We start from the raw sequence: 57,031 nt of genomic DNA, 5'->3' as shown, positions 1-57,031 counted from the left end.
CCGGCACCCGGTACCCCTCGTCGACGAGGGCGAACCCGTAAGCGTCGGGGTCCATATCGACGCCGACGATGTGGATCTCGGGGCCATCCATCGCCCGAAGGCTCCGAACGATGCCCCACGCGCCGGGAGCGCCGGCACCGGTCATCAACACGGTCAGTTCGTCGCCGCCGAACCCGGACTGGACATCACTCATCGGTGCCTCCCTCAGCGGTCCACTTGCCGTCAGGCGACACGGGCCCGCCGTCGGCCTCTATCTCCCGGCCGTTGGTCCAGCGGGGCGGGCCCGCCGGGACCTGCTGTTGCTGTTCCGCCTCGGGCGCCTCGGCCGCAGCCTCGGTCTCGGCGTCGACGTCGACGTCGAGGTGGTCGTTGTCCTCGCGGTCCAGTACGGTGGCGTAGAGGAGGACGAGCAAGCCGAGAACGACCGAAAGGAACCACGATCCGGTGTCGGTCTCGCGGCGGCGCAACGAGCGGACCAGCCCCGCAGTGCCGGCGGCGGCGACGCCGGTTCCGACCCCGTAGAGCGTCGCTATCGGATTGTACTCCTCCAAGACGTACTTCTCGGTCAGCCGCCAGCGGAAGCTCCGGGCCAGCATCAGCGACACCCGAGGAACGTACTCCCGGTAGTCGATGTGGCTCTTCCAGCCCTCGCTGTAGGCGTACTCCGAGGACCGGGGCACGTCGGCGACGGTGACCGACGCGACGTTGAGTCGCACGAGCAGGTCGTTACAGTAGCCGTAGTACTCGTACATCCCCTCGATATCGGTCCGCTCTAGGGCGTCAAGTGAGATGGCCGTGTAGCCGTTCTGGGAGTCCATCGACCCCCAGTAGCCGCTGGCGACCTTCGTCAGATACGAGAGGACGACGTTGCCGAACAGGCGAAACCGGGGCATCGCCGCCCGGTCCTCGGGGCGGGCGAAGCGGTTGCCCTTGGCGTATCCGGCCTCGCCGTCGACGATGGGGTCGATGTACCGGGTGAGCTGTCGGGGGTCCATCTGGTCGTCGCCGCCGAGGACGACGGTCACGTCGATGGCCTCCTCGCGGGCGCGCTGGTAGCCCGTCTTGATTGCGCCGCCGACCCCGCGGTTGTGGTCGTGGCGTATCGGGACGACCAGTTCCTCGAAGGTGCCGTCGTGAGAGTCGTTGCGCTCGGCGGCGTGTCGTGTGATCTCTTCCCACGTGTCGTCCGTGCTGCCGTCGTCGACGACGTACGCCCGGTCGAGGAAGTCGGGCAGGCCTTCGACGACCGATCCGACGAACCCCGACTCGTTGTACGCGGGGACGACGGCCGCGACGGTGTGGTCTCTATACATCGAGGAACTCCCGTGTCGCCTTCTCGCTGGCGTGCTGGCAGGCCCCGGAGACGCTCTCGTCGACGCAGGTCCCGAAGTCGGTGTCGTCCTCGCCCCACAGTCCGGGGTGGGTGAGAATCTGTATCGGGCCGACGTCGGATGGTAGCGACGGCGGTTCCTCGCGCCAGCGCTGGCCGGAATCGGCGACGTACTCGATGTCCGAAAAGTGTGCCGCCCGGTAGGTGCTCTCGAACTCCTCGAACGTGCGGCCGAGGACCCACGACGGCGGGATGTGAAAGGAGACGGTTTCGGGCGGGTCCGGCAGGATAGTCCCGAGGACGTCCCGTTCGGCGGCGACGCGGTCAGCGACCGACGACCGCGCGGCGTTCTCGCTGGCGTCCCAGTACTCGTGGGTGCTGAAGTGCAGTGCGATGTCGTGGCCCATCGACGATATCGCCCGAATCTTGTCGCGGTGGGCCCGCTCTAAGGGGTTGTACAGCGGCGACGTGAGCAGGATGCAGTAGGTCGCCTCGACGCCGCGCTCGGCCTCGATGCGAGCCATCGTCAGCGCCGACGCAAGCGAGAGGTCGACGTCGTGTCTGAGCAGTACCTCCCCGTCGTCGGCGCCGTTCGGAAACGTCTGGAACTCGTAGCCGGCCGCCTCGATGCGGTCGAGCCACGAACGGTACCAGTCGTACGTGAACGCGACGCTTGAGGGGGTCTGGATCGGTCGTTCGTCCATACGGTCGAGACAGCGGCCACGAAACCGTTAGTAATCGTGCGCCTACCCAGGCGGTAGGAGCCGCCTGTCACGCCCGGCGCTTCTGGAGCACCGCGAGTAGTCGTCCGGGCACCGCCACCCCCGGCGCGCCGTCGGCGACCCAGACGGCGACCACGACACCCGGGGCGAGCAGGTAGAGGAGGACGAACGACAACGGATCAGTCGACGGAATCTCGGACAGGAACGCCCGGAGGTACTCGACACCGCGCTCTAGCCCCCGGTCGGACGTGTAGGGGATACGCTCGACGAACGGCCACCCGACGCGCCGGAACCCCAGCTGCCCCCCGGATCGGAGCGGGCTCACGACGTCACCGAGGAGGTGTGACCAGTAGCCGACGACGGCCGCGACACCGAGGCGGGGGGCCCCGCGGCGGCGGGCCACGGTCAGGGCGCCGAGGCCGGCGGGGACGGCGAGTACCAGCGAGTGGCCGACGGTGTAGCCGCCGGTGACCCAGCCCAGCCCCCACGACAGCGGCTTGTCTATCAGGTCGGGCAGGAGGACCGAGCAGGCGAGGACCGTCGCCTCGGCGTCGCTCGGCGGGTCGCGCCCGAGCGCCCGACACCCCAGCGAGTAGAGGAGGTAGCCGACCCCCAGATGCTCCCACGGCCACATCTACGGCACCGCGGCGGTCGGGACTCGCCGCTCGCCCGACCGGGATTTCGAGGTGATCACTGGATCTGTGGGGTGGCCGCTCGGACGGTCGCCGCGATGTGGTCCACCTCCTCGGCGAGCAACCCGGGGTGGACCGGCAGCGAGAGGACAGATTCGGCGGCCGCCTCGGCGACCGGCGCGTGGGCCTCGTACCCCTCGTAGGCTTCGAGGCGGTGGATGGGCGTCGGATAGTACACCGACGACCCGATGCCCGCAGCCTCGAGTTGGTCCCGGAGGGCCGCCCGGTCCTCACACCGGACCGTGAACTGGTGGTAGGCGTGTTCGCGGTCGTCAGGGACGGTGGGCGCTTCGACGCTGGGGACGTCCTCCAGTGCTGAGGACAAAAGCGCCGCGTGGTACTGTCGGTCGTCGACCCACTCCGGAAGCGTCCGCAACTGGACGCGGCCGATGGCGGCCGCGATGCTGGTCATCCGGAAGTTGTGTCCGACCCGTTCGTGGGCGTAGGACCCGCTCTCGGTGCGCCCGTGGTTGACGAAACTCGCCGCCCGGTCGGCGACAGTCTCGTCGTCGGTGACGACCATCCCGCCCTCGCCGGTGGTCATGTTCTTCGTCGGGTAAAACGAGAAGGCCCCGGCGTCGCCGATGGCACCCACGGGCGTACGTCGTAGTGAGCGCCGTGGGCTTGGGCGGCGTCCTCGACGAGTCGGACGCCCTCCTCGTCGGCGACGGCAGCGAGTTCACTCATATCGGCCGGGAGGCCGTAGAGGTGGACCGCGAGTATCGCGTCGGCGTCGTGGTCCCGGACCGCCGCCCGCGCCAAGTCGGGGTCGAGGTTGTACGTCTCGGGGTCGATGTCGGCGAAGACTGGTTCGGCACCGACGAGCCGGATGGCGTTGGCGCTGGCGACGAACGAGAACGGCGTCGTGACCACCGTGTCGCCGTCGCCGATGCCGACGGCGTCGAGGGCGGTGACGAGGGCCGCCGTGCCGTTGGCCGTCGCCACGGCGTGGTCGGCCTCACAGTAGTCGGCGAACTCGGACTCGAACTGCCGGACGACCGGGCCGTCGGCGACCATCCCGCTCTCCAGTACGTCGGCCACTGCCGCCTGTTCGGCCTCGCCAAAGCGCGGGTCAGCGATGTCGATCATGCGAGGACGTTCCCCTCCCGGAGGTGGTCCGGCAGCGGTCTGGTCTCGGCCGGGACGCCGACGGCGAGATGCTTCGGCGGGACGTCCTCGGTGACGACGGCCCCGGCGGCGACGAACGACCCCTCGCCGACGGCGACGCCGGGCAGGACGGTCGCGTTCGCGCCGATAGAGACGTCGTCGGCCAGTTTCGCCCCCTCCAGTCCGTTGTCGATCCGGAGCGGATAGGCGTCGTTGGTCAGGACGGCGTTCGGGCCGAGGAAGACGCGGTCGCCCAGGACCGACCCCGGCGGGACGTAGACGCCGGTCTGGATGCTCGCGTCCGAGCCGACCGTCACGTGGCCGTCGAGCACCGTCTTGGTCCCGATGACCGCGTCGTCGCCGACGGTCGTGTGTTCGCGGACGAGCGCGTCGTGTCCGGTCACGGTTCGGGCCCCCAACTCCACGTCGCAGTAGACGGTCGTCCCGCGACGGATGCGCGAGTCGGGACCGACGATTGTCGGGCTCGCGTCGGGGTCGTACTCGTAGCCGACGGTCGCGCCCGGGTCGACGTCGACCGAGTCGGCGAGTGCGGCGCGGGTCATCGGTTTCGGCTCCGCTGGCAGTGGTGTCGTGATCGTGCTGTCATAGTATCGTTCCCGGCGCGTGCTATCGGCCGGTGTCACCCGCCAGTAGTCCGCTCGCGGACATTGTTATGTAGCGCCTTAGACGACGCCGCGGCGAGCGAGCGCCGTGGTGGCCCGCTTGATACGTTCGGTCTCCGTGCGGTGGCGCTCGAAGCGGTCGAGCCGTGCCCTGCTCTGTGCACACCGCTCGGGGTAGTCGCGGTGGCGGCTGGTCTCCTCGTCCGGGAGCGCGTACAGCGCCCGCTCGTCCCCGTGTTCGACGTAGCTGAACCAGCGGTCCCTGATGGCGCGGTTGGTCCCACACTCGCTGGTGGCGACGGCGGCGTCGGTGGTCACCGCCGATGGGTCGAACGTTCCCTCCCGGGCGATAGAGAGCGCCACGTCGGGTATCGAGGCCAGCGAGACCGGATCGGAGACGTCCGCGCTCCGTCGCCCGTCGTCGACGACGTAGGGGACGTGGACGTTCTCGCGGTACAGCTCCCGGTGGTGGTGGCCGTAGTTGCCGTGGTCACCGAAGGACTCGCCGTGATCGGAGTGGACGATGAACGCGGGGTCGTCGCCGGCCAGATCGGACCGCAGACGGTCGAGGAAGGTGTCGACCGACCGGACGCAGTCGCGGTAGCTCCGCTCCATCGACTCACGGGCGCTCTCGGGCATCGTCTCCGCGTTCCCGCGCATCGCCCGCTCGGATCGGATAGTGCTCGTGAGCATCCCGCGCAGGGACTGCTCGGTCCGATGGGCCCGACCCGGCAGGAACGGGTAGTGGGTGTCGAGCAGGAACACCCACAGGAAGTACGGCTCCGATAGCTGTTCGCGGACGGCCCGGATGCGGTCGTAGTACCCCTCCCACGAGGTGAAAAACGACCGGCCGGTGAGCATATCCAGGACCAGTTGGACCGGTTTGCTCGAGTCGTCGATGCCGGGAACGCGGTCGGCGGCGGCGCGTAGCCACCCCGAGTCCGCGCCGCCGTTCAGGTCGAGAAAGTGGTCGAACCCGCGGTCGAACCCCGACGCCGTGGAGGTCCAGGGGTTGGGGCTGAACCCGGCCGTCGCGTAGCCGCGGTCGCCGAGGCGTTCGGGCAGCGACGTGTGTCGGTCCATATGGTCGTCGATGGCCGCGAGGCGTCGCTGCCAGTGGCTCTCCCCGGGGAAGTCGTCGAGGTCACCGGTCGGTCGATGGCGGCCGGTGAAGGCGGCCGGCATCGAGGAGAACGTCTGCGGGCCGGGGGCGACGGCCGACTCGAACCCGACGCGTCGGCCGCGAGCCGGTCCAGCGCCGGAGTGAGTCCGCGGTCGTCGCCGAGGTACCCGCAGTGGTCGGCCCGGAGACTGTCGATAGAGACGAGAACGATGTTTCGCTGGCCGCCGTCGTCCGTACGGCGGGGTGTGGGGGAGTGTCTGCGCATACAGTCGCCAACGCTACGGACTGTCTTTGTTAGAGAGTCCCATCCGACGGGTGAACGGGCCCGGTGACAGGCAACGAGTCGGAGCCCACCGGTGGAGTAGGAGTACCATTACAAACCGCCGCGGCGGCGTCGGTCGGGTCGTCAGTCGATGCAGGTACTCAACCTCGTCACGAACCCGGACGCGCAGTTCTTCCAGCAGCAACTCGCCGCGCTGGGTCGCCGGGGAATCGCCACGGAGACGGTCGCGGTCCCCGCGACCGCACCACGACCGACGACGAGAGCAGTTCCCGGTCGGTACTGGACTACCTCCGATTCTACCCGCGCGTCCTGCGCGCCAGTCTGGGTGACCACGACATCGTCCACGCGAACTACGGGCTGACCGCCCCGGCCGCGCTCGCGCAACCGACCCGCCCGGTCGTCCTCTCGTTGTGGGGGTCAGACCTCTTCGGGCGCTACGGACCGGTGAGTCGCTGGTGTGCCCGCCGGGCCGACGCCGTCGTCGTGATGACCGAGGAGATGGCCGACGCGCTGGGACCGGTCGACGCCCACGTCATCCCCCACGGTATCGACCTCTCGCTGTTTCGCCCGCTCCCGGCGGCCGACTCCAGAGCGCGGGTCGGCTGGGACCACGACGCCCTGCACGTCCTCTTTCCGTACGCGAAACAACGGCCGGTCAAAGACTACCCCCGCGCCGCGGCCGTCGTCGAGGCGGTCCGGTCGCGGCTGGACACGCCGGTCCGCCTCCAGACGCTCTCTGCCGTCCCCCACGAGATGATGCCGGTGTATCTGAACGCCGCCGACTCGCTGCTGATCACGTCGAGCCACGAGGGGTCGCCCAACACCGTCAAGGAGGCGCTGGCCTGCAACCGCCCCGTCGTCAGTACCGACGTGGGCGACGTGGCCGAGCGACTCGACGGCGTCACCCAAACGCGGGTCGGTCGGACCGACGCCGAACTGGTCGAGGGCCTGCTGGCGGTTTTAGGGCGCGGCGAACCTTCCGACGGCCGCGACCACGTCCGGTCGCTCTCGCTTTCCCGGACGAGCGAGCGACTCGCCGGCGTCTACGAGTCCGTCGGGCGGTAGGCCGAACATAACAATCCCTGTTTTGCCCGTATCACCGGTCAGTGTCTCTCACAACGCTCACAGCCGACCGCTATGGCCCGAAATCCTCCCTTACGGCCCGACAGACGACCGAGTGGCGCCACTGGCAACGATGAGCCACAGCGGCCTCTCGCTCGACCGCATCGACGTCTCGCTGGCGACGCTTTTGGTCGTCGGCTCGGTGCTCGCGCTCGGGCTCCGCCTGCTGGCGACGCAGGTGTTTCTGCTCGTCATCCCCCTCGCGGTGGGTGCCGGCGGCGGCCTCTACCTGCTGACACAGCGCGGGCGCGCGCCCGATGCCGACTCCTGGCGCGGGGCGACACCGACCCGGACGCCGCTGTCGCTGCCGGGGATGGTCGCCGGCTTCCTCCCGGCGGTGACGCTCGCGGGACTGGCCGGCCTCGTCCTCGCGACGAACGCCGTCGGCACCCGGACCGGGCCGATATACCTCCTCGTCGGGAGTATCGGCGTCGCCATACTGGCACAGATACTGTTTGTCGACGACCGGCGCATCGCACCCGGTCTCGTCCTCGCGCAGATACTCGTCGCCGCCGTCGTCATCCGCCTGTCGGCGCTGTACGCGACGCCGGGGTTCGTCGGCATCGACATCTGGAGCCACGCGACAGTCTACGTCGACGGCATCGTCGCCTCGGGGTCGTTCGTGCCGCTTGAGGGCGATAAGTACCTGCTCGCGCCGCTGTACCACGTCGTCGGGGCCGTCGGGACGCTCCTCGTCGGCGGCGTCCGCGACGGCATCTACCTGACCATCGGGCTGGTGGTCCCGCTGTCGGTACTGTTCGTCTACGCGACGGGCCGAATCCTACTGCCGGCGCGGTGGGCGCTGCTTGCGAGTGCCTTCGTCGCGTTCTCCGATCAGGTCATCCGCTGGGGGATGCACCTTATCCCGACCAGTCTCGGCCTCGTCTTCTTCCTCGCGGTGCTGTACGCGCTGACGCGGCTGTTCGCCGGCGGGGCCGACCGCTGGGTCGTCGGCCTTCTCGGCGTGGCCAGCCTCGCAGTGGTGTTCACTCACCAAGTGTCGACGGTTATCACGCTCGTCGTCCTCGCCATCGCCGCGGCGGCCGGCGTGGTGACGACCGGGACCCGCTTCGGGACGGGCGTCGGCACGCGGGCGACGCTGTCGGTGACCGGCGTGTTCGTCGTGACCCTCGGGGCGACGCTGCTCTCGTGGTCCCAGACACCGTTCGCCGGCGGGCGATTCCTCTGGAGCGAACTGGCGGTGCTACGGGAAGTCGTCGCCGAGAACGCCGGGTTCCTGAACCTCGCCAGCGAGAGCCCGGAGGCCGCCGAGAGCATCGGCGGCCCCGTCACGGAGGGGTTAGTGCCGGCGGTGTTGCCCTACGTCGAACTGGTCGGGTTCGCGCTACTGCTGGGGGCCGCCGTCGTCGGCGGCATCTATATGCTCCGGAGCGAGGGGGCCTCGGCGCTGTCGACGACGCATCTGGTCGCCGCGGCGGCGCTTTTCGTCCTCGTGTTCGGGCTCTCGCTGTTCGGCGTCCGGGCGCTGTTGCCGGGCCGCTGGATCGCGTTTCTCCACGTCTCGCTGGCGCTGCTCGGGGCCATCGGTCTGTTCCACCTCGCCCGGACGCTCCCGCCGCGGCTGACGCTCGCGGTGTTCGTCCTCGTCGCCGTCGGCTACCCGACGACGATGGTCGTCGCGGAGAAGGCGACGCTCGACGCGCCGGCCTTCGACGACCAGCACAAGCGCTTCTCCTTCACCGAGTCCGAGATAGCCGCCGTCGAAACCGTCAGCGCGACTGCGCCCGCGGACGAACAACTCGGTACCGACCACCCCTACGTGAGCCTGTTCAGGCGGGCCGGCGGATACGGCTACGACGCCTCGATACTCCGTCTGGGGACCGACGGACCCACCGAGACCGACGCCGCCGTCTATCGGCAGTATCAGTCGACCGGCCCGATAAGCTTCCACCGGGCGTCGGAGTCGCCGCTGACCGAACTGACGCCACCGGTTGCCGCGAGCGTCTGTCCGTCCTCGTACAACAGCGTCTACGCCAACGACGACGTGGTGGTCTGTACGCCGCCGGCGGCGGGAGGTGACGCGTGACCGACGCCGAACTGTTCGACCGGGACCTCCTCGCGGTGGCCGCGTTCGCCGTCGTCGGGGCCGCGGTGTTGCTCGTGACCTCGCCGGCGCGGGTCGGGTGGGCACTCGGCGTGCCCTTCGTCCTCGTCGCACCCGGGTACGCCGTCGTCGCGGCGCTGTTCCCCGCGACGCCCGCCGTCGACCCCGACGCGCCCGGGTGGATCGTCCGGGCGGCACTGACGCTGATTGGGAGCGTCCTCGTGGCCGGGGCCGTCGGGACGCCCCTCGCGGCACTCGGTGTGCTCTCGCTCGTCCCGGTCGTCCTCGCCCTCGGCACGGTGACGGTACTCGGTGTCGGCGTCGCGGTCCACCGCCGGCGTCGGCTTCCAGTCGACCGCCGGGCGGACCCGACACGGGCGCTGACGGTACGCGCGCTCCCCGAACGGCTCGGACTCTCTGGCGTCCAGAGCGTCGCGCTCGTCCTCGCCGCCCTCGCGCTGGTCGGAGCGGTGGCCGCCACCGGTCCGACGACGGGCGACCGGGCGTCGTTCTCCGAGGCGACGCTCGTCGACGGGCCCGACGGCGACAAGCGGGTGGACGGGCCAATCGCCCTCGACAACGGGACGGCGAGTACGGTGCATATCCGCCTCACCAACCACGAACGGGCGGAGACGACCTACACGGTACTCGGGCAGATACAGCGCGTCGAGAACGGCACCGTCACCGAGACGCGAACGGTCACCGAGGAGCAGGTGACCGTCGGCGACGGCCGGACGACCGTCCTCGCCACCGACGTCGACCCCGAGATGGACGGGGAACGGCTCCGCCTGCGGTATCTCGTCTACACCGAGCGCCCGCCCGACCGTCCGGGGCCCCACAGCGCCGACCTGACGCTCCGCCAGTGGGTCGGGACGGAGGGCGGAGCATGAACGACATCGACCACGACATCGCCGGGCAGAACGTCCTCGTCACCGGCGGCGCGGGGTTCATCGGGAGCCACATCGCCGATGCGCTGGTCGCGGACAACGACGTCACCGTCCTCGACGACCTCTCGTCGGGCGACCGGGCGAACGTCCCCGAGGGCGCGACGCTGCGAGTCGGCGACGTGACCGACGACGCCGACCGGGCGAGCGCGATGGCAGACGCCGACGTGGTCTTCCACGAGGCGGCCGTCGTCAGCGTCTCCCACTCCGTCGACGCGCCCGTCGAGACCAACCGGACGAACGCCGACGCGACGCTCGCCCTCCTCGAGGACGCGCGCCGCGAGGACGCGCGCGTGGTGATCGCTTCCAGCGCCGCCGTCTACGGCCACCCGGAGTACGTCCCGATACCGGAGGACCACCCGACGGAGCCCACCTCGCCGTACGGGATCAGCAAGCTCACCGCCGACCAGTACGTCCGCCTGTACGCCGAGTTGTACGACCTCCCGACGGTCGCGCTCCGGTATTTCAACGCCTACGGGCCGCGACAGGCCGGCGGCGACTACAGCGCCGTCATCAGCACGTTCGTCGAGCAAGCGCTCGCGGGCGACCCCATCACCGTCAACGGCGACGGGGGCCAGACACGGGATTTCGTCCACGTCGAGGACATCGTGCGGGCGAACCTCCGCGCGGCGACCACCGACGCCGTCGGGGAAGCCTACAACGTCGGTACCGGCGACACCGTCCGCATCGACGAACTGGCCGAGTTAATCCGGACGGCCGCGGACTCGGACTCGCCGATACGCAACGTCGATGGCCGGCCCGGCGACATCCGGCACAGCCGAGCCGACACGACTGCCGCACGCGAGCGTCTCGGCTTCGAGGCGACCGTGGCCCTCGGCGACGGCCTCCCGACGGTCCCGGGGTTGTGAGGGCGGACACACTGCCTCGAAACCGACGAAACCGCCCCATAACAATGCCGCTGTCGCCCCGATAGGGAAACGGGGGCGCGGACGCTGCCCACACCCACCACCGTCCGGTCCCTCTACCTGACCCCACCCCCTTTTTGAGCCATCGTGACCGCTCGACAGCGATCACGTTTGGCAGTGGTAGCCGTTTTTCGGCGTGATACGGGAGAATAAGTGCAGTGCGGTCGGAAAATCCCGCGGCAGAGTTTTTATGTGTGACCCAGTTACTCAAAACAGACAGAGATGTTAAAATAGTGTACATTTACGTAGTAGGCACTGGTTCGTGGTAGCGTATGGTTCCTACTGAGCGTAGGGACCTCGTATCAGACTGGGGAGAGAGAATATGATAAACGGACGCACCAGTGACGCGGGTAGTACTGTAGAGACGGGTTCCACCGGGAGTACGGGGGAATCAGCGACTACCGACGGCAGTAGTGACGGCCATCGGGGAGTCGACGAATCGGCTGTCGGGGCGCACTCGATCAGTATCGACCAGATATTCGAGATTCTGAAGAACCAGCGGCGGCGGTCGGTCCTGCGGTACATGCAGACCGCAGGAGAGGAGGTTCGGTTGGGGGAACTCGCCGAACAGATCGCCGCTTGGGAGTGTGACAAGGAGGTCAGCGAGATCACCTCCAGCGAGCGAAAGCGGGTGTACGTCGGCCTCTACCAGTGTCACCTCCCGAAGATGGACGACGTAGACGCGATAGCGTACAACAAACCCCGCGGCAAGATCGCACCGGGCGACAACAGCGAGACGTTCGAACACTACCTGCCGGACGACGACGCGGAGAGCGAAGCGCGCTGGTCACAGTACCACACGTACATCAGCGTCCTCTCGGTGTTAGCAATCGGGTCGCTCGCACTCCTCGCGGCAGTGGGGTCGACGCCACCGGCCGTCGTCGGGACGGCCGCCGTGCTCGGCGTCCTGTCGGGCTTGCCGCTCCTGCCAGTGGTCGAGTCGGTTCGTTCGTGAACACTCGCGGGGCAAGTTCCGGTATGCCGGTGCTACTAGTCGGTAACACCGGCCATAACAATACATCGTTCAGCGTTCTGTACGGGTATGCAATCGACCGAACGGGCCCGGCTACGGGACGTACCCTTGTGACGATGAGCGCCCCAGATTCGGAAGAGCTGACGCCCGACGACATCTTCGAGATACTCAGCAACCACCGCCGTCGGATGGTGTTGTACTACCTCAGGCGGACCGGTGGCACCGCCGACGTGACGGAGCTCGCCGGGGAGATAGCGTCTATGGAGAACGGCGTGCCCGTCGAGGACCTGACGAGCCAGCAACGCAAGCGGGTGTACGTCTCGCTCTATCAGACACATCTCCCGAAGATGGCACAGATGAACGCCATCGAGTACGACAAAGACGCCGGGACCGTCAGACTCACCGACCGGACGAACAACATCGACCGGTACCTCACCAGCGGCGAGCAGGTCACCTATCCGTGGCGGTTTCACTATCTCGCCCTCACTATCGTCGGTGGGGTGTTGCTCTCGCTCTCGGCGGCCGGAGCGCCGGTGCTCGAGTCGGCGTCGCTGCTGTGGCTCGGCATCGGGACGCTCGCGATGTTCGCCGTCTCGGCCACGGTACAACTCTTCTTGCGCCGACAGGACGATTCGGTCCCCTTCGAACTGAGCCAGTACGACCGATGAGGCTCAGCGCCGGTCGGACAGCGACTGGACGCTGTCGGTGTCCGCGATGATGAACTCCGAGTCGGTCAGGTGGTCTTCCTCCCGCGGGAGGAGGACGTACTTCTCCTCGCCCTCCTGGACGTCGATCAGCGTGAGCGGGACGGACTCGTACCCGAGGTCCGCCTCCGGGTCCGGATCGTTCGGGACGGCCTCCCACGTCTCCCGGAGCGATTGGCTCATCGGTGCCACCCCGGGGAAGGGGCTACACCGGATTGTCCGTCCCGATACGCACGCTGATCCCGTCGTTCGCTCACAGCCCGTCCTGACCACTGGTCCATAGTAGTAGGCTATTGCTACGATTATTAACACTTCTTGCCGGTTCGTGTCCCGTTCTCTACCACGTTGTTACGTGTCATATCATACCGTGTCACGGAGTACCGAAGTAACCCGCTACCGGCAGTATGGTCCGCCTTCCACGCTGTCGTCGGCGACTGTGTCGGGTCGGTGCCACCAGTACCCGGCCGAACGACCCGCCGAGACACCCTTCGAGGGGTAAGTGCCGTATACCTGAGTATCCCGGTTACCAAGCGGTGACAACGACCGGTCCTGTTCCGTCCGTGGACCCGACCGGAGCAGACCCTATGATACACAACAGCATATGCGAAGCGACACGGGGACCGGCGATAGCCCCGGCGCTCGCCCACGCGAGGTCCCGATGAGCTCCGACTGGGGTATCGTCGGCTACGTCGTCAGTTCGAAGTACCGCGTACTGGTGTTACAGCGGCTCGACGAGTCGGCCGCGCCGCCATCGACCATCGCCGGCGACACCGACTGCACCGTCTCACACATCTCCCGGGCGCTACAGGAACTCCGGGAGCGCGGGCTCGTCGACCTGCTCGTCCCGGAGGAGCGCAAGAAAGGGCGCATCTACGGCATCACCGAGGAGGGCCGAACGGTCTGGGAGACCATCGAGTCCGAGAACCTCGTCTGATCGGGGAACGGCGTCGCGTCTGCTGTCGGTGTTCGTCCGGAATCAGTCGTCGGCGTCGGGCAACAGCATCTCCGGGTCACGCTCGTAGGTGGGTGTCGCCGCGAACTCGGCCATGCGTTGCTTCTCACTTTCGGACAGGGTTCCGTCCATACACAGGCAGAAGGCTACCATACGCTAAAGTAATCACACCTTACAGCGGGGCTATCGGTCGCTGACGGCGCCACACGCTACCGGTCACCGCATCGCCCGCGCCGCGCAGTACGAGCCCTCCTGTGCCGAGAGCCACGTCGTCGTCCGGCAGTCAGCGTCGGCGTCGGTGGCGTAGATGGTACACTCGTCGGGGGCGTCCTCGTACTCGACGACCGCAGCGTCGACGTTCCGCAGTCCCTCGTATGCTGGTTCGACGTACATCCGGTACTGCTACCGCTGTGTGTGACATTGTTATAACGCGGCTACGGTGTCCGGCTAGTCGTAGATGGCTATCGCGTCCGGCGTCACGACGACACGGTGGCCCCACAGTTCACAGCGGAGCTGCAGCGACCGGTTCGACCCCCAGTCGAACCCCTCGATCGCGTCGGTCGATATCTGCTCTTGTAGCCGCTGTTCCCGCTCGAACACGTCGATCTGCGCGGCGAGAAACGCGTCGACGATAGCCTCGCTAATCGGCTCGGACCCCTCCACCGAGTATGTCACAAGTAGCGATTCTTCCGCGTGTTCGGACATACGCTCAGAAATGGCTAGACCCTCAAAAGCGCCGTGATTCTATTCAGAACGTGGACAAACGGTACGAACCCGGTAACTACTTGATACATACCGTGCCGTCCCGGACATTCTTCACCGGCGCGATAGAACACTGTGGTACAATGACACACGACACGCCGGAAGCGGACGCGGCGTCCCGACGGTGGTGTGAGAACTGCGGAATCAGCGTCGTCCCCGAGACGGGCGAAGACGGGCCGACGTGTCCGTCCTGTGGCGAGCGGCTCTGAGGTCAGTCGTGGCGGGACGACGGTCACCGTCGTTACTCTAGCTGATGGTAGTCGAGTTCGTAGCCGGCGTCGAGCGCCTGTTGGACCTCGGAGCTCGGGTCGTCGACGGGCCGCGTCGAGAGCGCCATCCCGCCGACGCTGTCCCGCTCGACGACGATGTTCCGCCGCCACGACGGGTCCGTCTCCGTGGCGTCCGTTCTGGCGTGTGCGCCGCGGGACTCGGTCCGTTTTCGGGCGCCGCGGAGTATCGCTTCGGCCACGTCGAGGGCGAACCCGAGGTTCATCGCGAACTCGAAGGACTCGCTAGTGGGGCCACCGACGGCGACGTCGGCCGCCCGGTCCCGTATCGACGCGACCCGTTCCAGACCCGTTTGCAGCGAGGACTCCTCCCGGAGCAGCCCGGCGTGGTCCCACAGCACGGCTCTGAGTTCCGCGAACAACGCGACGGGGTCGTGCGTGCCGTCGCTGTTCGCCACGGCCATCGTGTCAGCGAGGGACTGGCCGGCGAGGCGGTCGACGGTGTCGGCGTCGGCGCCCGGACCGTCCGCGAGGCGGTCCGCGACAGCCGCACCCGTCACCTTACCGAAGGCGACAGTCTCGGCGAGGGAGTTGCCCCCGAGACGGTTCGCGCCGTGGACCCCGGCCATCGTCTCGCCGATGGCGTAGAGGTTCCGCACGTCCGTCTCGCCGTGTTCGTCGACCACGACGCCGCCCATCCCGTAGTGGGCGGTCGGGGCGACTTCGACCGGTTGCTCGGCCATGTCGACGCCCAACTCGTCGAACCGCTCGACCATCCGCGGGAGGCGCTCTTCGAGGAACGACCGGTCCCGATGAGAGATGTCGAGGTAGACGCCGCCGTTCTCGGTCCCGCGGCCCTCCGAAACCTCTCGCGCGATAGCGCGTGCGACCACGTCGCGGGCGTCCAGTTCCATCTGATCGGGCGAGTACCGCTCCATGAACCGCTCGCCGAGTTCGCCGTCCTCGCCGGCGGTGTAGAGCCGGCGCCCTCGCCGCGGACGGCCTCGGTGACGAGGCGACCGTCCCACTCCTCGCCGTAGCGGTCGCCGACCATCCCGGTCGGGTGGAACTGGACGAACTCGACGTCCATCAGCCGTGCGCCGGCCTGATAGGCTAGCCCGGGACCGTCGGCGGTGTTCTCGTCGTCCCGGGAGGAGTGCCGTTCGTAGAGGCTCGTGTAGCCGCCGGCGGCCAACACGACCACGTCGGCGGCGACGCGTACCGGCTCGCCGGTGTCGAGGTCGACGCCGACGGCCCCGTGGACGCGCCCGTCCTCGGTGAGAAGGCGGGTCACGTAGAGGTTCTCGCGGTACGGAATCGACAGCGACTGGGCGCGGTCGACGAGCGTGTCCAAAAGCGACTCGCCCGTGTGGTCGCCCGCGAAGGCGGTCCGACGAAACGACTGGGCGCCGAAGTACCGCTGGTCGATGTCGCCGTCTTCGGTCCGACTGTACGGCATCCCCCACTCGTCGAGTTCCCGGAGTCGGTCGGGCATCTGCTTGGTCACCGTCTCGACGAGGTCGGGGTCGTTGATGTGATGCCCCTCGTTGAGCGTGTCCGCCGCGTGGACCGTCCAGTCGTCCTCCGGGTCGTGGGTGCCCAGTGCGCCGTTGATGCCGCCCCGCGCCCACGTCGTGTGGGCGTCACCGTGTCCGCGTTTGCCGATGACCAACAGCTCCGAGGGGTCGACGCCCTGTTCGGCCAGTTCGATGGCGGCCCGTGCGCCCGCGGCCCCGGCCCCGACGACCAGTACCCGCGGCGAGAGGGTCTCGTAGTCGTCCGGGTCGAGGGGGGACGCGCCACTCTCAGGGGGAAGTGAACTCATACTCAATATTGTGCCCGGAGTGACTTAACCGGGCGTGAGGGCGGTTAAGTAGCTGTAGAAATGGCCCCGAGGGTGCGTGTATCGCCTCATCAATCGTCGGGACGGCGTCCGCCCTCCGGAGTCCACACGACACGCTGCTCACGCTGTGGAACGTTTCGTTCGTTCATCGTGAACGTCCCGACTGAATCGGCGGTGCCGTTCACGAGCGACACGAATTGCTGCGTGAACATCAGCACTTATATTCTCGTCTAGAGTGATGGAACGACAAATGCAGGGGCTCAGCGACACAGATAGGGTGGTCGCCGACGAGCAGGCGTTGTCAACGACGCTCGACGGCGAGTCGGTGGTCCTCCACACCGGGTCGGGGACGTACTTCGGGTTCAACGAGGTTGGGACGGACATCTGGGAGTGCATCCAGTCGCCGTCGTCGGTTAGCACCATCGCCGACCGGATCAGCGACGAGTACGACGTTAGCCGAGCGGAGTGTCGTGGGGACGTCGAGTCGTTGCTCTCGGAGTTGCTCGAGAACGGACTCGCCGAAGTCGTCGACGAACAGGGTGAGTGATGGGGAAGCTCAGTGCCTTCAGGTCGTGTTCGCGTGGCCAGCAGGCCCGCCTCCTCCTCGCCTCGACAGCACTGCTGGTCGCGTGGGTGGGAGTGTTCGCGATATCGTTCGACCGGTCCAGGTCAGTACTCGTTCGCACTGGCACCTCGGCACGTCGGGTGCTCTCGGCCCGGCCCCCGGCGGCACAAATAGCGTGGGCTGTCGATACGGCTGACCGTCACGTTCCGGGCGAGCGCACCTGTCTCGTCCGGTCGCTGGCGGCGGAGACGCTGTTTACGGCCTACGGGTACGACACCGAACATCGTATCGGTGTCCGAAAAGAGCGTGGGGAAGGGGTCCGAGCACATAGCTGGATCGAGGCCGACGGTGACGTCGTCCTCGGCTACCTAGACGACCTCGACCAGTACGAACCCCTGCCGCCGTTAGACACCGTGGCCGACAGATGACGGCGAGTGACGACGTGTCGGAACCGACGCTTCGCGAGAAACTCCACGGGATCCGTCTGGTCGCCGGGTTCAGACCGCTGTTCGCGGCAGGGATCGTCGCGTTGAATCTCCTGACCGCTATCTTCGAGGGTATCGGCCTTGGTCTGCTTGTCCCGATCATCGAGACGGCTCAAGCCGGCGAGAACATCACCGCGCAGGCCTCGGGCGTGACTAGCTACTTTCTGGTCGTGTACTCGCTCGTCGGTGTCCCGTTCACGCTCGAGACGCTCCTTTTGGGTCTGGCCGCCGTTATGGCGGTCCGCTACGCGCTCTCGTTCTGTACCAGTTGGCTGGGAGTGATCCTCCGCACACAGTATCTAGCGCACCTCCGAACGCAGTGTTTCGACCGCTTGCTGTCGGCGGAGGTGTCGTACCTCGACGATCAGGACGGCGACGTGATGACCAACACCATCGTCACCGAGGCGGCACAGGCCTCGGGGCTGATCAGTCGCCTCCTCAACGTGGTACAGACGTGCTTTTTCGCGTTGATCTACGTCACCGTCGCGCTGTTGATCGCACCGTTCGCGACGGCTGTGGCCGTCGGTGTCCTCGGGACCGTCGTGGTGTTCACTCGCTACGTCGTGCGACCGAGTTACGGGATCGGGGATCAGGTCTCGGAAGCCAACGAACGTATTCAGGGCCTCGTCAACGCGGCGATACGAGGGATCCACGACATCAAACTGTTCAACGTCGGCGACAGGCTGAACGGTGAGTACCGGGACGCACACGGGACGCTCGTCGAGACCAGAGTCGCGCTCACCCGGAACCGCGCCGCGCTCAACAACCTCAACCAGTTTCTGAACGTCTTGGCGTTGTTCGTGCTGGTGTACATCGCGGTCGCCTACCTGTCGCTGTCGTTCGCCTCGCTGGGCGTCCTGCTGTTCGCGATGTTCCGGCTGTCGCCACAGATCAGTTCGCTCAACGACAGCCTCTACACGATCGACGGGGCGCTCCCGCACATCGTCCGCACACAATCGCTGTTGGAGCGGTTGGCCGACAACGCCGAAACCGACGGCGGCGACCCGGTCCCGACGCCAGTCACTTCCATCAGCGCCTCCGGAGTCACCTTCCGGTACGACGACGGTGACGGGACCGACATCAGGGACGTCGATATCGAGGCCGAGCGCGGCGAGACGGTCGCACTGGTCGGCCCCTCCGGAGCCGGAAAGTCGACCATCGTCTCGCTGCTGGCACGACTGTACACGCCCGACAGCGGGACGATACGGGCCGACGGGCACGATATAGGGAGGTTCGACGTCGATTCGTGGCAGGAGCGAGTCGCTGTCGTCCCCCAGCACCCCTTCGTGTTCAACGAGACGTTGCGCGACAACGTCGCCGTCGGTTCACCCGACGCGACCGACGAGGAGATAGAACGCGCCTGCCGGATCAGTCAGGTCTCGGCGTTCCTCGATGAACTCCCCGACGGGCTGGACAGTGACCTCGGGGACGATGCGGTGCGGTTGTCGGGCGGACAGCGCCAGCGGGTCGCCATCGCTCGCGCACTCGTGAGCGACGCCGACGTGTTGTTGCTCGACGAGGCGACGAGCGAACTCGACTCGCCGACCGAAGCAGCCATCGTCGACGGTATCGAGTCGATGGACACCGAGTTCGTCACTGTCGTCGTCGGCCACTGGCTGTCGACAGTCCGCGACGCCGACCGCATCTACACCATCGAGGGCGGCGTGGTCGTCGAGTCCGGGACGCACGACGAACTGATCGCCGGCGACGGGGAGTACGCGTCGCTGTATGCCCCACAGATAGAATCTCGACCCCACAACCGATGACGACTCCCATCGACTCGACTGACGGCCGTACCTGCTCACAGACCTACCGAACCTACGGACTGACAGTGCAGTCGGCGTTCGAACTCCCGGAACTTCCGATCGCGGGAGACGCCGGCGAAGCGGACGTCGTCATCGAACGCGGGACAGTCGAACCGGTGCCCGAGTCCGTCGAGAGCCACGGGATCCGTCGTGTACAGGCGACGCCCGGGCACGTTCGGCTCAGTTACGACACCATCGGCTCCTTTCTGGTAACGGGTGGGGATCGTATCGTCTTCGACCCGGTATCGACGGACGTCGTCGGGACGAAGCTGGTCCGGCGACTGTTCGAAAACGAGATGCTGGGGGTCGTGCTCCACCAGCGTGGCCGCCTCGTTTTACACGCCAGCGCCGTCGTGGTCGACGGGGAAGCCGTGGTGTTTCTCGGTCCGCGGGGCGTCGGGAAGTCGACGACAGCGGCCGCCTTCCGTACCCGCGGGTATCCGATCCTCGAGGACGATATCGTCAGCATCCGGTTCGAGGACGAGACGCCCGTGGTCGACCCGGGCGTCCCGGAGATGCGTCTCAGACCCGACGCCGTCGAGGCGCTCGGTATCGAGAGGACCCACCAGTGCGAGGACGACGGCGGCTCCGACAAACGGTATCTCGTGTTCGATGAACAGCCGGATCCTGTTCCAATAGGGGGCTGCTACGTCCTCCGGCAGGGGGAACGTCTCGTTATCGAGGACCTCCCGGAGAAAGAGCGGCTGTTCCAGTTGGTCGATCAAACGTACACGCAGGGAATGCTCTCGGACACCGACGCCTCCGGCGACCACTTCAGACAGTGTGCGGCCGTCGTCGAGCGAACGTCGTTCGGCGTCCTCCAGCGTCCGAGCGACCACGACGTCCTCCCGTCGCTCGTCGCTGCTGTCGTCGACAGCAGCCGCTTCGAGGGGGATCAACGATCATAAACCGTGCCGGCGGCGGTCGGCGACCGAAGCCGACCGCAACCAGCCCTCGTTTCCGTCCCCACCGGTGTATTCCCCACCGCTGTCAGGAATCGGGAACGATCGATCCGTCGAGTGGGGTCCCCTCGGAGTAGACGTCGGTCGCGCTCCCGATCTTGTCCTCGAGAGTGAGCGTCTCGACGGACCCGTACTCGGTTACTTCCGGCGTGTCGTACGTTTTGGATGGCATAGTTGCCACTGAATAGAAGTTGGGCTAGGTACAAAAAAGTAGTCACTCAACCGAATATTCGCGGCAGGAATCCGTCGAAGTGACGGCGGTATCCGGTGATGACGCCCGGTTCGGTCACTTTTGCTCACACTTCGTGCCCCACGGGAACGGTCGATCACGGGCGGTTACGCCCGGTCGTTTCTAGCCAGACGGAGAGCGACAGCGCCCGCCACAGCGCACGGGCGTCCCGGGGGCTCGGTGTCTCCCGAAATCGCTCGTAGGCCGCCCCGACGGCGTCGGCGTCGAGGTATCGACCGACCGACCCTAGGTCGGCGGCCAAGGAATCTAGACAGTCGTCGGACCGGGCCAGCGCGTTCCAGAACGCCTCGCTCTGGAACGTCTTCCACGGCCGCCGCTGTACCTCCTCGGGGAGGAGATCGGACAGCGCCCGGCGACCGATGGACCGAGTCCACCCGTCGCGTAACTGCTGGGTGGGAGGTATCGCCAGCGAGAACTCGATCAGTCGCGTGTCCGCGAACGGGTATCGAGGTGTGACACCAGTCCCGGCGAACGTCAGGTCGAGTGCCTCGAAGTTCACGGCGTTTTTGCCGGTTATTATCGACCGTCGCTGGCGGCGTCGGGACCGTGGCGTGAACGTCGCACCCCGTGCGTCGGGATCCGTATAGCGGTCAGCCAGAGCGATACGGTCGACGAACGACGGCGACAGCGTGGGGTTCGCAGCCATCGGTCCGATCGGATCGCCGTCGAATCGTCGCCGCCACCGCGACAGCCGTGGCGGCACCAGTTCCGAGAGGACATACTGGACGAACAGGTAGTTCGGGGAGGCGTCGAGAACCTCCCCCATCGCCTGCAGTTCGCCGTAGAGGTGTCGCCAACGGCCAGTCCAGAGTAACTCCGGGAGGAGGCCGAGTCCGTACCCGATAGTGCTATCGCCGAGAGCACCGCTCAACACGACGCCGACACCCTCCTCGCGGGCCCGCCGGGCGCGGGCACACTCGGCGAAGTGCATCGTGTTGTGCGGGGGTTGGTCGAACACCGTCCGGAGTCGGTCCTCGTCCCCGAATATCCCGGCGTCCCCGTGATGGAGGTAGTGGGGTTCGATGCCGTCGATATCGGTGACGGCCTCGATGAACTCCCGCTCGTCACTCGACGGCGCATCGTCGAAGAGATGCGAAAACGTGTGCAAGGGCTGGCTGTCCTCGAGGCAGTCACGGGCCATCACCGTGATCGACGAGGAGTCGATGCCGCCACTGAGATCAGCGCCGACGGGCTCGTCGGCCCGGAGCCGGCTGCTCACCGCCCGTTCGAACAGTGCTCGGAACCGGCGTTCGTACGCCGCATCCGAGGCGAGGGAGACGGTCCTGTTCGGGTCGAGGTCCCAGTACCGGCGGCGGTCGACGCTGCCCTCCTCGACAGTCATCGTGTGTGCCGGCGGGAGACGGCGTATCGCCTCGAAGAACGAACGCGAGCGGTTCTCGTAGCTGTCGACCAGAAAGCTCCCGACACGGCGGTCGTCGACGGTCTGCGGGACGGACGGTAGAGCCAGCAGTGCTTTCTTTTCGGACGCGACGGCGACGAGACCCGGCGACTGATAGTAATACAGAGGCCGAACGCCGAGAGGGTCGCGGGCACAGAACAACGTCCTCTCGGTCCGATCCCACACGACGAACGCGTACGCGCCGACGAGATGGTCGACACAGTCAGTCCCCCACTCGCGGTAAGCCGCAGTGACGACTTGACTGTCCGGCGTACGGGCGCTGTCGTTGAGGGCCGGGAGTGCGTCGAACAGTTCCGGCCGGTTGTCGATTCGGACATCACCGGCGACGACTAGTTCGTCCGTCACGCAGGGCTGATCATCGTACGCCGCTTGCGGGGTGATATCAAGATGCTGATGGCCGATAGCGATACGATCGTCGGTCCACTGGTCGCTGCCGTCCGCTCCACGGTGATCCAGACGGTCGTGCATCGCCGCGAAGACGGCGGAGTCCAGCCCCGCTCCCTCGCGGTCGAACAGCGCCACGATCCCACTCATAACTGATCGTCGTCTACGGCAGTGGATCGATCACCCGATATCATAGCGGTTCCGGAGATAGCGGACCGCGTCGGTCAGGCCGACGAGTCCGTCCGACACCCAGAGGGCCAGCGCCACCAGCATACCCGCTCCGAAGAGCGTGCCGTCGTCGACCGGCAAAAGCGGGACTGCCACCGGGAGCGGATAGTCCACCAGCACCGGCCAGAGGAGAAACGCCGTGTCGGCTCCCCAGTATGCACCGAGTACTTCGTCGGCGTAGTCGACGGCGAGGTGCGATCCGTACCCGAGCGCGAACGGGTAGAGAACTGCTGTGCGTCCCCGTGTCCGGCCCACCACCGCGACGAGACCGACAACTGCTCCCATCGCGAGCAGGGAGTGAAACATACTGCGTCCGTACGAGAGAACGCCGAGAGCGACCAGCGGCTTGTCCAGCAGGTCGGGCGCGAGACTCCCGAACAGCACTGCCGCAGTCGCCGTGGCCGTCGGCGGATCCCCGCTGATGCGTCTGAGCACCGAGAAGACGAGGTAGCCGGCAGAGAGGTGTTTGCAGGTGCCCCAGAGGATATGTGCAAGCGAGTGCATCGAGGTGTGCGACTGTTCGGGGACGGACAAATTAAAATACGCGTGCGACGCAGAAATTTCGGGTTCGGTGTGTCGGAACCAGTATTCACCACTCGCCGTTCACGGCGCGTTCGTACGTCGAGAGGGCATCGTGCGCGATGGTGTCCCAGTCGTACTCGCTGGCCCGGGCCGTCGGTTCCGTCGGCGGCCGTTCGCCGTCGAGTGCTCGCTCGAGCGCAGCCGTGACGGCATCGACGGACGGGTCCACGACGAACCCCGCGTCGCCGACGAGTTCCCCGGCGGCAGACTCGGGGTGGTCCGCGGCGATAACTGTACAGTCCGCAGCCATCGCCTCCGCGTAGGCGATACCGAACCCCTCGCGTGTCGACGGTGACGCGAACACCGTCGCCGAGCGCATATGCCCGAGCACTGCCTCGTACTCGTCGAGAAAGCCCAGAAACGAAACTGCGTCTGCGTTGTCGAGTGCTTCGGCCCGGGTCCGCAACGTGTCCGTGCGGGGCCCCTCACCGATTATTCCGAGGGTCACGTCGTACTGACCGGCGACCCTGTCAAAGGCGGCCAGCAGCGTGTTGACGTTCTTCTCGGGGATGTGGCGTCCCGCGAACAGGACATCGTAGGCCGTTTCTCCCCGGTCGACGGGGAGGGGTGCCGACCGAATCGCCCCCATATCGATGCCGTTCGGTACGACATCGACTGTCGATCTGTCCGGGCCGAGTGTCGACAACCGGTCGGCGGTCACCCCGGACACCGCGACCGGATGTTGTGGGACGGCCGCTGTGAGACGCTCGACGAGTTTCCCGCAGGGTGCGAGGGTGTCGAGATAGTCGTCCCAGTGGTCACGCCACACCTCGTGCCACGTCGTGACGAGCGGCGTTCCGGTGCCGACGCGGGCGAGAGCAGCCGAGAGAACCGGAAAGTACGGGAAGACGCTCGCGACGACGACATCGTGGTCACCGTCCCGGAGCTGTCTGGCCAGTGGATACGCCAGCCGAACCCCGAAGTCGATTGCCTCGGATATCGACCGCCGGTCGTCGACGTACAGGTCCGTGCCCGGCGCGACTGCCCGGAGGACCATTCCGTCGTCCTCGATCAGTTCCGGCCCGTCCCAGAAGTGGCGGCCGTAGACCGTCACGTCGTGGCCGTCGGCCGCGAGGCGGGAGCCTATCTCGTGGATCCGCTTTTCGGCACCCCCCGTGACGTACGGATAGACGACGTTCGACACGAACGCGATATCCATCGTGACCGTCTACAGTCACCACTGGGGACTACTTTACGGTCCACCCCTGTCGAGAGCCACAATCCCGGTTCGGTACTCGGTATCGTTCACACGGTGAGTGGTGTCGTTCACACTGTGTGAAAACAGCGTTGCACCTGTTCGAGAGCCGTCGGGAAGTGCGAAGACCCCGGAAAGATGGGTTTTCGGGCCGAAAACCGGTCGCTAGGGGACGATAATCGACGTAGATTCTACCCTTTTGGAAAGAAATATACATCGCTCTACTTACCAGTCTAATTAGTATGGCCGCTGAGGGACAATCACGCTCGGTCCGTCTGCCCGAGCACGTGATAGCACGGGTGGAAGACCGGCTCCCGCGGACGGAATGGGACGAACCGGAGGAGTACATCACCTACGTTATGGAGGAAGTTCTCTATCGAGTGGAACAGGAGACAGACGACGAGGAGTTCGAAGGTGTCGACGAACAAGAGGTCGAGGACCGACTCAAATCGCTGGGCTACCTGAACGAATGAGGATGGGTGTACTGGGGGGTACAGCCACCGACGCTGAGAACGGGGCTGGCATATGCACGTAGTACACCTCTACGACGGTCACGAGAAGGTCCACGCCGGTCGTGGTTCCGTCCCGGGTGTCGTGTGGAACATCGCCCGTGAGACCGTCCGGAAGGGTCACCGGGTGACCGTCGTCGAACGACAGTGGGACGAACTCCCACCGACGGCCGAGCACGAGGGCGTCGAGTTCGTCCGCCTGAATCTGCGGACCGGGGCGGACGAACCCTGGACGCGGGTCCCCTACGAGGTGGCGACCGACCCGCTACAGTTCACGCGACTCGTCGGCGACAGGATCAACTTCGCCCGACGGGCGCTGAGCCTGCTGGAATATATGGACGTCGACGTCCTGCACGTCCACCTCCCGTTCGCGGCGAACGTCGTCGTCTCGGTCGCGCCGGGGTTCCGTGACCGGATGGTGTTCACGGCCCACCTAGGAGAGCTCAGACTCGACATCCTCGAAGGGGACCAACGGGGCGACGGCGGGGAGGGCCCCGACGTGCCGTCGATAGTCAAGGCGTTCTCCCCGGACGTGTATCTGGCCAAGCGGGCGTCGCGGACAACCGTACTCAACTCCGCGATCGCGGACGTCCTCGTCGACCGTGGCGTCCCGGCGGAATCGGTACGGACGGTCCCCAACGGTGTCGACACGGAGCGGTTCGGCGACGTCGACCCGGCGGCGCTCGAACGGGTACGGTCGACGTACGACCTCGGTGAGAAACCGACGCTGCTGTTCGTCGGGACGCTGATGCCACGGAAGGGCGTCACCGAGTTCGTCAGAGCGCTCGACACCGTCGTCAACGACTACGGTCGGGACGTGGAAGTGATCCTGGCCGGCGAACCGGAACTGGACACCGGATACGTCGAGACGGTCGAGTCACTCGTCGAGGAGGCCGCGCTCGGATCGGCGGTGTCGATGCCGGGGTTCGTCCCGGCGGCGGACCTCCCGGCGCTGTACCACGCCGCCGACCTGTTCGTCGTCCCGTCGCTTGAGGAGGGGTTCGGGATGACCGCTATCGAGGCGATGGCCGCCGGGACACCGGTCGTCGGGACCCGCGTCGGCGCACTCCCGGACATCATCGAGAGCGGACGGACAGGGACGCTCGCCGACCCCGGCGACGTCGCCGGACTGGCGGACGCCATCGACGATGCGCTCACTGGCGTCGACAGCCCCGACAGTGCCGTCCGGACGCGAGCGAACGAGTACTCTTGGCCGTCCGTGGCCGAGGAGTTCACGAGTATATACGACGAGGTGGCACCGTGACGGGATCAGCGCAACGAAACGTCGTGCTCGTAACCTACGACAGCCTCAGAGCCGACCACTGTGGGTTTATGGGCTACGACCGGGAGACGACGCCGACGCTCGACGAGATGGCCGATTCGGGGGTCGTCTTCGAGAACGCAGTCGCGTCGGGCGTTCCGACCATCGCGTCTATGACGAGCGTTATGACGGGGCGACACTCCCTCGCCAGCCCGGAGATCGGATTCAACACCGAGCAACGCGAACAGGTGACCACGAACCCGACTATCGCGGAAGTGCTCTCGGACGCCGGCTACGATACGGGTGCGCTCTCGCCGAACCCGCCGGCGTCCAGTTACTTCGGGTTCGACGAGGGCTTCGACTGGTTCGAGGACTACCTCGACGAGGACGACGGACTGATCGAACGGGCCTGGAACCGCGTATTCCGGGACTCTATGGAGGGCGGCGGCGCGTCGACGTACCTCCGTCTCGCGCGGAACGTCCTCACGAAAAACGAGATTCTGCGTCCGTGGGAGGACTTCTACGAGGACATACTCGCCTGGCGGGAACAGGCAGAGGAGCCGTACTTCCTGTGGGTGTTGCTGCTTGAGCCACACCACCCGTGGATGCCGCCGACCGACTACCAGCAGTGGAGCTCTCGGGGGGACAAGTACCGCGCGTTCAGGCAGTACTTCGAGATGTTCAACAACGGGTGGACGCCGGAGTTCGCCCCGGCGGAACGACAGCGGCTGATCGACCTCTACGACGACGCGACCCGGTACGGCGACGAGTTCCTCTCCCGGTTGCGGTCCGACCTCGGCGACGACGACCCGGTGATCGCCGTCCACGCGGACCACGGCGAGGAGTTCGGCAAGCACGGCCGCTTCGGCCACCAGCCGTTCCTCTACGAGGACCTGACGCACGTCCCGCTGGTCCTGTGGAACGCCGGGCGAGACGACCGGGTAGAGCGCCCCGTCGAACTGCGGCAACTCGCCCCGACCCTCGCGTCGTTCGGCGATGCCCGCGATCCGTTCCCGGTACCCGGTCTCCTCGAAGACGGGGATGCCCGGCCGTGGGCCACGTCGAAGGTGTTCGCGGAAGGCGACCGACGGGTCGCCATCCGCACCGCCTCGGCGAAGTACATCGAGGATCCGACGACACAGGAACTGTACGACCTGTCGGTCGGCGGCGACGAGCAGGAGAACCGCTACTGGCGGAACGACGACGCGGCGAGCGCCTTCGCCGACGCCCGTCAGTCCCACGTGGACGCGGAACGCGAGCGGCGTGCCATCGACGCCGCGAGCGACGACGTACTAGAGGGGGGGAGACTGTGAGCGACAGCGACCGACCGAACGTCGTGCTCGTGACGATAGACAGTCTCAGGGCCGACCACTGCGGACACTACGGCTACGAGCAGGCGACGACGCCGACGCTAGACGCGATGGCCGAGGCGGGCGTCGACTACGAGGCGGCGATATCGCCCGGGCCTGCCACGCCGGAGTCGATGCCGGTCGTCTTCACCGGCGAGTGGCCCGTCGACCGCGGCGGCGACGGGACGGAGCTCGAACGGCGTCGCGAGCGCATCAGTGCCCATATGGAAGCCCGGACGACCCTGCCCGAGCGGATGCAGGACCGCGGATACGAGACGGCGGCGTTTACCCCCAACCCGTTCACGTCCCGGCACTTCGGGTTCGACGGTGGGTTCGACCACTTCCAGGACTTCATGGACGAGCAGAACCGCGGACGGCTGTACAAGTCGGTCTTCCAAGGGTTTCTCGAGGAGAGTTCGGTGTCCTCGCTCGCTCGCGTGTTTCTGAACTTCTGGCAGGGCGAGGAGGTGTTCAAGCCGTGGGAGTCCTACTACGACGAGGTGATCGAGTGGACTCGGCAGGCAGAGGAGCCGTACTTCTTGTGGGTGTTCCTGATGGACGCCCACAACCCCTATATGTCGAGTGCGGAGTACCGGACCCAGTCGAAGCTCAGGGAGTTCCGGGCGAACGTCGAGTTCTGGCGACAGAGCCACGAGACGCCGTTCTCGGAGACGATGGAGGAGCGGCTCGTCCGGGCCTACGACGACTCGATCCGGTACTCGGACGCCTTCCTCGGACGGCTTCGGCGAGACTTGTCCGAGGACGACCCCGTCGTGGCAGTGCACGGCGACCACGGCGAGGCCTTCGGCGAGCACGGGACGTACGGTCACGAGCCGTACCTCCACGCCGAGAACGTTCACGTGCCGTTCGTCGTCGAAGGGCTGGAGTCGGACACCATCGCGGAACCGACGTCGTTGCGTGAACTGCCGGGTATTCTGACGGGCATCGCGAACGGGGAAGACGACGCGACGAGTCCGACCGAACCGCCTGTCGCGTACACCCGTGACGGGACCGCGGTCGCGGTCGGCACGCCGTCCGGCCCGGTCCAGTTCACCACCGACGAGGACGGACACTGGACGCCCGTCGGGGAGTCGCCACCGGGCGAGAGCGTGCGAACTGCCGGGCGGTTTCTGACGGACGTCGACGAGCGGTCGGCACTCGCTACGTGTATCGACGGCGTCACGGGGGCCGAGCAGATATGAGCGAGTCGGTAGTCATCGCCCACGGGGGCGACGTGAGTCAACCGAGCGGCGGTACCAACCGGGTGACAGCGTTCGCGGCCGGACTCGCAGGAGACGGCCGGACTGTGGTCCTCGTCGTCCCGACACCGGAGGACGAACTGCCGGACCGTCTAGCCGATGTCGAAGTCTACCCCGTCGACGTGCCCAACACGAGTGTAGCCGACCAGCCAGTGCGGGCGGCAGCGATCACCTGGCGGGCGCGACAGATAGCCGACAGGCTCGACGCGCGACTCCAGTTCGAACACTCGACGCTCGGCGGCATCGGCGAACTGGCCGGCGCGGAGGGATACGTCCTCGATATGCACGACTTGGCGTTCGAATCACCACTGTACGGTGGTCTGCCGTTCGGGAAAGCCGTCCAGCGAGTGATCCGGACCATCGAATCGCGTGCGGTCCAGTCGGCCGACGACGTCGTCGTCGTCTCCGAGAACATGCGCCGTCTCGTCGCCGACGCCTTCGACGTCGCGGCGACGGAGATTACGGTCGTCCCAAACGGTTACTTCAGCGAGAAGGTCGACCCCTACGCCGACGTCGATACCGTTCCCGGCCGCGTCGCGTTTCTCGGGACGCTCCATCCGAAACTGGACGTCGAGGCCATCGTCGGCATCGCCGACCTACCCGAAGTCGAGGAGGTGGTCGTCGTCGGTGACGGCGCGAACAGGGAGCGACTGGCCGAGGTGGCGGCCGACGATCAGACCCTCCGTGTCACCGGACGGCTTCCGGACGAGGAGGCGTTCGAACTGGTCGCGAGCGCGGCAGTCGCTATCAACCCACAGCATCAGTCGGACCTCCAGCGTGCGTCCTCGCCGGTCAAGATCTACTACTACGCCGCGCTGGGTTCGGCGATGGTCCTCTCTACTGGGCCCGCCGTCGCCGAGGAACTCCAGGAGAGCGGCGCGGCGGTCGTCGTCGACGACGACAAATCGTTCCCGAACGCCGTCCAGTGCTTGCTACGGGACGACGACCGACGGGCGTCGATGGCGGCGGCGGCGAGTACCGAGGCCGAACAGCTGTCCTGGGAGAGCCGCGTCGCCGACCTGAGGGCATTGTACTGACCAATGGCTGAGTATCCCATCAACGTATATCTCGACCGAAACGACGCCGTCTGGACCTCCCAGCGGTACTATATGGACCAACTCCGGGATCAGATGGCGTCCGATAGACGGGTCCGTGTCGTCGAAGGCGTCGTCGACGCCGACGTGGTACACCTCAACTTCCTGAATCCGACGGGACGGGTCGTGTGGGGAAAACGGAGTCGAAGACGCCACGTCCGCGATGTCGGTCGCGTGTTCTTGGACTCAGAGACGCCGGTTGTCGTGACAGAACACGGCGTCGAGGAGTTCTCGGACGTGGGGAAGTCGATGTACGTCGACGCACATCCAGCGTTACAGACCGTCGCCGATGCGGCCAAACGGCTGGGCTCTTCAGCGGTCGGACGCCGGGTCGACGCTATCATCGCCATCAGCTCTATTGACAAGCGGTTTCTCGTGAACGCCGGATTCCCCGGCGACACAGTGCACCTGATACCACACGGTGTCCACGAGCGATTCCTATCGAGGGCGACAATGACGGACACCGACTTCGTGTTACACGTGAGCAAGTGTTCGCCGCACAAGAACCCGGCCGCACTACTCGAGACCGCCCGACGGTTGGATACGACCCTCAAAGTCGTCGGCTGGGACTGGCAACAGAAGTACGGTGAGGAGCTCACGGCCATAGACGGTGTCGAGGTACTGGGCTACGTCGATCGGGACCGGTTGCTGACGCTGTACAGGTCTGCGAGCGTGCTGTATCTCCCATCGATCTACGAGCCGTTCGGCCTACCGATTCTGGAGGCGATGGCCAGCGAGACGCCGGTCGTCGCGTCGATCAACTCGGCCGGTCCCGACATCGGAAGTGGCTGTATCGACCTGGTGGACCCCGACGATACCGACGAGCATATCGCAGCGATAGAACGCCTCCTCGATGACGAGCAGTACCGGCGTGAACGGGCCGGGAATGCGAGAGCGCGCGCCGAGTCGTTCACGTGGGACCGGACGGCGGCGTCGACGATAGCGGTGTACGAACAGGTGGTGGCTGGGTGATAGTATGACCGACCCCCTACAGTGGAACCGCGGGCCAGGCGACGGCACCGTTTCGATACGAGTGACGAGCGTCCGAGTACTGGCACTGGCGGTGACAGCGCTCGTCCTGATCGGTGCCCTCGACGCTCTCGAGGGTGTTGGTCTGGCGCCGCCGCTCGTCCGTGAAGTCGTCGGTGTCGTCTTCCTCACGTTCGTCCCCGGGACGCTACTGTTGTTGCAGTTCGGGTACGACGGGTCACTCACCTCGACTGTCTGTTACGCGTTCGGGCTGAGTATCTCCGCCGTGATGGCCGTCGGTGGCGTGGTGAGCGTCCTGTCCCCGCTCGTCGGGTTCGATAGCCCGCTCTCGCTGAACGCGATACTCGTGACGTGGCTGCTCGTGAGTGGGGTGGCTACCTGGACCGCCCGAAAGCAGTCGTTTGCCATCACCGTCGATAGTGGGTGGCTCACGCGGCCGATAGTGCCGTTACTCCTGTTTCTCGTCCCACTCAGCATCCTCGGATCAGTGTTCTATCACACCTCGGGGAACAATATCGTCCTGATCGGCCTCTTGTTGGGGATAGCTGCGATACCGATCCTCGCCGCTGCTCTCGGCAACGAGTCGTGGTACTACCCACTGGCGATCTGGTGTCTGTCACTGGCACTGCTGTACCACGGGCGCGTCCCGGGAGTGTACACGGTCACGCAGCCGCTCCCCGAACTGACCCTCGCACAACTGCGCTGGATCCCCAACGCCGGGTCGTTCGGGTCACTGCTGGCCAACGGCGTGTTGTTCCCGACGTACGCTATCGTCACCGACCTCCCCATCGGTGTCGAGTGGAACCTCGTCAACCCCTTGCTGGTCTCGCTGTTGCCCGTGACGCTCTACGAGGTGTTCCGTCGATTCGTCCGGCCGACCGAGGCGCTGGTCGCCGTCTGTCTGTTCGTCTTTTCCTATCCCTTCTACGTGCTCTATCCCGGTGCCGGCCGTGCCGCGACGCCGGTCGTGTTCATCGCCTTGGTGGGCCTCGCGTACAGCGACAGCGACCTCCCGCCAGTGGCCCGGCGGGCACTGATGCTAGTGTTCGGTGCTGGTATCGTCGTCTCACACTACGGCACCGCCTACGTAGTGCTGTTCTCGCTGTTGGTCGGGTTCGTCTCCTTCGTCGGCCTCTCGGTGCTGGTACGGGCCGACATCCCGTCGATGCTCCCGGACCGGTACAGCGCGGCCCGAAGCGACGGGGGCGAGTCAGCCGGCCTGCTCGCCGGTATCCCTGCAGTCCTCTCGCCCGCCTATCTGGCCTTCTACAGCGTCTTCACGCTCGGTTGGTACATCTACACTGCAAACAGCGAGAAGTTCGTCATCCTGCCGCGCAAGATCATCGCCGCCATCGAGGGCGTACTCTACGTGGAAGCGACGGGAAGTACGGCCACCTCGTACACGCAAAACTACGCCGCGACGACGATTACTGTCGGAAAGTACTTCTACGTCCTTCTCGGGTTGCTGATGACGATTGGAATCGGCGCCGCGGCCCTACGGCTCGTCGTGTTCCACGACGAGTCCGTCGAACTCGGCTATCTCGCCGTCGCCATCGGGTTTTTCAGTATGTTCGTCGGGTCGATACTCCCCTCGGGTAGCGGGTTCGCTGTCGCCCGGGTGATGATGATAATCTTCACGTTCGCCGTCCCGTTCGCCGTCGTCGGCGCGCGGGAACTGGGTGCGATACCGGCGCGTATCGTCGGCCGACTCAGCGGTGACGCGTCCGTGCTCCCGGACCGTAGCGTGAGTCTGACGCTACTCTCGGTCGGTGTCGCACTCTTTCTTTGTTGACGTCGGCGTCGTCTCCGAGACGGTTACCGGCGACGTCGCTCCGAGTAACCGAGTCAGTCAAGAACGGCTGCTGGATAGTGAGGACCCGAACCTCCGACTGCGGGCGGCGGCCTGCACCCAGTGTAACGTCCAGACGCACGCCTGGGTCGCCGGAAACCTCGGCGCGAACGACACTATCTACGGTGACGTCCGTATCGACAACCAACGCGACTACTACCGGGGGACGCTCGCGAGCGAGGGCGCACTCGGACTGCGGTACAAGCCGATCCAGTTGAACCAGACCGACCTGCCGAACGGCACGTATCTGCACAGCCAACAGTACAGCGACGACCTCGACGGGTTCGCCATCGGCTACAAGTTCTTCTTCTTCGAGAAGAATATGAGCGCGTTCACCGACGGGAGTCGCCTCTACTCGAGCGGGTACAGCGCAGTGTACTACGAGAACCGCGAGGACGAGGTGCCGCCGTTCACGGGGAACGAGACGCTCGGTGGCTGACTCCTCAACGGAGTGCAAAGACCGTTCGGCGCACGAGATCGAGGTCGTACCCGGTGCGGTCTTCGACGGTGGCGAGAAGCTCCTGATCCTCCGGGTCGAGACCGAACACGGCGACGACCGGAAGGTAGAGGATACCGACGACGGCGACGGTGAGGAATCCCGGCAGTCCGAGTATCCAGAGCAGTCCGTACGAGGCGCTGGCGACGACGGTCAACGCCGCGACCGGCGAGAGGACACTGCTCGTGAAGGGATGCAGGCCGAACCGCCGGTACAGGATTGCGACGCCGAGGAGGTCACCAACGACGGTGCTGACAGCCATACCGATGGCCGCGCCTTCGATGCCAACGACCGGAATCAACGCGACGTTGAGAGCGACGTTCACTGCTGTTTCACCCAGGGCAATATACGAGACGACCTTGTTGTCGCCGAGTGCGATGAGCGCCTGCGCGTTGAGCCCCATAATGATAGCGAAGAACTTCCCAGCCAGGAGGATCCGCAGCGCCAGGACTCCTGGGATGTAGTCGGTGCCGAAAAACGTCCCGATGATCAGGCGTGGCGAAAAAAAGAGCACGACGAAGATAGGCATAATCAACACGACCATCCACTTCGTCAGAACTTGGTACGTACGGCGCATCTCGACGGTCTTACCCTGTTCGTGGAGTCGAGTGAGCATCGGCGGCAGGAGGAAGCCTGCGGTGCCCAGGATAGCGGTAACTATATTCCCCAACTGGAGTGCGATGTTGTAGATGCCCAGCTCGCTGGACGCGAGGAAATACCCGACCATATAGACGTCGACGTTGCTGTTCAGGAACCCCATACCCTGGACGGCAATCAACGGGAGCGAAAACACGAGAACGGAGCGGTACATCGATTCTGGTGTCACGTCGTACGCTGGGAGTGATCGGCGGGTGAGGTAGATGGCTGCGAGCGCTGCCAGCCCGATTGCAGCTACCTGTCCGCTGACGGCCCCAATAACACCGAACCCGGCAATCAGGAGAGCAACGACCAACAGCAAGCGCATCGCCGGCTGGAACAACTGCGAGACGTACGCCTGCACGCCCGCGTCCAAGTTTCCGCGAGCGATGGCGACGGCCACTTGACCGACCGTGACGAACGGGACCCCGACGGCGGCGATACGGAGTAACGGGACGACTGCCGGCTTGCCGAACAGTTCACGTCCGACGAGGGGTGCGCTCACGAACAGGAGACTGCGACGACCAGTCCAGAAACGGCGGCTATGACCCACCCTGCTCTGATTACGCCAGCCGCTTTTTTCGGGTTGTCCTCATGGTGTGGGAGTTCCCTCGTAACGCCGTCGTCAAGACCGAGTTTCGCGACCAGCGCAGCGACGTTCATCACCGACAGCGCAAGGACGACGCTCCCATACCCCGATTCGGTGAGAAGGCGTGCCAGTGCTATCTGAGTCAGAAAGCCGATGCCAAGCGATAGGACCTTCGCTACTGAGACGAGTGTCCCTCCTGAAAGGACCTCTACTACGGAACTAGTCGACGAATTATTATTTTTATTACTATTCATTATTAATAAATAAATTATTCTTATTATTCTGTATAGCTTTGCGGCCGACATAACACCGATATGAACTTAGATATCGATACGGCCATATTATTTACACCTTGAATTTATGTACATATAATCGCACCAGTTTTAATTTTGGGCTATATATTATTTTCCCTGATACTATAGTACGCAACAGCGATATTATACAAAGAATCAATTATCGGCACAGCTATTCCAACGATGCCATTACGGAACCCTTCATCTTTAATAATACCTGTAAAAAAATCTTGTGCGGTAGCTAAAATCACATAACTTAATCCAATATTTCGACTCTGACCATCACTTTCTGCATATCGCCATCGGCGGCGAGCCAGATCTGGAAGTGAACTATATGAATAGTGATTTAATGACGTTTCTTCAGTGGCCGGTAGCTCAATGATGTCAGCATCGGACTTAGGAACGATGTACTGATGAATCTGATCGGAGATTTCAATTGATTCAGCTCGAAAAAGCATAGGGCACCTATCTGGCCACCAGCGATCCCCGCTTGTAATCCACTTTTGACCGATATACGTCTGGCGTGGAACACGGACCAAATCGACTCCGTCCTGTCCAACCAGTTGCTGGAGTCGTCGGTTGAGACTCGGAGTACTTCGCTCATCAGCATCAATACGTAGAATCCAGTCGTGTGATGCATAGTCTATAGCCTTAGACCGAAGAATATCAAAGGAGTTCGCGTCATCAGGAGTCTCGGCAGTAAATACATTTGCACCGTGCGATTTAGCTTCTTCTATGGTGTTGTCATCCGAATATTCATCTACAACTATGTGCTCATCACACCAATCTACGGAATCTATACATTCACCAATGTTTGATTCCTCGTTCAGCGTAATTGTGATTGAACTCACTGAAGGGGTTGTCATATGGCATCACACGGTTGTAAGACAAAAAGTATTTTTGACTTGTACATATAATTTTGTTAATATTATTATTATATTTTTCTTATATTCAAACCTTATGTCCTTCTAAGTCTTCGCAAACAATGTGTCCGTAGACCGCTTCCTGGAGACGTATCACTTCGCGCTCGTGAGACACGTGACACAACAGCGGTTTTAGTTCTGTAAAGTTTACCTCCGCGCCGGGACATAGTTCAGACTCCTCTGGGTCAGTTTCCAAATCGTACACTTCGAGACCACCGATACTGTGATCCTCGTCTATCTGTACGATATACTTGTGATCAGCCGTACGTCCAGCAAGCCTGTCGGGGTCGAACAACCGCGACAGCGCGATATCTGATTCCGGGATCTCGAACGTGCCGTCGGCAATCGACCGAAGCATCTCCGGAATCTCGGTGAGCGAAACAGGATCGTCGACCGTCACAGAGTGGTCCGGGGTATCGACGACGAGCGGAACGTGTATGTTCTCCTCGAAGAGATGACTCTCGTGCCCGAATTCGCCGTGATCACGCGGTCCGAACGCTTCACCGTGGTCCGAGTGGACGAGTATCGTCGTCTCGTCCGACGTGTCCGCACGGAGTGACGCGAGGAAGTCGTCAGTCTCGCGGATCGTATCCTCGTACCACGCGTCGAGACGGTCAGCGTTCGGACTGACGATAGGAGAGTCCTTCAGCGTCAACCTCGCGTTCTCGAACACCATCGACGGCGTCGACCCGGAACGGTACTGCTTGGACGGGAGATACGGAGTGTGCGGTTCGAGTACGAACAACCAGAGAAAGGTCGGAGAAGGCGCGCTCTCGAACCACGCCATCGCCTCGTCGTAGAACGATTCAACCGGTCGAGCGACCCGTTTCGCCGTGAGAGTCCGATAAATATGGACGAGTTTGTGCAGTGCCGGGTGGTTGGTGAACGCCTCGGCGAGCGAGCCATTCGATTCGGAGAGGAAATCCTCGTACTCGTCGAATCCACGGCTGAACAGCGACGAGCGGTTAGTGTGTGGGTTACTGGTGAACGCCTTGCACGTGTATCCACGACGGGACAGCATCTCTGGAATCGTCTCCGTGCGCATATTCACCTCCTTCTGCCCGGGCATATCATCCCCCTCCAGCGAGTCAGGCTTGGGATGCATCAACTCCCCCGTCCAGATTGCCGGCATACTCTCATACGTCTTGTTTCCCGGAGCGATAGCGTTCGTAAAGGACACGCCGTCTTCTGCCATCGCGTCGAGTGTCGGTGTGAGTTCCTTTCCGCCGGTGTACCCACATTTGTCGGCCCGGAGACTGTCAATAGTGACCAGAACGATGTCCGGTACAGTCATAGATTGGATCCCACGCTGACTACCTCGCTATTTGTACCCGAGCGCTTCGAGTCGGTCGTTCACTTCGTCGTCTGAACGGTCGATAGTCTCGTACTCGGCCGGTTCGATGGTCCCCCAGTCGACGGCTGTGGTCTCGACCCACGGAACACGTCGCATAACGGGGTGCTGGACCCCCTGTCGGTGGTCCCAGAGGAACCGTTCACCGATAGCGTGGCCGTGGTCGGCCGTAATCACGACGTCGTCTGCCTCGATGTTCTCAAGCAGTGCACGGACGTCGTCGAGGACGTACCGCAGGTTGTCGATGTATCCCTCCCGCAGCTCCGCTTTCGACTTTTTACCATCGAAGTACGCGTGATAGAGGTCGGTCCCTTTCGACCAGTCCGCGACTGAGACGTCACCTCTCTCCTCCCCGTGTTCGATGAACGGTTTATGTGGTTGCATATAGTGGACGATCTGCCGGTCGACGGACGCAGAGCGCCCGACATCGATTGCCCTGTCAGTAGTCACGTGAGCCGGAGCGACTGGCGACTCGACATCGTAGTCTAGCGCATTGAGATCGTCAAGGACGGCGAACGGTTCGTCCGCGACGTTCTCGACGAACGGGTTCCCGGAGACGTAGGCCGTCTCCGTGACTCTCTCGTCCGGACCGTTAGTGAAGGTCTCCTCGAGCCACTCCTCGGAGTGCCCCCCCACAGACCATATCTCGTCGACGGCCCCGATGAAATCGTACTCCGACGCGACTTCCTGCATCCAGTCGACCCGACAGGAATCGAGGACGATCAGCAGGTCCCACTCGAACTCCCAGACGCTCTGCGTGTCCGGGTTGGGGAACTTGTGAATGTACTCAGAACCGATCTTCGGTACTGCCCGCCACCCCCACTCGTCCAGTTGTTCCCGCACGTAGGACACACTTCCACTCCCTACCATTATCGGGCCGATTTCTCCCGGGGTTTATTAAGGATGGCTGTCCTGTCGATATTAGCCGTCCGCCTCACCAGCGGATATCGACGAGAGATCTACGAACACCACGAAAACACCACACGATGGGTTGGTCTGGTACTTGACTCTCGGCGGCCCCGTTCATATCGTAGAGAGACGTGCGAGTAGTGAACGAAACCGCGACTCGAATTCACGTGTCTTCACATCTTCGACGAACGGCGCGGTCACAGCCTTCGACCGTTCGGAACGAGCCTGTCGTTCGTCGTCGGGTAACTGGAAGTACTGGACGACCCCGCGGGCTATCGACTCCGTCGTCGGATCGACCACCAGGTCGTCGTCCACGTCGGCGACGAACGGATACGACCCAGTTGCCTCGGTCACCATCGGAACGACCCCGGTGCGCATCGCTTCCAGCACAGTCACGCCGAAGGCGTCGGCGCGGGCAGGGTGGACGTACAGTGACGCCCGGGAGTACTCTTCGGCCAAGTTCTCGACGTACCCGCTGACGGTAACACCGGAGACAGACTCGTACTCCTCGGGATGGTTCCGGCCGACGATGGACAGCGTCGCGTCGGGGACGTACTCACGAACTCCTTCCCAGGCGTCCACGAGCATATCTACGCCCTTGTGATCACGTCCTTCACACACCGTGATGGCGTGGTTCGACTCGAGCGACGGCGTCATCCCGTCGAGTTCAGCGGCGAACGCCGGTTGCACGTACGGGTGGACAACCTCCGTCGGCGTCTCCGGTGCGAACGACCGGACCGTCCGTTCGACGTGTTTCGAGACAGCGAGTACACCGTCGACGTGTTCGCGGACGAACCGACGAATCAGGGCCTGATCGGAGTACCGGTCGGCGCGGCGGACGAGCGACTTCGGGAACTGGTCGCTGGCGAAGTCGTAGCTCTCGAGCCCGAACACCCGGTGTGCAGCGAGCAGAATCACGGTAGAATCGGGATACTGTCGCTTGATCCGCGTCGCGGCGTAGACGGATTCCGCGTTCTCGAAGACGTAGATGTCGTACTCGGGCACGTCGAGTCGCGTCGCCTCGATGGCCGGTTTCAACAGCGTGTGAGTGAGCGGCCCCACTGGAACGTCCGGGAAACAGATCGGATCAGCGTCGATCCGTTCCTGGAAGCCCCGGTGCGCTGGATGTCCGTAGTTGGCATCGGAGTCGTTCGCCGAGTGGCCCACGGCTGGATACACCCAGCCGACATCTGTGTCTGTGTACATACCAACTCGTGTTCCCGGCGACGCCGGATACGTATCTACGATGTAGCAACTACCAAAAGTACCTTTCTTTCAAGTCAGTTGTTTCGCGTATCTGCACCTAATTACGTCCCCACAGCGAATCGACGACCCGTCTCGTGACCGGGAAACAGCGCCGACTCCGTCAGGAGTCTCGATACGGACGACGACCGTTCCGGCAGTCGAAAGCGCTAGTGCGGTGTTCGTTCGGAGTGACGGGGAACACACAAGCACAACAGATTTCACCGCCGCTGCGGGAGTCCAGACAATGAGCGGGCCCCTCTCGGTGTACTTCTTCACCCTCACCGACACGACGGCGTCCGAGCATATGTATATGTCATCGCTCAGGGACGCACTCGTCGAACGGGGAGTGACACCGGTCGACGACTGGCGGGAGGCCGACATCGTCCACCTTTTCGAGGTCAACTTCTACTCGCGGGCGGCACTTTCGGAGTTCGAGTACCCGAAACTCCTCCGGATACTCCGCTCGGACGTGCCGGTCGTCGTCTCGACGGACGACCTGTTCTTTCTCGACAGGCCGGAACTCACCGCCCGGCCGCGGCTGTACCCGGTCAACAACTACACCCAGCGGTGGCTGTTTGACCAGTGTGATCACATCATCGCTATCTCCGGGAGTGTCGCGGACGCGTTGAGAGCGGAGTTCCCTGCCGAGAAGATCAGTGTGATCCACCACGGCGTCGACGACCGGTATCGGGACGATGGTGACGACAGCGGTGAGGAGACCCCGTTTATGCTCCACGTCAGTCTCGCGGCGAAACGAAAGAACCCGGCCGCGATAGCCGAAGTGGCCCAGCGTGTCGACCACCGATTCGTGATCGCCGGGAGTGGCTGGGACGAGCACGTCCCGTCGACGCCGGCCACGGAGAACGTCGAGATAGCGGGCTACGTCCCCGAAGAGGAACTCGTCGACCTCTACAAACGGGCGGCCATTTTTTACTTTCCGACACTGCACGAGGGATTCGGGCTGCCAGTCCTCGAGGCGATGGCCGCAGGCTGTGCCGTCGTCACCTCGGATGTCTACTCCGTCCCGGAAGTTGCGGGAGACGCCGCAGTACGCTGTGATCCCACGGACGTCGACGCACACGTCGAGGCTATCGAACAGTTGTTCGGGAGCGATCGACGAAGAGAGCTGGCAGCGGACGCCAGGGACCGTGCTTCCGAATTCCGGTGGGAACAGTCTGCCGAGGAAACTGAACGGGTCTACAGTCGAGTCACGGGGAGTGACGGGACATAATGAACATCAGACCCACCACCAGTCCCACGACGACGGCGGTTCCTCCTCGAAATAGATCTCGCCGGCGCGCGGCACAAAGACCGGACTGGCGTCGACCGACAGCGAGTGCCTCGACCCGAACGCGTTGATACTGACTCCACTCCCGTCGTGGTGGACCCACGCCCCCTGTGCGTTGAGGTTCGCTCGAGAGTTGTCCGATCCGAGGCCGTCTGGAACAGACGGCGCTGATCTGTCAAAGCCAACAGGATTCGAGGAGTTGCCGACGACTTTCGAGACGACGTTCCGCGGGCTTCCGATTCGCGCGCCGCCCACAGTGGCTGAGATACCGTCGTCACACCAATTTCCAGAGACGAGAATACAGTTCGCGTTGTTCTCCAGAACGATATCGTTATCAGCACCGTTCGTCGATCGGAGGCTGTTGCCGGTCACGGAGACGCGGTGATTCTGTGACCCGCCGAACCGTATCGCCGGTTCCCCATCGTCCTGACCGAAGTTCTTGAAGGTACAGCCAGTGATCGAGGAGGTTGCTCCACCACCGTTCCCGGATCGGTACAGGGCTTCTTTCCCGATTCCAGTGAACCGACAGGCCGAGAATGCACTCCGGGTGAAGCCGTTTATCGCGCGGCCGGAGCTACTGAACCGACACGACGTAAACTCGCCGCGTTCGATGCCGTTGAACACTCGCACGTCGTTGCCGCCGGTCACGAACGCACAGGCGGCAAACTGGATCCGACTGAGCTGTCCCTTCAGATCGTCGCGTCGATGCGCGAGTCGGAATACTGGATACCCACTAGAGAGGTGTCGTCGGAGACGATGGCGAGTCCGTCATCCATTCCCGGGCCATCGACGCCGTTGAATATGGCGTTCGTGATCCGACACCCTTGTGTAAACAGAACGACTGGAGGGTTCGACGAATTGTTGGTGTTGAACGTGACGTTGTGGAACCTGAGCGAGTTCGTGTCCTTCGACCGGGGGTTGTTCTTCAGGAACGCCGCCTGATCGAAGTAACTATCCACGATGTTCGTGTTGAACGAGCCGATATACACGATGCCGTTGCCGCCCGGGCCGGGGTTTTCGATCTTCACGTCGCTCGTGCGGACGCGGTCCTGCGCCCAGTTGTAGATTCCAGCGACGTTCTGCCCGTGGAGGTCGATATAGATGTTCCGGATGTGTGTCGCTTCACCGTCCCCCGGATTGTCCCGGTTGCCGATCTCACCGGTCTCGATGATCCCACGGCCGGCGGGGAGGTTACCGGGACCGAATCTGGTCCCGGACTGTGCGTTCCCCTGTCTGAACGACTGACCGGCGAGCGTCGTGCCCCGGTGTTGATCGAGAACGACGGGGGTGTCGAACGAGAAGTATCCACGGCCGACACAGATTTCGCCGATATGCATATCGCCCTCTGCCTCCCGAATCGAGTCGACCAACGACTGGAGCACGACGCCTGCGTCGGACTCGTCGACCCAGTACTCGTCTGTCACGAACGAGACTGCCCGGTAGTCGTCGTTCCGGTCGATCAGCAGTGCGCCGGTGCGCTGATCGCTGTTGGAGAACATCGCCCCCTCGACTCGGGTCTCGTCCGTCTGGAGCGAACCCACCTCACGATCCGAAAGGACCCACGTATCACCGTTTCCGAGGTACACTGCGCCGGAATCGGTCGCCTCGTACTTCGCCCCCGCCTTGGGATCGTACTGGCCTTTGTTGGCTTCCCGGTCGCGGATTTCGACCTCGCTGTCGATCTGTTCGAAGTTCTCGTTGAGCAGTTGATCCCAGTTCTCCTCGCCAAGTGCCGGAATGTTGTACTTGTGGTTCGGTGTTTCAGTCATACGTATCCGTCCTAACTGTCTCCGGTGCCTCTCAGCCGCCACGCGCGTACCTGAGACGTGGAGACGCCAGTGACGAGCGATGACCAGTCGGCAGTGCCGGTCACAGATCCCACTCGACGACGAGCAAGGGAAACCCCATCTGAGCGAGTGCGTCTGTCCGTGGCGACTGGTCGTGTATCGGTCACTGCTCTGTACCGTATGACTCTCTCGCAGTGTGTAAATGTCTACCGCTGCTCGTGGTTACTCGACACGCACTCGGTAAACTCACTGGAATCGCGAAACACGTTTGATGGTCCGAAACACCGACGATACCGTCTCTACGTGGATGATGATCGGTCAGGAGCGGTGACGTCGATCCACAACCAGACTGTCCGATAGGGGTCGCTTTTCCCCTCGTGATACACAGCGAGTTCGACCCGCTGACGGCCGGGTTCACGCGGTGTGAACGAGAGTGAACGTTCCCAGCGCTGTCCGTCTGGGATATCGACCTCCCGTTCGGTGACGGTCCGGTTGTCGAGACGGAAATCCACCGTGTACGTCACGGGTTCGTGTTCGTGATTGACGATACCGGCCGTAATCGACGCGTTCTCACCGACGGTCAGGTTCGTCGGGTACTCGGACGCGTTGCCCTCCGGGTCGAGGAGATACGCCTCGGTGTGGGGTCGTTCGGCCGGCGGTGGGTCGACAGCGACGTACACCACCCCGGCCAGAGACACGAGGAGGAGCCCGAACAGCGCCGCGGTGGTCACCCGCCTGAACGTCTCCGTATCCACCATTCGATAGTCAAAAGTTTCTACGATAGGTCAAACATCTTCCGGTGGCACGGGAAGTTCGGCCCACGAAACGTCCGATAGGCGGTGTCGTGAACGCAGTCCGACGCGACGTAAATAGGCGACTCGATCAGATAGCCGCAAGCGAACGAACGACAACGATGCTCGCGAACACGACACCGCAGACTGCCGACGAGACGAGAAGCGTCAGTCGGAACGCTCGGTCACTGACGACCTGAGTCTCCGGTGTGACAGTGTCGGCATCGAACAGAAAAAACACACCCAGCGCCACGACGAGAGTAGCGGTGACGAACAGTCCGCCAACGCCGGTGAGGAAAAACGATATAACGCCGTCGGCTACACTGAGCACGGTCACTCCCATCTGTTCGGATATCCCCCGACCGGATACAAATAGATGTCGCCCGAGGCCGTCCGGACACGGCAAGCGGCAGCGTAAACCGGGTTGGACGAACGATTACACACCAAGAAGACTTACTACATAGGCAGTTGAATCCCTTCCAACGACGGGGGGAGACAAGGGTGGGTGCCGAGAGAGAGACGACCAGCAGTACGAGCGAGGACCCTTCAGGTCTCGACGACGGTGGCGCCGTCGACGAGTGTCAACAGTGGGTCCTCCATCGGTGTCGGGGCGATACGAGCGACGTGAACGGAACGGCGGTCCCCCCGACGCCACCGGGCGAGGACTGGGAGCGTGCCATCAACTTCGCCCGACGCCATCGCATCGATATGCTCCTGTTCGCGTCGATAGACCGTGACACGATAGGCCCGGCCTCGGTCCGGGAAGCGGTCGAGCGGATGGAGACGAATACGAAGCGACAGAACCTCCAAATGGCCGCGGCGCTGATCGATATCGTCGACGTACTCCGAGATAACGACATCCCAGTCATCACGTACAAGGGGCCGGTCGTCGCGAGCAGAGCGTACGGGGACATCTCCCTCCGCAGGTTCGTCGACCTCGACGTCCTCGTCGCTCCTGCGGACCGACGACAAGCGATCGAGACGCTGGAAGCGGCGGGCTACGAACGGCGAAAGCGGTACAAACACCTCTCGGAAGTCGTCCTCGAACACCCAGAGACGGGGACGGTAATCGACCTCCACACCGACGCTGTCCCGGACGACATACCGGTCTCGCTGCCGTTCGGGGAGTTGTACGAACGGCGGACGAGAGTCGATATCGGCGGGCAGGCGGTACCAGCACTCTCGCTCGAGGACGCCGTGATGGTGCACGCTGTCCACGGCAGCAAACACTGCTGGTACCGTGGGGAGTGGCTACTCGCGGTGACGGCACTGATTCGGCAGAGTAAGGATTTGGGGGCGCTGTTCGGGCATCTCCGTGCCAACGGATGTGAGCGGATGGCGCTCTGTGCGCTCATCATCACGCATCGGTTGTTCGGAGCGGACTACCCCGAATCGATGTACGACGTAGTGGAGCGCGAATCGAGCGAGTGGGAATCGGCGACGGCGACGGCAGCACAGTTCACGCAGTGGATCACGAGGCCGGAGTGGGTCACTGATGATCGGTCACATCTCGAAGGATTGCGTGCCCAACTGCGGTTGTGCCCGTCGGTGCGGACGAAAGTCCGTTTTTTCCTCGACACAGTCACGAAACCGCAGGAAGCCGACCGTGAGTTCGTCTCGCTACCCGATATCGTCTCACCGCTGTACAGGATAGTCCGACCGGTCAGACTGCTATACCGGTACCGAGAGTCGTTGAACCGGGGATGACCCCGACGGAGACCGGCGTGTCACCGACCCGTAGACGTCTCTTTGGTCGTCGTCGGGTGGAGAGCGTGTACCACAGTAGAAGTACTGGTCGTGACGATAGACTGTACTCGCTTGGCGACTGTGCCAACTGCTAATAAACAGACGTACAGGATACCGAGCAACACGACGGAGAGGACGTTGTAGGCCCGGAGAGTGGCCGAACGGACTCCAGTCATACGCGAATATATGTAACAGTCGTATATGAAATCTACGTTCCGATTATCATATGTGAAAATGAAGTTACGGAACCGGTTGGTGGGACAACGATAAAGTGGGCAACTGGAGAAAACAAGAGTATGAGAAGGCGGGCGTTCGTGAGTGTCCTCGTTTTCGTGTGGGCGCAGTTGCGGTTGCGAAGTGGGGGTAGCGCTCCTAGAGGATACGGAGTGGCCCCGTACGGGACGACACCGTACGGCAGTTGATTGTGCCGGCGATTGGTGGAACCTCACGCTGTATCCGCCGTATTACGATAGTCGCTCCACGGCCACCGCATGCTACTGCAACTATCGACAACCGTCGTTCCGCAGTTTTTATATAAAGCGGGCGGTTTCCCCCGTCCGAATATCAATTTAAATAATTCGGGCCGCGAGGTTTTGACCGTCCACACGAACTCTCCGTTCGGATGAACGCCACAATAGCCACGGACAACTCCAAACCACAGTCGCTAGAGTGGTCCACTGCCGCGCCAGATGGCTCCCCAGTGTGGACAGCGGAGACTGTATGGATTCCGAGAACACAGACTGGAGCGACAAGATGACCGGGAGAAAGCACCGCGGGAGACGGCAAAATCCAGCTACCCGGCGGCGCTTCCTCCAGTCGATCGGTATCACCGCAGTGCTGGGTGCCGCGACAAGCGGTCACGCACAGACAGACGACGGCGGCCCTGTCGTCTACGGCTACGGCGGCGTCCCCGTAGAGTCGAGCGAGACGGTCGACACCAGTTCCGACGACGACCGCTCCACAGAGTATCAGGGGTACGGAGAGTACGGCTACGGCGGCGTCGCCTAGCGGCGATTCGGTCAGACCGCGCGCTTTTCGCTCTCCAGCATACTGAGGAAGAACGAACAGAACACCGTCTGGATCCCTACGACTGTCACCGTCGAGGCGAACAGACTGGCAGTCATCGACGGTACCGGAGCCCAGCCAGTGATCGTCCACGCGACGATGGCGTAACTGAGAACGCCCGCACCGCCCAGAAACGTCAGGATACCCAGCGAGGCACCCTGTTCGAGGGAGAACCGATCACGGACCACACCGGTGACCGGATCCTCCGGTTCGCGGATCGGGTTGGTCGCAGCGGAACTGAACATCGTGAGCGTCCATATCTGGTAGCCGACGATGGTGAACAGGCTCCCTCCGATCATCGTCGGGAGACCGAACGAAACACTGCCCAGTTGCGCCCCGAACAGCGACAGCGCCATCACGACGGCACCGAGTGCGGTGAACACCGCGGCGGGTGCCGAAAACAGGTATCCCGGGGCGTTCATCAGCATAAACTTGACGTGACGCCACCCGTCTTGGAAACTGTCGAGCGTCGCTTCCCCCTCCCGTTCGTAGTAGGTGATCGGCATCTCCTCGATAGTCATATCCTTCGCGGCCGCGTCCATAATCATCTCGCTGGCGAACTCCATCCCGCCGGTCCGGAGTTCCAGTTCCTCCAAGGCATCGCGGTCGATCACCCGGAACCCGCTGTGGGCGTCACTGACACCCGCGTCGTAGAAGGTGTTCAGAAAGCGAGTCAATAGCGGATTCCCCACGTACTGGTGTAACGCAGGCATCGCACCGGACTTGATCTCACCGTTCAACCGGCTTCCCATCGCCATATCGACGTCGTCCCGATTCGCCAACTCGAGTAGTTGTGGGAGTTCCTCGAAGTCGTAGGTGGTGTCGGCGTCGCCGATTGCCACGTACTCCCCTCGCGCGTGGTCGAACGCGTACTTGTAGGCGTTGCCGTAACCGCCCTCGTTCGGTTCAACCACGACAGCCCCGTTCTCACGGGCTATCTCGGGCGTTCTGTCGGTCGAGCTGTCACTCACGATGATTTCAGTGACGACACCCATCTCTGCGATAGCCGTCTTGATCCGGTCGATGCACTCCTCGACACCTGCCTCCTCGTTGAGTGTCGGCATCACGACTGTCAGGCTCGGCTCCTGGTCGCTGTCCTGCTGGACGAGGAGACGGTCAGCGGAGACGTCACCTCGGCCGACCTCCTGCTCCGGCAGATCTATCGTACTCCTGTACTCCCCCGCCACCTCTGGGCTGCTCTCGTTGACGTTTGGATTCGTTACCATATTCTCGTGTCTGTCGCGACCACTCGCCGCTGCGCTGTTGGCTTGGAGCGAATGGTATTCGACTGGCGTAGCGGTCCCTACCCACCAACACCCCATCAGCCTGTGTCTCCGTTTCGGCCACGGAAGCCCGATCTCGTTTTGCAATTTTCCGATTGCCTGTGTTGTATATAATACTTTCCTCGGGCGTGATTAGTGTTCCTTAAAGTTCCTATGTCAGCGAATACTGAACGTCAGGAAACTTGCGCTCATACGGTCGAACGCACGCACGAACGCGGGTGCCGTCAAAAGCCGTTCCTCAGTGTCGTCGTCGGGTTATCAACAGCCTAGAACTCTATATAGTGGCCTAGTGATCAGAGTATGTAAAATAAAAAAGTATTTACATCCGACGTTAACATCTGTGAATGGGTGGGCGGCAGAAATGGACAAGACGGAACGGGCAACTGATAGTAGCAATACCGTACCGGGGAGACAACCACGCGCGATGATTCACAAACGAATACTAGATATTGCGGAGTCACGACCATCGGCATCCGCGGAAGAGATTGCCGGCGAAGTGGGTGCGGTGTCGGGAACGTTCGTCGAACAGGTCTTCGAGGAGTACGGAGACCCCGCGAACGACCCTTCACGCCAGCAACAACCGGCGACCGACGACGCGGACAAGACTGTCCTGAACGACGGGGCGGAGCCGATTGTTCCGGACGGATCGGAGCACTCGACCGAGGGACCGACGATAGAAACGTCGGACCCCCCGGCCGAACAATCGGGCGTCGACGACCCGGAGACTCGCCGGGACCAGCCTCCCAGCGACGGGACTGGGAACGGTGGGTCCGTGGATGTACCCGACGAACAACCGGTGACCGACGCGGAGGAACTCAACGAGCGCCAGCGGGCGACGCTACGGGTGATCCGGCGGGACCCGACAGCGACACAGGCGGAAGTCGCCGACCAGCTAGACGTGACCCGGGCGACGATATCCAAACGGGTGAACGATATCGCGGGCTTCGACTGGGCCGACCGACGGGCGTTCGTCGAACAACTGTTCGACGGTTCGGAGGCGGACGATTCCGAGCAACCGGTCCAGCGGGAGACGCTGGATGAACTGGAGGGGCGACTCTCCGCCATCGAATCGCGGCTCGCCGACGCGAACCGGTCGACCAGTCAACACACGCTGCCGGCCGACCTCGCACACAAAGTCGTCCACGCCTGTATGGAGGCCGAATGCGTCTCCGAAGACGAGGAACTCGAACTACTCGAGCACCTCGTCTGATCGATATCCCGGGAGAGCACGACAGCGGCTGGTGGCCCCCTGTCCCCGTTCGGCGAGAGAGAATGGCGTTCGCTCTTGTCCGAACCCGAATTCTCTTCAAACGAACTCACGATATGTCTTCCATGGGTGGCGACTGCGAAATCTACACGGACAGATTACAGAGACAGTGTGAGGGGGAGTCGTTCGCCGTGGCGGTCGTGACGGCGACGAAACCGGACTTCTACAAGCAAGCGCCGGTCGTCGCGGCCGCGAAAGAACGTGACATCCCGTGCTTCGTGATCCACACGGGCCAACACTACGACGACGTACTGGGCCACGGACTGGCGGAGTACGGCCTCGAAGAACACGTCGTCGCCGACTTGGGTGTCAGGGGCGGCCTCAATCAGAAGACGGCACAGATGCACACGGCCGTCGACGAACTCGCCGGCGTACTCGACAACTACGAGACGACGGTGCTACCGCTCGTACACGGCGACACGCACGCCGCCGGGATATTCCCGCAGGCGTGGATGTTCGCGACCAACCAGATGGTCGCGCACAACGAGGCGGGACTGCGCGGGATGGCACCGCAGTACGGTCGGATCGACGACCCCGAGTCGCTGATCGACGACCAGTGGGACGGGGAGTGGAACGTCGAGCGCTCGGAACCGTTCCCCGAGCAGTACGACACCTTCGTCGGGTCGGCGGCCGCGATATACCAGTTCGCGCCGGTGGAACTGAACAGGGACCACCTCCGCCGCGAGGGGTATCCGGGCTACGTCGACGGGGACGAGCGGATTCCGGTGGTCGGAAACTCCGTCGTCGACGCCATCGAGATGAAGACGGACGCAGATCTCGAGGAGAGTATCTTCGACATCTATCCCGTCCTCGAGGAGCGTGACGGGTGGATCCGCGTCGACATCCACCGGCGGGCGAACCTGCTCCCGGATCGGTTCTCGGCTATCGTCGAGGGTGTCATCGGGCTCGTCGAAGACGGGTACAACGTCAACTTCGTCGAACTACACGCGACCCGACAGGCCTTGGAGAACTACGGCTACCGGGAGCGCCTCGAGCGACTGTCCGAGGAGCGGGAGAACTTCCTGTTTACGGGGCTGTGGAAAAAACACGCCCACGTCTACGAGTTCCTCCAGTCCGGCCAGTGTTTCGCCGAACTGACCGATTCGGGGAGTATGCAGGAGGAACTCAACCACATCGACGAGACTGTCTGTCTCACCGCCCGGTTCAACACCGACCGGCCGGAGACGGTGTTCGAGGCCAACACGAACCTCCTCGTGCCGCCCGCCTCCGCCGATGTCGTCCGCGAGACGGTGACGCACGTCGCGGAGGACGAGGCTGTCCGGGACCGACTCAGTTCCGGCCCGGACCTGTACGGGGAGAACGTCGGCGAGCGAATCGTCGACTTTCTTCTCGACCACCGCGACGAGGTTCCCTTCGAGTGGTCACACGAACGACTGGGAGTCACCGACGAGAGCGAACACGCGTTCACGTACCTCTAGAAATCGGGACCGCTCTGTGGCCCGTCACGTGGTCACTGCGAGTCGCGGTACTGTTGCCACTTCCAAGCCGTCGGCGGCCCCTGTTCGAGCGCGGTAAACGCGCCGATCTGGGCGTTCGAGAGGCTGATACCGTCGAGATGGGTCTCTTGGTCCACGATAGTCGAGCGGATCTGACAGCTGTCGAGCGTCACGTCCGGGAAGATGACACAGCGTTCGAGCGACGTGTCTTTGACCGTCGCTCCCTCCATAATGTGGACGTTCTCGCCGATATCCGAATTCTCGACCGTCGCGCTGGGCGCGACGATAGTTCCGCCGTCCAACTGCCAAGCGGCGGCGTCGAGATACGACTCGGGGGTCCCGATGTCGTACCACGCGTCGTCGAACGGGTAGGCGTACACGTCCTCCCGGTCGACGAGCCACTGGACGAACCAACCGGGTTCGTCGGGATTGTTGCCTTCGGCGAGATACGTCTCGAACTCGTCGATCACTCCCGCTGGGAACGCATAACAGGCTATCGAGACGAGGGTACTCGGTGGCTCCTCTGGTTTCTCCTGAAACTCCATCACCTGGTCCCCGTCGATATCGATGACGCCGTACTGCGTCGCCCGGTCGAGGTCGCCCACGTCGTAGGCCGCGACAGTCGTGGCGTCGTTCGCGCGGAACTCGTCGACGAACTCCGACAGCGAGAAACTGATGAGGTTGTCGCCGGCGACGACGAGCGTGTCGTCGTCCAGTCCCTCCCGGTCGATCAACTCCGCGATAGCACTCACGACACCGAACTTCTCGTCTTCGCCCGTCGTCGACTCGATGGAGAGGACCGGTTTCTCGTACTCTCTCTCGTCGAGGAACGACCGGAAGTCGCCCTCGAACTTCCGGTTCGTGGAGATGTACACGTCCTCGATAGCGCTGTCGCTCTCGAGGTCCTCCAGCGTCCGGTCGATGACAGTCGACTCCCCCACCGGAAGGAACATCTTCGGCCTGTCGCGAGTTATCGGCCACAGCCGCGTGGCGTACCCACCTGCGAGGACGATTGCGTCCATAGTCGGAGTTCGGAACCTCGCCACATAAGTGTACGTGCAGCTACAATTGTTCGTGAGGGTTCGTTACCGCCACGAACGTCCGTTCGTCCGCACGAACGGTCGTTGTCCCGGATATCCGGGTGCCGACGGGCAGCCGCCCGTTCACCGCGCTCACGGTGACGCACACCGTGTCGGTGGTATTTCACAGAAAAATACGGATCGGGCCCGGAACGCCGTGGCAGCGACGAGCACTCAGTCGTCGGCGACGGCGGCCTCGGCCTGCGGCTGTGGCGGCGCGACGGAGTGCTCCTCGACCGGGGTCCACGACAGGTCGGCGTCGTACTCGAACGCACGGTGGTCCTGCGTGGGGTCGACGACGGTCAGCGACAGCCAGTCGTTGTCCAGCAGTTCCGCGACCGCGGGGTTCTCGGCGAGGACGTCGGTGACGCGGTCCAGTGGCGCGTGGATCACCGTCGAGAGGCGCATCGGCTGGTGGTAGGGGTCGTCGTCGGTGGCTTTCAGCGACTGGAGCGGCAGGCCCGTCATCAGGTCGCCGCCGTTGCCCTGATAGACGCCGACGTTCCCCACGGGGTTCTGTGTCACCTTCGATCCGCTCCCGAAGACGGCGGTGTCGACCGTGGCGAAGTAGTACTGGGCGTTGATCCACTGGGTGACGACCATCGGCCCGGTGACGATGGCCTCTAGCGCGTCGCCCTCGTCGTCGGTCGTCCAGTCGTAGGAGTGGAGGAACGACCGGCCGTCAAGGTCCAGGTCGTCGGTGAGTGCCCGCGGACCAATCACGAAGCCGGCGTTTCCGGCCAGCCCCCACTCGGGACGGGTCTGGGCCCAGTCTGCCGCGCGGCGCTCGGTCTCGCGGACGGCCGCGTCGGCCTCGGCACCCATATCGTCGAGGCGTTCGGCGGCCGCGCCCTCGCGGGCCTGCTGTAGGTCCGCGCGCAACTGCTCGAGGTCCGCGGCGTGGGAGTCGGGGACGCCCGCGTCGAACAGTTCGACCTCGTCGGTCGTCGTGTTGTGCTCAGCGGCGAGGAAGTAGGTGTCGGCAGGGACGTCGATGCCGCGCTCGCGGAGGCGCTCCCGGACGGATTCGTCGTTGCAGATGGCCGCGAGGACACGGGCGTTCGGGCCGCCGGGGTTGCCGGCGCAGGCCCCGCAGTCGAGGCTGGCGTCGTAGGGGTTGTTCGCCGTCTCGCTGGCGTGGCCCGTGAAGACGACGAGGCGGGCGAAGCGCTCCCAGCCCATCAGTTCGAACGCCGTCGCGGCGTACTCGACCTTCTCCTCGAGGGTGAGCCCCTCACGGAGTTCGTGGACCGAGTCGGGGTTGTAGTCGACGCTTGGCTCGCAGAACTCGTGGGCGTCGGGGGCGCGGTCCTCGGCCGAGTCCAGCAGGTCGTGGACACGGCCGGGGACGAGCGTCCGGGCGGCCAGCGCGGCCCCGTACCCGGCGCCGGTCGACTCGACGAAACTGAACGCCGTCGTCGCGTTCTTTTTCAGGCGCTTGATGGCGGCGCTTCCGGCGGCGAGTTTCGAGGAGAACGCGTCGTGGGAGTCCTGCTCGTGGTCGTGGGCGGGGCGGTCGGCGATGCGATGTTGTGCGTCGAGGATGGGCGGGCAGGCGTCGACGGTCGTCTCGGAGTCGTAGTCGTCGTAGCGCATCGGGACGCCGAAGAAGCCGGCGTAACCGTGGGTCTCGTAGTCGCCGGCCGCCTCGAGGTGGCGACGGAGTATCTCAGAGCGCGTGTCGATACAGAAGACGAGTTGGGCGTCCGGGCGGCCGCCGCCCTCGGCCGCGGAGACGGACTCGCTGGCGTCGGTCAGCGAGTCGACCAACTCGCCGCGGTAGGTGGCCTCCCACGCGCGGAGCCAGACTTCGGGAAGGGGAACGTCGCCGTCGCCGGAGACGGTCGTCGCCGGGTCGTCGGCGGGCGGTTCGACCGGGGCGGAAAAGCGGTCGACCAGTACCAGTCGCGCCCCGAGATACTCGGTCAACGAGATAGGGTAGTTGGCCTCCCAGTCGCCGCCGTCCTCGGCACGCTGTTTGAGATAGCCCGTCCACCCCGGCAGGGCCGCGAGGTGGTACTCGAAGACGGCCGAGCGGTCGGCGTCGGGGTAGTCAGCGAGGACCGACCGGATAGCGTCGACCGGGTTCGCGGGCATCGCCTCGCCGTCGGGAACGTCCCCGTCGTGGGACGCGACCGACCGGAAGGCCGCGTAGAAGCCGTCCTCGCGGTGGGGCATCGACCACGCGGCCGTCCCCTGGTCGAGGAAGGCCGCGAGCCACTTCGTCAGGACGGTGTCGACGCGGTCGGTCGGGGTCGTCCCGTCCTCGGCCGCTCCGGGGTCGGTCGCCTCGGCCATCCGTTCGAGCGAGGCCTCCGGGTCCGGGTCGTAGCCGTGGTCGTCGAGTTCGAGACGGAGGCGCTCGGGGTTGATGCGGCCGTCGACCCACGCCTGTCGGAACACATCGGCGTCGGGGAAGCCGTCGGCACCCAGCAGGTCCCCGGCCGTCTCGACGGCCTCGTGGAACGGTCGGTCCTCGAAGCCGGCGAGGGGGTTGGCGGTCACGAACGAGTGCAGCGGCCAGACCGAACCGACCGCGTCGGCCGCCGCGTCGATGCTGTCGTGGATGTCGTCGTCAGTACTCATTGTAGTCCTCCGTGGCAGTCAGTAGCGTCTCGCTCGCGGGTTGGCCGGCGTTGTACAGCGCCACGTAGAGGCGCTCGCTCCGGCGGTAGAGCCCGGTCTCGATGGCGAGGTATATCCCGAGGAAGGCGACGCCGACGAGGCCGTGGACGGGCGTCAGTTCGGCGGCGTGCCCGACCGCCGGAAGCCCGGCAAGCAGGCCCGAAACGGCGTTGTAGGCCAGTCCGTAGACCGCTATCGCCGGGAGGGCGACCAGCGGGACCGCGCCGTAACGGACCGCCGCCGGGAGCGAGGCGCGCGTGACGACCTCTCCGGCGGCGGTCAGCACCGTCAGGACGACGATGCCGACCAGCAGGAGGCCGGTGCCGAGTTCGGTTCCCTTGCCGGTCAGCACAGCGAAGAGGAGACCGCCGGCGATGGCCGTCAGGGCGACGACGGCCGCGCCGAGGGGGCCGCGCGAGCGGTCGGCCGTCGACTTCGCGGGGCTCTCGTGGTCGACCTGTTCGCCGGCGGCCAGAAACTGGTAGGCCTTGTAGAAACCGTGGAGGATGAGGTGCGTGATGGCGGCCCCGAAGAAGCCGAGGCCGGCCTGCACGATCATGAAGCCCATCTGGCCCACCGTCGAGCAGCCGAGTTTGGACTTGACGTCCGGGCGGACGGTCTTGAGGAGTTTGCCGCCGAGGGCGCTGACCGCGCCGACGACGACGACCACCAGCATCACCCACGCCTCGACGGTGACGACGGGAGCGAACCGGACCAGCAGGACGCCGCCGGCGTTGACGAACCCGGCGTGCATCAGTGCCGACGCGGGCGTGGGCGCGGTCATCGAGGAGAGCAGCCACGTGTGGAAGGGCAACAGTGCGGACTGGACCATCGCCGCGAGCAACAGCGCGCCCGCGGCGAGGAGGACGAGCGTCGAACTCCCCGCGAGGCCGTCGGCGATGCCCGAGACGGTGCTCGCGCCCGTCTCGGCCCACAGCGCCGCCACCGCGACGCCGACCAGCGCGCTGCTGGCGAGGAAGTGCTTGCGCGCCGTCGCGCCCGCGGCTTGGGCCTGTGGCCAGCCCTCGGCGTGACCGATCAGTTCGGCCATCAGTAGTCCCATCGCCAGCCACGACGCGGCGAACAGGACGACGCTATCGGCTGCGACCAGCACCGACACGACAAGCGTGAACGCGAACACTTTGCCGAAGAAGGCGTCCGCCGTCCGGGTGCCGGCCATGTACCGCCGCGAGTAGCTGTGAACGATAGCCGAGAAGAAGGTGACCGTCACCCACAACACGACGGTCAGGCCGTCGACGGCCAACAGTCCCGGGACGGCCCACCGACCGTCGCCGAGGGCGTACGCCGCCAGCACGCCGAGGCTCGCGGCCCACAGGAGCCAGACGGCCCGTGTCAGCGCCGTCGGAACGCGCGAGCGGTCGTTGTCCGGCGTCGGAAGCTCTCCCACCGTCGTCGCCTGCGTGTCTCCGGTCATCGTTTGCTCCGTCCACGGCCCGGCACGACGGGGCTGGTCCGGCCGGCGCTCGAACCCCGTCACCGGTCGTTTCTATCCAATGAACGAACAGACTGGTTATTAAATCTGTCTATATTACCAAATCGTTCTCCAAAACGCGAATTATAGAACGTGATGTTCTCCGGGACGCTGGACCGCGGCGTCCGCGACAGTGGCCACACTCGAGCGGCAGACGTCGTGTGAGCGGCCGCGACAGCGGCGATATCGCCCCCGAGACGGGCCGTTCCGAGAGCCGCCGCAACCCAGTGACAGTCCGGGAGCGTTCACTGGTCGAGCGCGTGCGAACAGTGCGTTCGTGAAACTCCGTCTCGAAGACGTATTGTGAACGCACACCCGAGACGGAGTATGGAGGAGTTCGAGGGAACCATCCTCGTCGGGGAGTCCTACGAGCCAGTGGCCGGTCGCCTCGTCGTCGAAGACGGCCGTATCACCGAGATAACCGAGACCGGGACCGACTCGACCGACATCGTCGTGCCGGCGTTCGTGAACGCGCACACGCACATCGGCGACTCCGTCGCCAAGGAGGCCGCAGTGGGCCTCTCGCTGGCGGCGGCCGTCGTGCCGCCCGACAGTCGCAAACACCGTCGGTTGGCCGAGGCCGACCGGTCGGAACTGGTCGCAGCGATGGCACGGACCCTCGAGTATATGGCCCAGACCGGGACCGTAACGTGTCTCGATTTCCGGGAGTTCGGCGTCGAGGGCGCACGAGCGCTCCGTGATGCTGGTCGCCAAGCGCCGATCGATCCGTTCGTCTTCGGCAGCGGTGACGAATCCGTGCTGGAAGTGGCCGACGGCTACGGCGCCAGTGGGGCGAACGACGACGATTTCACCGCCGAACGCGCCGCGGCACGTGCGGCCGACCGCCCGTTCGCCATCCACGCTGGCGAACCGGACCCGACGGACATCCACCCGGCACTGGATCTGGAACCGGACCTGCTCGTCCATATGGTCCACGCGGAGGCCGAACACCTCGAACGGGTCGCCGAGCAGTCGGTCCCTATCGCCGTCTGTCCCCGGGCGAACACGGTGTTGGACGTCGGGACGGCGCCGGTTCGGGAGTTGCTCGACCACACGACGGTCGCTCTGGGGACGGACAACGTGATGTTGAACCAGCCGTCGATGTTCCGGGAGATGGCGTACACCGCGAAGCACTTCGACGTGACCGACCGCGAGGTACTGGAGATGGCCACGGCGGCCGGTGCGGAGATAGCCGGTCGGGAGTGTGGCGTCCTCGCGCCCGGACGCCCCGCGAAACTCCTCGTCCTCGACGGCGACTCGCACAACCTGACCGGGACGGTCGACCCGGTGTCGGCAGTCGTCCGTCGGGCGACCGGTGGGGACGTCGAACGCGTCCGCCTGTGACCGGCGTCGAGTCCGCCGCGAAGGTCACTCCTCGGTGGGGTCCCCGTCGGGGCCGAACTCACCGAAGGGCGTCGTCTCGTGGCTCCTGACGAGCACCTCGTCGGCGACGGTCAGACCCATATCGATGAGTCGCTGGGCGACGGGCGTGATGTCGTCGTCGGACTCGCCGACGGCCGTCACGAGAAGATTCTGCTCGCCGGTGACCAACTCCTGGACGGAGACGACGCCGTCGATGGACAGTATCTCGGGGATGAGGTCCCCTCGCTCGTGGATCGAGGCCGAACAGAACAGCAACATCCGGAGCGGGAACCCGGCGGCCTGATAGTCCACCTCGGCGCTGTAGCCTTTGATCACGTCCGCCGATTCCAGCCCCTGAATCCGCTTGCGGACGGTGCTGTCTGAGGTGCCCGTCCGCTCGGCGATGTCGCCCGAGGACATATTTCGCGCGTCCTCCTGGAGGGCGTACAGGATGGCTCTGTCGACGGCGTCGACCTCGCGGTCACTCATACCCGGACGTGGGGCGCACTGCCACTTTATGGTTGCACGTCGGACGGCGCGCGGAGGACGAGTACCGGCCCGACCGACGCCTCGGCCACGCGGTCGGCCTCGTCGCCGAAGACCAGCGACCGGAGGGAGGGCGCGCGTTCGCCCATCACGATAGCGTCGTGGTCGACCGCCGCGGCCAGTAGCGACTCGAACGGCGGCCCCGTCGCCGTCTTCGTCGACACGTCGACCCCGGCCGCCCGGAGGCGGTCGGCGGCGGCGTCGAGACGGGCGTCG

The 57,031-nt window shown here is 64.4% G+C and carries 55 protein-coding genes and 3 pseudogenes (1 of these 58 cut by a window edge); 26 read left to right on the top strand and 32 right to left on the bottom strand.

Annotation, left to right across the window (positions count from 1 at the left end; genetic code table 11):
* The 7 genes and pseudogenes from GJ629_RS17760 to GJ629_RS00890 all read right to left on the bottom strand — a co-directional run.
* A pseudogene (locus GJ629_RS17760) lies at positions 1-55 on the bottom strand (ATP-grasp domain-containing protein) (its annotated part extends 748 nt beyond the left edge of the window); the annotation flags it as partial.
* A 130-nt stretch (positions 56-185) separates the two neighbouring features.
* Positions 186-1,313, bottom strand: a complete 1,128-nt coding sequence (locus GJ629_RS00915) for a glycosyltransferase family 2 protein (RefSeq protein ID WP_157511335.1) — start codon at positions 1,311-1,313, stop codon at positions 186-188.
* Positions 1,306-2,034, bottom strand: coding sequence for a hypothetical protein (locus GJ629_RS00910; protein WP_157511334.1), 729 nt, complete (start codon positions 2,032-2,034; stop codon positions 1,306-1,308). Before GJ629_RS00910 ends, GJ629_RS00915 begins: the two co-directional genes overlap by 8 nt.
* Positions 2,035-2,101: 67 nt before the next feature.
* On the bottom strand, positions 2,102-2,686 hold the full coding sequence (locus tag GJ629_RS00905) for a metal-dependent hydrolase (RefSeq protein WP_157511333.1): 585 nt from the start codon (positions 2,684-2,686) through the stop codon (positions 2,102-2,104).
* A 56-nt stretch (positions 2,687-2,742) separates the two neighbouring features.
* Positions 2,743-3,833 (bottom strand): annotated as a pseudogene (locus GJ629_RS00900) (DegT/DnrJ/EryC1/StrS family aminotransferase).
* Positions 3,830-4,414 (bottom strand): acyltransferase, encoded by a 585-nt coding sequence (locus GJ629_RS00895; protein WP_157511332.1) that lies wholly within the window; start codon positions 4,412-4,414, stop codon positions 3,830-3,832. Before GJ629_RS00895 ends, GJ629_RS00900 begins: the two are co-directional and overlap by 4 nt.
* Before the next feature lie 120 nt (positions 4,415-4,534).
* Positions 4,535-5,770, bottom strand: a complete 1,236-nt coding sequence (locus GJ629_RS00890) for a sulfatase-like hydrolase/transferase (RefSeq protein WP_255475189.1) — start codon at positions 5,768-5,770, stop codon at positions 4,535-4,537.
* A gap of 155 nt (positions 5,771-5,925) precedes the next feature.
* Here GJ629_RS00890 and GJ629_RS00885 point away from each other — a divergent pair, with 155 nt between their 5' ends.
* The 6 genes from GJ629_RS00885 to GJ629_RS00860 all read left to right on the top strand — a co-directional run bounded on the left by GJ629_RS00885 (position 5,926) and on the right by GJ629_RS00860 (position 12,578).
* Positions 5,926-6,945 carry a glycosyltransferase gene (locus GJ629_RS00885; RefSeq protein WP_370515738.1) on the top strand — a complete coding sequence of 340 codons (1,020 nt, stop codon included), beginning with the start codon at positions 5,926-5,928 and terminating at the stop codon, positions 6,943-6,945.
* Between the two features lie 130 nt (positions 6,946-7,075).
* On the top strand, positions 7,076-9,049 hold the full coding sequence (locus tag GJ629_RS00880) for a hypothetical protein (protein ID WP_197428355.1): 1,974 nt from the start codon (positions 7,076-7,078) through the stop codon (positions 9,047-9,049).
* Positions 9,046-9,957, top strand: a complete 912-nt coding sequence (locus tag GJ629_RS00875; protein WP_157511329.1) for a DUF1616 domain-containing protein — start codon at positions 9,046-9,048, stop codon at positions 9,955-9,957. Before GJ629_RS00880 ends, GJ629_RS00875 begins: the two co-directional genes overlap by 4 nt.
* Entirely contained in the window at positions 9,954-10,880 is a 927-nt protein-coding gene (locus tag GJ629_RS00870; protein WP_157511328.1) for an NAD-dependent epimerase/dehydratase family protein, read from the top strand. The genes GJ629_RS00875 and GJ629_RS00870 overlap by 4 nt, the downstream gene beginning before the upstream one ends.
* 379 nt (positions 10,881-11,259) lie before the next feature.
* Entirely contained in the window at positions 11,260-11,892 is a 633-nt protein-coding gene (locus GJ629_RS00865) for a hypothetical protein (RefSeq protein ID WP_157511327.1), read from the top strand.
* Between the two features lie 134 nt (positions 11,893-12,026).
* A complete protein-coding gene (locus GJ629_RS00860; protein WP_157511326.1) occupies positions 12,027-12,578 on the top strand; it encodes a hypothetical protein in 552 nt (183 codons plus the stop codon).
* Between the two features lie 3 nt (positions 12,579-12,581).
* Here GJ629_RS00860 and GJ629_RS00855 read toward each other — a convergent pair whose 3' ends face one another.
* Complete coding sequence (locus GJ629_RS00855; protein WP_157511325.1) at positions 12,582-12,797, bottom strand: hypothetical protein; 216 nt, start codon at positions 12,795-12,797, stop codon at positions 12,582-12,584.
* 475 nt (positions 12,798-13,272) lie between these two features.
* Between GJ629_RS00855 and GJ629_RS00850 the strand changes: the two genes are divergently transcribed.
* Positions 13,273-13,548 (top strand): winged helix DNA-binding protein, encoded by a 276-nt coding sequence (locus GJ629_RS00850; RefSeq protein ID WP_157511324.1) that lies wholly within the window; start codon positions 13,273-13,275, stop codon positions 13,546-13,548.
* Positions 13,549-13,782: 234 nt separating this feature from the next.
* On the opposite strand, the gene GJ629_RS00845 is transcribed toward GJ629_RS00850, so the two are convergent.
* Positions 13,783-13,959 (bottom strand): hypothetical protein, encoded by a 177-nt coding sequence (locus GJ629_RS00845; RefSeq protein WP_157511323.1) that lies wholly within the window; start codon positions 13,957-13,959, stop codon positions 13,783-13,785.
* Between the two features lie 54 nt (positions 13,960-14,013).
* Complete coding sequence (locus GJ629_RS00840) at positions 14,014-14,271, bottom strand: hypothetical protein (protein ID WP_157511322.1); 258 nt, start codon at positions 14,269-14,271, stop codon at positions 14,014-14,016.
* 140 nt (positions 14,272-14,411) lie between these two features.
* On the opposite strand from GJ629_RS00840, the gene GJ629_RS16640 reads away from it, so the two are divergent.
* A complete protein-coding gene (locus tag GJ629_RS16640) occupies positions 14,412-14,537 on the top strand; it encodes an endonuclease Q family protein (RefSeq protein WP_231754407.1) in 126 nt (41 codons plus the stop codon).
* Positions 14,538-14,569: 32 nt separating this feature from the next.
* On the opposite strand, the pseudogene GJ629_RS17755 reads toward GJ629_RS16640, so the two are convergent.
* Positions 14,570-16,380, bottom strand: a pseudogene (locus tag GJ629_RS17755) (L-aspartate oxidase).
* A 268-nt stretch (positions 16,381-16,648) separates the two neighbouring features.
* Here GJ629_RS17755 and GJ629_RS00830 point away from each other — a divergent pair.
* From GJ629_RS00830 to GJ629_RS00815, 4 genes are read left to right on the top strand one after another with little or no spacing between them, the layout of a single operon-like run.
* Positions 16,649-16,945 carry a PqqD family protein gene (locus tag GJ629_RS00830; protein WP_157511321.1) on the top strand — a complete coding sequence of 99 codons (297 nt, stop codon included), beginning with the start codon at positions 16,649-16,651 and terminating at the stop codon, positions 16,943-16,945.
* Entirely contained in the window at positions 16,945-17,391 is a 447-nt protein-coding gene (locus tag GJ629_RS00825) for a lasso peptide biosynthesis B2 protein (RefSeq protein ID WP_157511320.1), read from the top strand. Before GJ629_RS00830 ends, GJ629_RS00825 begins: the two co-directional genes overlap by 1 nt.
* A complete protein-coding gene (locus GJ629_RS00820; RefSeq protein ID WP_157511319.1) occupies positions 17,388-19,214 on the top strand; it encodes an ABC transporter ATP-binding protein in 1,827 nt (608 codons plus the stop codon). The genes GJ629_RS00825 and GJ629_RS00820 overlap by 4 nt, the downstream gene beginning before the upstream one ends.
* Positions 19,211-20,161 carry a hypothetical protein gene (locus GJ629_RS00815; protein ID WP_157511318.1) on the top strand — a complete coding sequence of 317 codons (951 nt, stop codon included), beginning with the start codon at positions 19,211-19,213 and terminating at the stop codon, positions 20,159-20,161. Before GJ629_RS00820 ends, GJ629_RS00815 begins: the two co-directional genes overlap by 4 nt.
* An 82-nt stretch (positions 20,162-20,243) precedes the next feature.
* On the opposite strand, the gene GJ629_RS00810 is transcribed toward GJ629_RS00815, so the two are convergent.
* From GJ629_RS00810 to GJ629_RS00795, 4 genes are all read right to left on the bottom strand, one after another.
* Positions 20,244-20,387 (bottom strand): lasso RiPP family leader peptide-containing protein, encoded by a 144-nt coding sequence (locus tag GJ629_RS00810; protein ID WP_157511317.1) that lies wholly within the window; start codon positions 20,385-20,387, stop codon positions 20,244-20,246.
* Between the two features lie 154 nt (positions 20,388-20,541).
* Complete coding sequence (locus GJ629_RS00805) at positions 20,542-22,419, bottom strand: asparagine synthase-related protein (protein WP_157511316.1); 1,878 nt, start codon at positions 22,417-22,419, stop codon at positions 20,542-20,544.
* A 30-nt stretch (positions 22,420-22,449) separates the two neighbouring features.
* Positions 22,450-23,001 carry a metal-dependent hydrolase gene (locus GJ629_RS00800; RefSeq protein WP_157511315.1) on the bottom strand — a complete coding sequence of 184 codons (552 nt, stop codon included), beginning with the start codon at positions 22,999-23,001 and terminating at the stop codon, positions 22,450-22,452.
* Positions 23,002-23,086: 85 nt separating this feature from the next.
* Positions 23,087-24,238: a glycosyltransferase family 4 protein gene (locus GJ629_RS00795; protein WP_157511314.1), complete on the bottom strand. Its 1,152-nt coding sequence runs from the start codon at positions 24,236-24,238 to the stop codon at positions 23,087-23,089.
* A gap of 278 nt (positions 24,239-24,516) precedes the next feature.
* Between GJ629_RS00795 and GJ629_RS00790 the strand changes: the two genes are divergently transcribed.
* Genes GJ629_RS00790 through GJ629_RS00755 form a run of 8 tightly spaced genes read left to right on the top strand, consistent with a single transcriptional unit; the run spans position 24,517 to position 33,024 of the window.
* Positions 24,517-24,747 (top strand): hypothetical protein, encoded by a 231-nt coding sequence (locus GJ629_RS00790; RefSeq protein WP_157511313.1) that lies wholly within the window; start codon positions 24,517-24,519, stop codon positions 24,745-24,747.
* Between the two features lie 52 nt (positions 24,748-24,799).
* Entirely contained in the window at positions 24,800-26,047 is a 1,248-nt protein-coding gene (locus GJ629_RS00785) for a glycosyltransferase family 4 protein (RefSeq protein ID WP_157511312.1), read from the top strand.
* Positions 26,048-26,070: 23 nt separating this feature from the next.
* Positions 26,071-27,357: a sulfatase gene (locus GJ629_RS00780; protein ID WP_197428354.1), complete on the top strand. Its 1,287-nt coding sequence runs from the start codon at positions 26,071-26,073 to the stop codon at positions 27,355-27,357.
* A complete protein-coding gene (locus GJ629_RS00775) occupies positions 27,354-28,595 on the top strand; it encodes a sulfatase (protein ID WP_197428353.1) in 1,242 nt (413 codons plus the stop codon). Before GJ629_RS00780 ends, GJ629_RS00775 begins: the two co-directional genes overlap by 4 nt.
* Positions 28,592-29,689, top strand: a complete 1,098-nt coding sequence (locus GJ629_RS00770; RefSeq protein WP_157511309.1) for a glycosyltransferase — start codon at positions 28,592-28,594, stop codon at positions 29,687-29,689. Before GJ629_RS00775 ends, GJ629_RS00770 begins: the two co-directional genes overlap by 4 nt.
* A gap of 3 nt (positions 29,690-29,692) precedes the next feature.
* Positions 29,693-30,718: a glycosyltransferase family 4 protein gene (locus GJ629_RS00765; protein WP_157511308.1), complete on the top strand. Its 1,026-nt coding sequence runs from the start codon at positions 29,693-29,695 to the stop codon at positions 30,716-30,718.
* A 4-nt stretch (positions 30,719-30,722) separates the two neighbouring features.
* Positions 30,723-32,528, top strand: a complete 1,806-nt coding sequence (locus GJ629_RS00760) for a DUF2206 domain-containing protein (RefSeq protein WP_157511307.1) — start codon at positions 30,723-30,725, stop codon at positions 32,526-32,528.
* Positions 32,506-33,024 (top strand): hypothetical protein, encoded by a 519-nt coding sequence (locus GJ629_RS00755; protein ID WP_157511306.1) that lies wholly within the window; start codon positions 32,506-32,508, stop codon positions 33,022-33,024. Before GJ629_RS00760 ends, GJ629_RS00755 begins: the two co-directional genes overlap by 23 nt.
* Positions 33,025-33,028: 4 nt before the next feature.
* Here the strand turns inward: GJ629_RS00755 and GJ629_RS00750 are convergent, their stop codons facing one another.
* The 6 genes from GJ629_RS00750 to GJ629_RS00725 all read right to left on the bottom strand — a co-directional run bounded on the left by GJ629_RS00750 (position 33,029) and on the right by GJ629_RS00725 (position 38,988).
* Positions 33,029-34,222, bottom strand: coding sequence for an oligosaccharide flippase family protein (locus GJ629_RS00750; protein ID WP_197428352.1), 1,194 nt, complete (start codon positions 34,220-34,222; stop codon positions 33,029-33,031).
* Positions 34,219-34,611 (bottom strand): oligosaccharide flippase family protein, encoded by a 393-nt coding sequence (locus tag GJ629_RS17415; protein WP_157511304.1) that lies wholly within the window; start codon positions 34,609-34,611, stop codon positions 34,219-34,221. The genes GJ629_RS00750 and GJ629_RS17415 overlap by 4 nt, the downstream gene beginning before the upstream one ends.
* Positions 34,612-34,700: 89 nt before the next feature.
* Positions 34,701-35,465, bottom strand: coding sequence for a glycosyltransferase family 2 protein (locus GJ629_RS00740; RefSeq protein WP_157511303.1), 765 nt, complete (start codon positions 35,463-35,465; stop codon positions 34,701-34,703).
* 85 nt (positions 35,466-35,550) lie between these two features.
* The gene (locus tag GJ629_RS00735; protein ID WP_157511302.1) at positions 35,551-36,816 is read right to left on the bottom strand and encodes a sulfatase-like hydrolase/transferase; all 1,266 of its coding nucleotides are present in this window, start codon (positions 36,814-36,816) and stop codon (positions 35,551-35,553) included.
* A gap of 27 nt (positions 36,817-36,843) precedes the next feature.
* Entirely contained in the window at positions 36,844-37,743 is a 900-nt protein-coding gene (locus GJ629_RS00730; protein ID WP_157511301.1) for a hypothetical protein, read from the bottom strand.
* Positions 37,744-37,896: 153 nt separating this feature from the next.
* On the bottom strand, positions 37,897-38,988 hold the full coding sequence (locus GJ629_RS00725) for a glycosyltransferase (RefSeq protein WP_157511300.1): 1,092 nt from the start codon (positions 38,986-38,988) through the stop codon (positions 37,897-37,899).
* Between the two features lie 283 nt (positions 38,989-39,271).
* Between GJ629_RS00725 and GJ629_RS00720 the strand changes: the two genes are divergently transcribed.
* Positions 39,272-40,258 carry a glycosyltransferase family 1 protein gene (locus tag GJ629_RS00720; protein ID WP_157511299.1) on the top strand — a complete coding sequence of 329 codons (987 nt, stop codon included), beginning with the start codon at positions 39,272-39,274 and terminating at the stop codon, positions 40,256-40,258.
* 6 nt (positions 40,259-40,264) lie between these two features.
* Here GJ629_RS00720 and GJ629_RS00715 read toward each other — a convergent pair whose 3' ends face one another.
* The 4 genes from GJ629_RS00715 to GJ629_RS00700 all read right to left on the bottom strand — a co-directional run bounded on the left by GJ629_RS00715 (position 40,265) and on the right by GJ629_RS00700 (position 43,299).
* Positions 40,265-40,963, bottom strand: coding sequence for a hypothetical protein (locus tag GJ629_RS00715; RefSeq protein WP_157511298.1), 699 nt, complete (start codon positions 40,961-40,963; stop codon positions 40,265-40,267).
* 41 nt (positions 40,964-41,004) lie between these two features.
* Entirely contained in the window at positions 41,005-42,084 is a 1,080-nt protein-coding gene (locus GJ629_RS00710; protein WP_157511297.1) for a hypothetical protein, read from the bottom strand.
* Positions 42,085-42,401: 317 nt separating this feature from the next.
* Entirely contained in the window at positions 42,402-42,860 is a 459-nt protein-coding gene (locus tag GJ629_RS00705; RefSeq protein ID WP_157511296.1) for a DUF1616 domain-containing protein, read from the bottom strand.
* Between the two features lie 124 nt (positions 42,861-42,984).
* Entirely contained in the window at positions 42,985-43,299 is a 315-nt protein-coding gene (locus GJ629_RS00700; protein WP_157511295.1) for a hypothetical protein, read from the bottom strand.
* Between the two features lie 95 nt (positions 43,300-43,394).
* Here GJ629_RS00700 and GJ629_RS00695 point away from each other — a divergent pair, with 95 nt between their 5' ends.
* Positions 43,395-44,600 carry a nucleotidyltransferase family protein gene (locus GJ629_RS00695; protein ID WP_197428351.1) on the top strand — a complete coding sequence of 402 codons (1,206 nt, stop codon included), beginning with the start codon at positions 43,395-43,397 and terminating at the stop codon, positions 44,598-44,600.
* Between the two features lie 20 nt (positions 44,601-44,620).
* Here the strand turns inward: GJ629_RS00695 and GJ629_RS00690 are convergent, their stop codons facing one another.
* Entirely contained in the window at positions 44,621-44,815 is a 195-nt protein-coding gene (locus GJ629_RS00690) for a hypothetical protein (protein WP_157511293.1), read from the bottom strand.
* A 544-nt stretch (positions 44,816-45,359) separates the two neighbouring features.
* On the opposite strand from GJ629_RS00690, the gene GJ629_RS00685 reads away from it, so the two are divergent.
* On the top strand, positions 45,360-45,647 hold the full coding sequence (locus GJ629_RS00685) for a hypothetical protein (protein WP_157511292.1): 288 nt from the start codon (positions 45,360-45,362) through the stop codon (positions 45,645-45,647).
* 11 nt (positions 45,648-45,658) lie between these two features.
* Here the strand turns inward: GJ629_RS00685 and GJ629_RS00680 are convergent, their stop codons facing one another.
* Positions 45,659-46,930, bottom strand: a complete 1,272-nt coding sequence (locus GJ629_RS00680; RefSeq protein ID WP_157511291.1) for a glycosyltransferase family 2 protein — start codon at positions 46,928-46,930, stop codon at positions 45,659-45,661.
* 562 nt (positions 46,931-47,492) lie between these two features.
* Between GJ629_RS00680 and GJ629_RS00675 the strand changes: the two genes are divergently transcribed.
* Together GJ629_RS00675 and GJ629_RS00670 are read left to right on the top strand one after the other, a co-directional pair.
* Positions 47,493-48,197 carry a MarR family winged helix-turn-helix transcriptional regulator gene (locus GJ629_RS00675; RefSeq protein ID WP_197428350.1) on the top strand — a complete coding sequence of 235 codons (705 nt, stop codon included), beginning with the start codon at positions 47,493-47,495 and terminating at the stop codon, positions 48,195-48,197.
* Between the two features lie 122 nt (positions 48,198-48,319).
* Positions 48,320-49,693: a UDP-N-acetyl glucosamine 2-epimerase gene (locus GJ629_RS00670; protein ID WP_157511289.1), complete on the top strand. Its 1,374-nt coding sequence runs from the start codon at positions 48,320-48,322 to the stop codon at positions 49,691-49,693.
* A 32-nt stretch (positions 49,694-49,725) separates the two neighbouring features.
* On the opposite strand, the gene GJ629_RS00665 is transcribed toward GJ629_RS00670, so the two are convergent.
* The 3 genes from GJ629_RS00665 to GJ629_RS00655 form a co-directional block, all read right to left on the bottom strand.
* Complete coding sequence (locus GJ629_RS00665; protein ID WP_157511288.1) at positions 49,726-50,733, bottom strand: sugar phosphate nucleotidyltransferase; 1,008 nt, start codon at positions 50,731-50,733, stop codon at positions 49,726-49,728.
* Between the two features lie 231 nt (positions 50,734-50,964).
* Positions 50,965-53,376 carry a DUF2309 domain-containing protein gene (locus GJ629_RS00660; protein WP_157511287.1) on the bottom strand — a complete coding sequence of 804 codons (2,412 nt, stop codon included), beginning with the start codon at positions 53,374-53,376 and terminating at the stop codon, positions 50,965-50,967.
* Positions 53,366-54,850 carry a proton-conducting transporter membrane subunit gene (locus GJ629_RS00655; RefSeq protein ID WP_157511286.1) on the bottom strand — a complete coding sequence of 495 codons (1,485 nt, stop codon included), beginning with the start codon at positions 54,848-54,850 and terminating at the stop codon, positions 53,366-53,368. Before GJ629_RS00655 ends, GJ629_RS00660 begins: the two co-directional genes overlap by 11 nt.
* Positions 54,851-55,234: 384 nt before the next feature.
* Between GJ629_RS00655 and GJ629_RS00650 the strand changes: the two genes are divergently transcribed.
* Positions 55,235-56,251: an amidohydrolase family protein gene (locus tag GJ629_RS00650; protein ID WP_157511285.1), complete on the top strand. Its 1,017-nt coding sequence runs from the start codon at positions 55,235-55,237 to the stop codon at positions 56,249-56,251.
* A gap of 24 nt (positions 56,252-56,275) precedes the next feature.
* On the opposite strand, the gene GJ629_RS00645 is transcribed toward GJ629_RS00650, so the two are convergent.
* Both GJ629_RS00645 and GJ629_RS00640 read right to left on the bottom strand, forming a co-directional pair.
* The gene (locus GJ629_RS00645) at positions 56,276-56,758 is read right to left on the bottom strand and encodes an Lrp/AsnC family transcriptional regulator (protein ID WP_157511284.1); all 483 of its coding nucleotides are present in this window, start codon (positions 56,756-56,758) and stop codon (positions 56,276-56,278) included.
* A 26-nt stretch (positions 56,759-56,784) separates the two neighbouring features.
* Positions 56,785-57,031, bottom strand: a 247-nt coding sequence (locus GJ629_RS00640) for a universal stress protein (protein WP_197428349.1), incomplete at its 5' end; no start/stop codon positions are given.

This window comes from Halapricum sp. CBA1109 (assembly GCF_009741825.1).
Classification (GTDB): Archaea; Halobacteriota; Halobacteria; order Halobacteriales; family Haloarculaceae; genus Halapricum.
The sequence above is the reverse complement of the archived record's forward strand: the minus strand, read 5'-3'. Positions and strand labels throughout refer to the sequence as shown.

Coding starts and splice junctions, on each gene's coding strand:
- GJ629_RS00785 (WP_157511312.1), top strand. CDS start 24,800: ATGCACGTAGTACACCTCTACGACGGTCACGAGAAGGTCCACGCCGGT.
- GJ629_RS00665 (WP_157511288.1), bottom strand. CDS start 50,733: ATGGACGCAATCGTCCTCGCAGGTGGGTACGCCACGCGGCTGTGGCCG.
- GJ629_RS00870 (WP_157511328.1), top strand. CDS start 9,954: ATGAACGACATCGACCACGACATCGCCGGGCAGAACGTCCTCGTCACC.
- GJ629_RS00790 (WP_157511313.1), top strand. CDS start 24,517: ATGGCCGCTGAGGGACAATCACGCTCGGTCCGTCTGCCCGAGCACGTG.
- GJ629_RS00720 (WP_157511299.1), top strand. CDS start 39,272: ATGAGCGGGCCCCTCTCGGTGTACTTCTTCACCCTCACCGACACGACG.
- GJ629_RS00845 (WP_157511323.1), bottom strand. CDS start 13,959: ATGTACGTCGAACCAGCATACGAGGGACTGCGGAACGTCGACGCTGCG.
- GJ629_RS00770 (WP_157511309.1), top strand. CDS start 28,592: ATGAGCGAGTCGGTAGTCATCGCCCACGGGGGCGACGTGAGTCAACCG.
- GJ629_RS00740 (WP_157511303.1), bottom strand. CDS start 35,465: ATGACAACCCCTTCAGTGAGTTCAATCACAATTACGCTGAACGAGGAA.
- GJ629_RS00880 (WP_197428355.1), top strand. CDS start 7,076: ATGAGCCACAGCGGCCTCTCGCTCGACCGCATCGACGTCTCGCTGGCG.
- GJ629_RS00760 (WP_157511307.1), top strand. CDS start 30,723: ATGACCGACCCCCTACAGTGGAACCGCGGGCCAGGCGACGGCACCGTT.
- GJ629_RS00725 (WP_157511300.1), bottom strand. CDS start 38,988: ATGTACACAGACACAGATGTCGGCTGGGTGTATCCAGCCGTGGGCCAC.
- GJ629_RS17415 (WP_157511304.1), bottom strand. CDS start 34,611: ATGTCGGCCGCAAAGCTATACAGAATAATAAGAATAATTTATTTATTA.
- GJ629_RS00865 (WP_157511327.1), top strand. CDS start 11,260: ATGATAAACGGACGCACCAGTGACGCGGGTAGTACTGTAGAGACGGGT.
- GJ629_RS00765 (WP_157511308.1), top strand. CDS start 29,693: ATGGCTGAGTATCCCATCAACGTATATCTCGACCGAAACGACGCCGTC.
- GJ629_RS00840 (WP_157511322.1), bottom strand. CDS start 14,271: ATGTCCGAACACGCGGAAGAATCGCTACTTGTGACATACTCGGTGGAG.
- GJ629_RS16640 (WP_231754407.1), top strand. CDS start 14,412: ATGACACACGACACGCCGGAAGCGGACGCGGCGTCCCGACGGTGGTGT.
- GJ629_RS00690 (WP_157511293.1), bottom strand. CDS start 44,815: ATGACTGGAGTCCGTTCGGCCACTCTCCGGGCCTACAACGTCCTCTCC.
- GJ629_RS00815 (WP_157511318.1), top strand. CDS start 19,211: ATGACGACTCCCATCGACTCGACTGACGGCCGTACCTGCTCACAGACC.
- GJ629_RS00670 (WP_157511289.1), top strand. CDS start 48,320: ATGGGTGGCGACTGCGAAATCTACACGGACAGATTACAGAGACAGTGT.
- GJ629_RS00805 (WP_157511316.1), bottom strand. CDS start 22,419: ATGAGTGGGATCGTGGCGCTGTTCGACCGCGAGGGAGCGGGGCTGGAC.
- GJ629_RS00800 (WP_157511315.1), bottom strand. CDS start 23,001: ATGCACTCGCTTGCACATATCCTCTGGGGCACCTGCAAACACCTCTCT.
- GJ629_RS00710 (WP_157511297.1), bottom strand. CDS start 42,084: ATGACTGAAACACCGAACCACAAGTACAACATTCCGGCACTTGGCGAG.
- GJ629_RS00905 (WP_157511333.1), bottom strand. CDS start 2,686: ATGTGGCCGTGGGAGCATCTGGGGGTCGGCTACCTCCTCTACTCGCTG.
- GJ629_RS00730 (WP_157511301.1), bottom strand. CDS start 37,743: ATGGTAGGGAGTGGAAGTGTGTCCTACGTGCGGGAACAACTGGACGAG.
- GJ629_RS00860 (WP_157511326.1), top strand. CDS start 12,027: ATGAGCGCCCCAGATTCGGAAGAGCTGACGCCCGACGACATCTTCGAG.
- GJ629_RS00645 (WP_157511284.1), bottom strand. CDS start 56,758: ATGAGTGACCGCGAGGTCGACGCCGTCGACAGAGCCATCCTGTACGCC.
- GJ629_RS00685 (WP_157511292.1), top strand. CDS start 45,360: ATGGATTCCGAGAACACAGACTGGAGCGACAAGATGACCGGGAGAAAG.
- GJ629_RS00705 (WP_157511296.1), bottom strand. CDS start 42,860: ATGGTGGATACGGAGACGTTCAGGCGGGTGACCACCGCGGCGCTGTTC.
- GJ629_RS00820 (WP_157511319.1), top strand. CDS start 17,388: ATGACGGCGAGTGACGACGTGTCGGAACCGACGCTTCGCGAGAAACTC.
- GJ629_RS00825 (WP_157511320.1), top strand. CDS start 16,945: ATGGGGAAGCTCAGTGCCTTCAGGTCGTGTTCGCGTGGCCAGCAGGCC.
- GJ629_RS00850 (WP_157511324.1), top strand. CDS start 13,273: ATGAGCTCCGACTGGGGTATCGTCGGCTACGTCGTCAGTTCGAAGTAC.
- GJ629_RS00895 (WP_157511332.1), bottom strand. CDS start 4,414: ATGACCCGCGCCGCACTCGCCGACTCGGTCGACGTCGACCCGGGCGCG.
- GJ629_RS00855 (WP_157511325.1), bottom strand. CDS start 12,797: ATGAGCCAATCGCTCCGGGAGACGTGGGAGGCCGTCCCGAACGATCCG.
- GJ629_RS00655 (WP_157511286.1), bottom strand. CDS start 54,850: ATGACCGGAGACACGCAGGCGACGACGGTGGGAGAGCTTCCGACGCCG.
- GJ629_RS00660 (WP_157511287.1), bottom strand. CDS start 53,376: ATGAGTACTGACGACGACATCCACGACAGCATCGACGCGGCGGCCGAC.
- GJ629_RS00910 (WP_157511334.1), bottom strand. CDS start 2,034: ATGGACGAACGACCGATCCAGACCCCCTCAAGCGTCGCGTTCACGTAC.
- GJ629_RS00915 (WP_157511335.1), bottom strand. CDS start 1,313: ATGTATAGAGACCACACCGTCGCGGCCGTCGTCCCCGCGTACAACGAG.
- GJ629_RS00830 (WP_157511321.1), top strand. CDS start 16,649: ATGCAGGGGCTCAGCGACACAGATAGGGTGGTCGCCGACGAGCAGGCG.
- GJ629_RS00735 (WP_157511302.1), bottom strand. CDS start 36,816: ATGACTGTACCGGACATCGTTCTGGTCACTATTGACAGTCTCCGGGCC.
- GJ629_RS00650 (WP_157511285.1), top strand. CDS start 55,235: ATGGAGGAGTTCGAGGGAACCATCCTCGTCGGGGAGTCCTACGAGCCA.
- GJ629_RS00810 (WP_157511317.1), bottom strand. CDS start 20,387: ATGCCATCCAAAACGTACGACACGCCGGAAGTAACCGAGTACGGGTCC.
- GJ629_RS00680 (WP_157511291.1), bottom strand. CDS start 46,930: ATGGTAACGAATCCAAACGTCAACGAGAGCAGCCCAGAGGTGGCGGGG.
- GJ629_RS00795 (WP_157511314.1), bottom strand. CDS start 24,238: ATGGATATCGCGTTCGTGTCGAACGTCGTCTATCCGTACGTCACGGGG.